Source organism: Luteibacter rhizovicinus (genome assembly GCF_004342265.1).
In the GTDB taxonomy this organism is placed as follows: Bacteria; Pseudomonadota; Gammaproteobacteria; order Xanthomonadales; family Rhodanobacteraceae; genus Luteibacter; species Luteibacter rhizovicinus_B.
On record NZ_SMCS01000013.1, the window covers coordinates 1 to 43,448 of the forward strand.

A 43,448-nucleotide genomic window follows, 5' to 3' on the forward strand; every position below is an offset into this window, starting at 1 on the left:
GCCACCACCGGCTTCGGCTTGGCCAGCCCCTGCGGGCGGACGAACTGGCCGCTGCCGGTGACGATCTCCGGCGCCACCGCCACCCCGCCGTTACGCGGCGGATTGACCGGGCCCACCGCCAGCGACGGCGGCACCGGCTGCTCCGTCCCGGCGATCGCTTCGCGCTGTAAGGAACCATCGTCACGTGGTTGCGGCAAGGTCGCGCATCCGGCGAGGACGACCGCAAGCGCCGAGGCGCCGATCAGAGAACTTCTGAGCATGGAACAACGTACTCCCTCGTTGGTCGCGGCGCGCGCACCTCCCAGGCGGCGCGCCGATTCCCAACTCTACTGTAGGAGTATGACTTTGTGGGAACACGCATCCATCGCGTGCGAATGTAGGGTTAGTCCTGCGCCCATTCCGCGTGGAAGCTGCCCTTGTCGTCGATGCGCTCGAAGGTATGCGCACCGAAGAAGTCGCGCTGGGCCTGAATCAGGTTGGCCGGCAGCTGTTCGGCGCGATAGCTGTCGTAGTAGGCAACGGCCGCCGAAAACCCCGGAACCGGCACGCCGGCGCCGATCGCGGCCGTGACCACCTCGCGCAGCGCGGCCTGATATTCGTGAGCTATGTCACGAAAATAAGGATCGAGCAGCAGGTTCTTCAGCTTGCCGTCGTGCGCGTAAGCATCGGTGATCTTCTGCAGGAAGCGCGCGCGGATGATGCAGCCCGCACGGAAGATCTTCGCGATCGCGCCATAGTCGAGAGACCAGTCGTTCTCGTCGGAGGCGGCACGCAGCTGCGCAAATCCTTGCGCATAGGAAATGATCTTGCTCATGTACAACGCGCGGCGGACGGATTCGACGAAGGCCTTGCGGTCGCCGGCGAACTTTGTCGCTGCCGGCCCCTGCAACGTCTTGCTCGCGGCGACGCGCTCGTCTTTCATCGACGAAAGCACGCGTGCGAAGACCGATTCGGTGATGAGGGTCAACGGCACGCCCAGGTCGAGCGCGCTCTGGCTGGTCCACTTGCCCGTGCCCTTCTGCGCGGCGCGATCGACGATCATGTCGACGAGCATCTTGCCGGTCCGGTCATCCTTCTTGCGGAAAATCCTCGACGTAATCTCGATCAGATAACTATCGAGTTCGCCCTGATTCCACTCCGTGTAGACATCGGCCAGTTCGTCGTTCGACAGACCCAGCACGTTCTTGAGTACCGCGTAGCTTTCGGCGATCAGCTGCATGTCGCCGTATTCGATGCCGTTGTGCACCATTTTTACGTAATGGCCCGCGCCGCCCGGTCCGATGTAGACCACGCAAGGCTCGCCATCCGGCGCCTTCGCCGCGATTTCGGTAAGGATCGGCGCGACAAGATCGTACGCATCGCGCGGGCCGCCTGGCATGATCGACGGACCTTTCAGCGCGCCCTCTTCACCGCCGGACACGCCCGTGCCGATGAAGTGCAGGCCGCTCTTCGCCAGCTCCTCGCCGCGACGGACGGTGTCTTTGTAATAGGTGTTGCCGCCGTCGATGAGGATGTCGCCCTTGTCCAGCAGGGGCTTGAGCAATTCGATGGTGGCATCGGTGGCCTCGCCGGCCTTCACCATCAGCAGGATGCGCCGGGGCTTTTCCAGCGAATCGACGAACTCCTGCAACGTATAGGTCGGCACGAGCTTTTTGCCCGGGCTTTCGGCCATCACTTCCTCGGTCTTCTCGCGGCTGCGGTTGAAGATCGATACCGCATGTCCCCGGCTTTCGATGTTCCAGGCCAGGTTGCGGCCCATGACGGCCATGCCGATAACGCCGATCTGCTGCTTGCTCACAATGGGTTTCTCCAACGACTGATCTGAGGGGTGATCCGATAGATACCCGAGCGACATGGGGTCCGCGGACGGGAGCGCAACCGCCAGTATGCCCACGACGATGTCGAGGCGACTTGAACGAATCCGCCGCCGGGCAGCGATCCCTTGGACTAAAGGGTAGCGCCGTCGCACCGGGCGGCTCGGCTATCATGGGCGGCGAACAGACGCTGGACCTCAAGGACCAACAGATGGCATCGAACGACGTCAAGAAACAACCCCGCGACAAGCGCTACCCGTCCGCGCACGAAGCACTGGCCGGGCTGGTCGCCGATGGGCAGACCATCGCCGTCGGCGGCTTCGGTTTGTGCGGCATCCCCGAACTGCTGATCGAAGCGCTGCGCGATTCGGGCGTGCGCAACCTGACCGCGGTGTCCAACAACGCGGGCATCGACGGCGCGGGCCTTGGCCTGTTGCTGGAAACGCGCCAGATCCGAAAGATGGTGTCTTCTTACGTCGGCGAAAACCGCGAGTTCGAACGGCAGTACCTGGCCGGCGAGCTGGAAGTGGAATTCACCCCGCAGGGCACGCTCGCCGAAAAGCTGCGCGCCGGCGGCGCGGGCATCCCGGCTTTCTTCACCCGCACGGGCTACGGCACGCAGGTGGCCGAGGGCAAGGAAACGCGCGAATTCGACGGCCATATGTACGTGATGGAACATTCCATCCGCGCCGACGTGGCGCTGGTCAAAGCATGGAAGGCCGATCCGTCGGGCAACCTCGTGTTCCGCAAGACCGCCCGCAATTTCAATCCGATGGCGGCGACGGCCGGCAAGGTCTGCATCGCCGAAGTGGAAATCATGGTGGGCATCGGCGACCTCGATCCCGACCAGGTGCACACGCCGGGTATCTACGTGGACCGCATCGTCCACAACCCGAACCCGAGCAAGCGCATCGAACAGCGCACCGTGCGCGCCTGACCGCTAAGGAATCAAAGAGATGGCCTGGACCCGTGAACAGATGGCGCAGCGCGCCGCCCTTGAACTCTCCGACGGCGATTACGTCAACCTTGGCATCGGTTTGCCGACACTGGTCGCCAACCACCTGCCGGACGGCGTCGATGTCTGGCTGCAATCCGAAAACGGACTGCTCGGCATCGGCCCCTTCCCCACCGAGGACGAAGTGGATGCCGACCTCATCAATGCCGGCAAGCAGACCGTCACTGCCCGCCCCGGCGCATCGTTCTTCAGCAGCGCCGATTCGTTCGCGATGATTCGCGGCGGCCACATCGACATTTCGATCCTCGGCGCCATGCAGGTCACCTGCGAAGGCGACATCGCGAACTGGATGGTGCCCGGCAAGATGGTCAAAGGCATGGGCGGCGCGATGGATCTGGTCGCCGGCGTAAAGCGCGTGGTGGTCGTGATGGAACACAACGCGAAAGACGGCTCGCCGAAAATTCTGACCGAGTGCAACCTGCCGCTGACCGGCAAGGCCGTGGTCAACCGGATCATCACCGATCTGTGCGTGTTCGATGTGGACAGCGGCGGGTTGACGCTGATCGAGCTCGCGCCCGAGGTCGACGAGGCTAAGGTTCGCGACGCGACGGGGTGTTCGTTCCGGACGGCGTTGGCGGCCTGACTCCCGGCTTCCCCGCTCCGTAGGCTATCGCGCGCAGGCGCGCTCCCACAGAAAAGCGGGGTGCGCGCGCTCTTGATCTCTGTGGGAGCGCGCCTGCGCGCGATAGCCTACGGAGCAAGGAAGCGAGGGAGAGCGACGAAGACGCGAGATTCTCGAGCGCCAAAAAGAAAGTCGCCCCGCAGAGGACGCGTCAACATCGGCTTCGGGGGGGAGGATAGCCGGATGTTGCGGATTAGCGTCGATGCGGGGCGAGGGACCTACCGACCCAGGGGGAGGGGTTGGTGGTAGGCCGAGAAGAATATTATCCTCGATCCAAGTCCCGATCCAATATATATTTCGACCGATACTTATACGGTTTCCGACTATGTTCGATCTGCGGCAACTGCGTTATTTCGTCGAAGTGGCCGATACCCTGAGCTTTACTCAGGCGGCCCAGCGGCTACACATCTCGCAGCCGCCGCTTTCGCAGCAGATCCAGTCGCTGGAAAGCGACCTTGGGGTGCGCCTGTTCGACCGCACGAAGCGTCGGGTGGCACTGACCGAACCGGGCCGGCTTTTCCTGATCGAGGCCAGGGCGATCCTTTCACGGGCAGACGCCGCACGCGCCCTGGTAACCGAGGCTGCCGCCGGATTTACCGGCCATCTACGACTGGCCTATTCGGTTTCCGTATCATTCCATCCCGCGCTGCCGGAAACCTTGCTCCGTTTCACACAAGCCGCCCCCGGCGTCAGTGTCCAGTTGGGCGAGATGTATACCGGGGCCCAGTACGACGCCCTGCTGAGCGGCCAGATCGACGTGGGACTGCTGCGGGCCGAGCCCTCTGGCGTCGGCAATGCGCGGCAGCTGAACGTCGAAGTCATCGACCGCGAGCCGCTGGTCATCGCCATGCCCGCGGGGCACCGTCTCGCCAATCGTCCCTCGCTACGCATGTCGGAACTGGCAGGCGAACGTTTCATCGCGCAACCACGCATCCTGGCAGCCACCCTCTACGACCGCCTGATGCTGCTGGCCAGCAAGGCCCGTTTCCGGCCGAACATCCGCCAAGAGGCCCAGCTGGTCACCGCCTTGCTGCCCCTGGTGGCAGCGGGTCTCGGCCTCGCCCTGGTGCCCGGTTCGCTGCGGGTCGTCCATCTGGCGGGCGTCGCCTTCGTTCCCGTGGACGATCCCGACGCCAACCTCTTGCTTGCAGTAGCCAGTCGCGCGGACAATACATCCCCCGTGCTGGAAAGCTTTCTACGCACGGTCCGGGAATCGCGCGTGTCGTTAGGCTTGTGCTAAGTCGATGGCTAAGCTAGAATTCCGGTTTTCCCTCGTTCGTAGTTTTAGGAGCTGGCCGTGAAGGTGCTTTCCTCTTTGAAGTCCGCGAAGTCGCGTCACCGTGACTGCAAAGTCGTGCGCCGTCGCGGCAAAGTGTTCGTAATCTGCAAGAGCAATCCCCGTTTCAAGGCTCGTCAGCGCTAATTGCAGCTGCGACGGGTTTTAAAAGAAAAGGCCGCTTACGCGGCCTTTTTTATGGTCACAGCGACTCCCTGCTATCTCTGGTTTCTGGAACCAGAGAACAGAGCAATGCCACGGCTAGAACAACGCCGCCGCCTTGCTCAGTGCGATCCACACGCCGATCAGGAACGGGATGCCTACGGCCAGCCATGCCAGTACGCCGATGCCGCCGAATGATCCGCGCGCCGCATCCGCCACGCTGCTCTCGGTCGCCAGCGCTTCATGTTGCAGCGAACGCTCGTGGCGCAGCTCCTCGTCCGTCATGTGGTTCTTCGGATCGACCGGGCGAACCAGCAGATTGCAGATGAAGCCGACCAGCAGCAGTCCGGCCAGGATATAAAGCGTCCGGTCGTAAACGAGATTCTTCGCCACGCCCGCACCCAGTTGCGCCTCGCGCACGCCCGCGATCAAGACCGGCCCCACGACACCCGCCACCGACCACGCCGTCAACAGACGACCATGGATGGCGCCGACCATCTGCGTACCGAAGATATCCGCCAGATACGCCGGGACCGTCGCGAAGCCGCCGCCATACATCGACAGAATGATGCAGACGGTGGCAACGAACAGCGCCGCCATACCCAGATGCCCAAGAGTCGGCAGCAGGCAATAGAGCACGATGCCCAGCGCGAAGAAAATGAAGTACGTCGTCTTTCGGCCCAGATAATCCGACGCGGATGCCCAGGCCAGACGGCCAGCACTGTTGAAAAGACTAATGAGGCCGACCAGACCCGCCGCAGCCGCCGCGATCGCGGCTTTCTGCGCCACGGTGAGTGCGGATGCGTCGGTGACGCCCACGAGCCGCCCGCCAAATACGTCCTGCAACATCGGACTGGCCATGGAGATCACGCCGATACCGGCCGTGACGTTCATGCACAACACGCCCCACAGCAGCCAGAACTGCGGCGTTTTCCACGCCCGATTCAGATGCACGTGATGGGCGGAGATGAGACTGGACTTCGCGGCCGCCGGTGCGGGCGTCCATCCAGCGGGCTTCCAGCCGACAGGCGGAACGCGGAATCCGAATGCGCCCAGCGACATAGCGACGAAGTAAATCGCACCCATGCACATCAACGTGGTGGCGACACCGGGCACGTCGTTTACCTTGAAAACGTCCATGAGTTTCACGGCGATGGGCGCGCCGATCATCGCACCGCCGCCGTAACCCATGATCGCGAAACCCGTGGCAAGGCCACGCCGGTCGGGAAACCATTTGATCAGCGAGGATACCGGCGTGATATACCCCAACCCCTGCCCTACGCCGCCCAATAAGCCGCAGCCCAGATACACAAGCCACAACTGGTGGATGGCAACACCGATACCACCCAGCACCAGGCCGCCACCCCAGCACAACGCGGCGATGAAACCCGCCTTGCGCGGTCCGGCGTGCTCGAGCCAGCCACCCCAGATCGCGGCCGCCAGCCCGAGCATGGCGATGAAGGTTTCGAAAATATGATTGACCGACGGCACCGTCCAGTTGCAGCTTGTCGTGGTCAGCTGATCGATGAATCCCTGACTGGCGCAGACAGCTGCGTCGGCACCGGGCACCAGCTTCGTCATCGGCAACCAGAATACGGAGAACCCGTAAGCCATGCCGATGGATAGATGGATGGCCAGCGCCGCGGGCGGCACCAGCCAGCGATTAAACTTAGGACCCGCAATGGTGCGCTCGCGCGCGAGCAGACCCGGCGCCGCGTTGGCGCCTTCAGTGACGACCGACATGCTTACCCCCACCCATGAGAATGCCGTTGTTAGCGCATCTTAAGTGGGTTTGCCAGACATGCCACCCGACGATGGTCGAATGAGGGGCACTACAAGCCGCCGCACTCCCTAATTGCGAAGCTTCGGCGTCGACCCGTGGCGCATCCACGAGGCGATACTCATGCGCGGTACCGTGGCCGTCATGACTTCGTGCTCGATGTAGCGCGAAAGAAAAAGGACCAGCGTGCCCGCGACAGGCATGATGTCGCGAGGTGCCTCGCCATCGAAATACAGCCGGAGCGCACCGCCGTCGGCATCCAGCCAGTTCTCGTTGAGATAGAAAACCGTCGAGACGATTCTGGAAAAATCGTCGCCCGGGCAATCGAGATGACGCGAATATCCTGCCCCCGGCTCGTACAACGCGTAATGGGCTTCCACATCCGCCATCCGGACCATAAGCCCTCGCGAAAGAAAACGCCTCAGCGCATTCAGCCTCAGCAGATAGGCATGTTCTCCGGTCGAAAGACCGGTATCCCCCAACCATCGCGTATGGTCGCCCCGGCTCGGTCCATGCCGCGACTCCCTGGCGACGCCGGCGAGCTGGAGCCCGTCGGCATCGGCGAATCCCCTGCAGCTTGCCGCCAGCGATCGCGTTGTCGCCGGGTCGAGGAACCCCTCAATCGTGCACCAGCGACTGGCGATGAGGCTATCGATAACCGCATCGTCGAATGGTGCCGATAGCTGCATTGTGATTGTCCGTGCGCCACTTCGTCGAAGACACTCTTCAACGCCAGCGCGCCGCCCACCATACGCTATCGGGGGTAAGCGACGCGGTATCCGGCACCGCACGTATAAAAAGCACTACGGGGACGATCTCGCGTGCCTAGCCGCTCTCTGGGTAAGGACAGCCGTTGGGCGGCTCGTGTTGGCAGCGGCTTCGTCGGCTCACGCTCGTGCCTCGGGGAAGCCGCGACCGGGTTGGCCCTTGGGGCCTTCGGCGCCGTCCCTGCGGGAGCGGGCCGTAGTTCCGCTTTCGCTCCGTCACTAGGCATCGCGGCCCTCGGCTAAGGCGGCCCCAAGGGCCAACCCGGCCACGGCACCGTCGACTGCGGTTGGTTGTGGGGAGAGCGTGAGCCGAGCATGTGGATGGCGTGGACCGGCATGCGGTCGCCTATCCATGCGTCGACGCGATGCTTTCCCCCACGTGACCGCAGCATCCGGCAGAGCCGTCGGCCACCACCCTCGACGCGACTTGCGCAACCGAGCGCTGCGGGCGGACCAGGCCCGCAGGGGGCGGACCTGGACGGTCCGCCGTTTTTGCTGAGGCAAGGAGGCCGAATCAAAAACCCCCGCCCGCAGCGCGGGCGCGACGGGGCGCAGCCATCAGACACAAGCCGCGCAGCGGCTCTCCCTTCCCGAGCGACGGTGAAGCCGGAGCGTCGAGGGTGGTGGCCGACGGCTCTCCCCGAAGCGTCCGAGCGCGAAAGCGATGGCAAAGCCGAGCCGCCCCTCAAAAAGGCGTGAAGCAAAAAAAGGCCGCTTACGCGGCCTCTCTATATCGCCAAAACCACCGGATCAGGTGTAACGAACACCCGTGATTTCGTAATTCTTTACACCGTTGGGTGCGGTGAATTCGAAGCTGTCGCCTTCGTTCTTGCCGATGAGGGCACGGGCGATGGGCGACGACACTGCGATCAGCCGCTGCTTGATGTCGGCTTCGAGATCGCCAACGATCTGGTAGGTGACCTTGTCGCCCGAGTCTTCGTCTTCGAGATCGACGATCGCACCGAATACGACACGCTTGCCGGCACCGAGACGCTCGGTGTCGATCACTTCGGAATTGGACAGGCCGGCTTCCAGTTCGCTGATGCGTCCTTCGTTGAAACCGTGCATCTCGCGAGCCGCGTGGTACTCGGCGTTTTCCTTCAGGTCACCGTGCGCACGCGCCTCCGCGACAGCGGCGATGATCTCCTGACGCTTCGGGCCTTTCAGGAATTCGAGTTCCGTGCGCAGGCGCTCGGAACCCTTCTTGGTCATGGGAGGACGGCTCACGAGTGAAGCTCCTTGTGCAGTTCCTGCAGGCTGTTGACCTCGCCATTGGCGTGGAAGTCCAGAGAATGCACGAGGGCACGCGCACCGGCAACGGTCGTGGAATACGTCACACGCTGCTGGAGCGCTTCGCGACGGATGGAGAACGAATCGGCAATCGCCTGTTTGCCTTCCGTCGTATTGACGATATAGACGACATCGCCGTTCTTGATCAGATCGACGATGTGCGGACGACCTTCCAACACTTTGTTGATGCGCTCGCAGGCAACGCCGTTCTGCTTCAGGAACGCAGCCGTGCCTTCGGTCGCGACCAGCGCGTAACCGCGCTTGGCGACATCCTGGGCGATCGGCAGCAGGCGATCCTTGTCCGCGTCGCGCACCGACAGGAAGACCTTGCCCTTCGGCGGCGCCTTGATCCCGGCTGCCTCGTGACCGCGAGCGAACGCGGCACCGAACGTGCGGCCGACACCCATCACTTCGCCCGTCGAACGCATTTCGGGACCGAGGATCGGATCGACGTTCTGGAACTTCAGGAACGGGAAGATCGCTTCCTTCACCGAGTAGTACGACGGAATGATTTCCTTCGTCGTGCCCTGGTCGGCAAGCGTGCGGCCGGCCATGGCGCGCGCGGCGATCTTGGCGAGCGAGACGCCCGTCGCCTTGCACACGAACGGCACGGTACGCGAAGCGCGCGGATTCACTTCGAGGATGAACACGTCGTCGCCCTGAATGGCGAACTGGGTGTTCATCAGGCCGATGACCTTGAGCTCGCGGGCCAGCAATGTGACCTGGCGGCGCATCTCGTCCTGCACTTCCTGCGACAGCGAATACGGCGGCAGCGAGCAGGACGAATCGCCCGAGTGCACGCCGGCTTCTTCGATATGCTCCATGATGCCGCCGACAAGCACGTTGCCTTCCGCATCGGCGACGATGTCGACATCGACTTCGACCGCATGGTCGAGGAAGCGGTCGAGCAGCACCGGGGAATCGTTCGACACCTGCACGGCTTCGCGGATGTAACGCGACAGGTCGGCATCGTCGTAGACGATTTCCATGGCCCGGCCACCGAGCACGTAGCTCGGACGCACGACCAGCGGGTAACCGATCTCGCGCGCCAGAGTCAGCGCTTCGTCGGCATTGCGCGCCGTGCGGTTCGGCGGCTGCTTCAGCTTCACGCGTTCGATCAGCTGCTGGAAGCGCTCGCGATCTTCGGCCAGGTCGATCGAGTCGGCACTGGTGCCAATGACCGGCACGCCGGCGGCTTCGAGCGCACGCGCGAGCTTCAGCGGCGTCTGGCCGCCGTACTGCACGATGACGCCCTTCGGCTTCTCGAGGTCGACGATCTCAAGCACGTCTTCCAGCGTCAGCGGCTCGAAGTACAGGCGGTCGGAGGTGTCGTAATCGGTCGACACGGTTTCCGGGTTGCAGTTGACCATGATGGTCTCGAACCCATCCTCGCGCAGGGCGAGTGCCGCGTGTACGCAACAGTAGTCGAACTCGATACCCTGGCCGATGCGGTTCGGACCGCCGCCAAGCACGATGATCTTGTCGCGATTGGTCGGGTTGGCCTCGCACTCTTCCTCGTACGTGGAAAACATGTACGCGGTGGTGGTGGCGAACTCAGCGGCGCACGAGTCGACGCGCTTATAGACAGGGCGCACGCCGAGCGTGTGGCGAAGACGACGGACAGCGGCTTCGTCGGTACTCGCCAGTTCGGCAAGGCGCGCATCGGAGAAGCCCATACGCTTGAGTTCGCGCATGCGCGGCTCGTCGAGCGAGGTCACGCCCTGGCGCTGGACTTCACCTTCGGTCATCACGATGTCTTCGAACGCGGCGAGGAACCAGGGATCGATGCGCGTAAGGTCGTGGACTTCCTGCAGGCTCAGGCCCGCGCGGAAAGCGTCCGCGACATGGAATACACGGTCCGGACGCGGTTCGCGCAGTTCGCGCTTGAGTGTCTGGAATCCTTCTTCGCTACCGATATCGAGACCGGTCGGGTTGAGACCGGTCTTGCCGATTTCCAGACCGCGAAGTGCCTTCTGCAGCGATTCGTGGAAGGTGCGGCCCATGGCCATCACTTCGCCGACCGACTTCATCTGCGTGGTGAGGCGCGCATCGGCGGCCGGGAACTTCTCGAACGCGAAGCGCGGAATCTTGGTAACGACGTAGTCGATGGACGGTTCGAACGACGCCGGTGTGAGACCGCCCGTGATGTCGTTCTTCAGTTCGTCCAGCGTGTAGCCGACGGCGAGCTTCGCGGCGACCTTGGCGATCGGGAAACCGGTGGCCTTCGAAGCCAGCGCCGACGAACGCGACACGCGCGGATTCATCTCGATGACCACGACGCGCCCGTCTTCGGCATTGATGCCGAACTGGACGTTGGAACCGCCGGTGTCGACGCCGATCTTGCGCAGCACCGCGATGGATGCGTTACGCAGGCGCTGGTATTCCTTGTCCGTAAGCGTCTGTGCCGGCGCGACCGTGATCGAGTCGCCCGTGTGCACGCCCATCGGATCGAAGTTTTCGATCGAGCACACGATGATGCAGTTGTCCGCGCTGTCGCGGACCACTTCCATCTCGAATTCCTTCCAGCCCAGCACCGATTCCTCGACGAGGACTTCGTGCACGGGCGAGAGCTCGAGACCGCGACCGATGATCTCGACGAATTCTTCCTTGTTGTAAGCGATGCCGCCGCCCGAGCCGCCGAGCGTGAAGCTCGGACGGATGATCGTCGGATAGCCGACCGTCGTCTGGATTTCGAGCGCCTGCTCCATCGAGCGCGCCACGCCGGCCTTCGGACATTCCAGGCCGATCTCGGCCATGGCCTTGCGGAACAGGTCGCGGTCCTCGGCCATGCGGATGGCGTCGCGCGATGCGCCGATCAGTTCGACGTTGTACTTGTCGAGCACGCCGTTGTCGGCAAGGTCGAGCGCGCAGTTGAGACCGGTCTGGCCGCCCATCGTCGGGAGCACCGCATCCGGGCGCTCCTTCGCGATGATGCGCTCGACGGTCTGCCAGTTGATCGGCTCGATGTACACCGCGTCGGCGGTGTCCGGGTCGGTCATGATCGTCGCCGGGTTCGAATTGACCAGGACGACGCGATAACCCTCTTCGCGCAGCGCCTTGCAAGCCTGGGCGCCGGAGTAATCGAACTCGCAGGCCTGACCGATGACGATCGGACCGGCGCCGATGACGAGGATGGTTTTTAGATCTGAGCGCTTTGGCATGGGTTTCTCGCTTTCGCAGGCGTTGGGATCAGCGGGTGGCCGCGAGGCCACCCGGGCGGCAAGGCGGCGTCAGGACGCCTTCGTCTTGCCGTGCTGCTCCATCGAGGCAATGAACTGGTCGAACAGGTAATCGAGGTCCTGCGGACCCGGACTCGCTTCCGGATGGCCCTGGAAACAGAAGGCCGGCCGGTCGGTAAGTGCGAAGCCCTGCAGGGAACCGTCGAACAACGAGGTATGCGTGACGCGCACGTTCGCCGGCAGGGTCGACGCGTCGACCGCGAAGCCATGGTTCTGCGAGCTGATCAGCACGCGGCCACTGTCGTGATCCTTCACCGGATGATTCGCGCCGTGATGGCCGAATTTCATCTTCAGCGTCGTCGCGCCAAGCGCCAGCGCCATGATCTGGTGACCCAGGCAGATGCCGAAGAGCGGCAACCTGGTTTCCAGAATCTCGCGCGTGGCGTCGATGGCGTAGTCGCACGCGGCCGGATCGCCCGGGCCGTTGGCGAGAAACACGCCATCCGGATTCATGGCGAGGACGTCTTTCGCGGGCGTCTGGGCGGGCACGACCGTAATGTCGCAGCCGCGGCTGGCGAGCAGACGCAGGATGTTCTGCTTCACGCCGAAGTCGTAGGCCACCACGCGAAAGCGCTTGGGCGCGTTGTAGAAGGCCGTCTTGTCGAGGTCGTACACACCTTCGGACCACTGGAAGGTCTTCGTGGTGCTGACGACTTTCGCGAGGTCCATGCCATTCAGGCCCGGGAAGGCGCGAGCCTTCGCCAGCGCGGCCTCGGCATCGATGCTCTCGCCGGCGACGATGCAGCCGGCCAGCGCGCCCTTCTCGCGAAGGATGCGGGTAAGGCGACGGGTGTCGATGCCGGCAATGGCGACGATGTCCTGACGCTGGAGATACGCGGGTAGCGGCTCGACGCTGCGCCAGTTACTGGCCAGGCGCGGCACGTCGCGCACGATCAGGCCCGCCGCATGGACGCGGTCGGACTCGACGTCGACCGGATTCGTCCCGGTGTTGCCGATATGTGGATAGGTAAGGGTAACGATCTGGCGCGAGTAGGAGGGGTCCGTGAGGATCTCCTGGTAACCGGTCATGGAAGTGTTGAAAACCACTTCGCCGACGGTTTCACCGTGGGCACCGACCGCGTGGCCGTGGAACACGCTGCCATCTTCGAGGGCAAGCAGAGCGGGAGTACGCATGAGAAAGGCCGCCTTCAGGTGCAGCAAGGTCCGCAAGCCAGCGTTAAGCGGCTCGTGGACCTTGGGGATAAGGATCGTGGGCGGGACAGAATGATAGGCGTAGCGGGCCTTTCTGTCCACCGTTACCGTTGCGTTGCAGCAACAATTATTACAGTGAGCGGTGCCACGGACGATACGCTGTAACACGGATACAATGAACGCAACGACACATTCCGAAGATACCGACCCCATGCTGCTCGATCCCGCCCGCCTGGACCGCTCCGACACCGACGTCCGCAGCGAGCCCTTTCCGTTCATGATCGCGCACGGCCAGTTACCCGACGATGCGCGCAGTGACCTGGAGCGCGATTTCCCGCAGTACACCAGTGCCGGCTTCTTTCCCTACGACGCCAGCGACTGCGGCCCCTCGGTGAACGAGCTGGTCGAGCAGATGAGCTCCCCGGCCTTCGCCGCGGCCATCGGCCGGCACCTGGGTATCGAGAACCTGGGCCAGTACCCGACCCTGATCACCCTTTGCAAACTGCTGAACCGGCGCCACGGCACCATCCACACCGACAGCAAGTCGAAGGTGGCCACGGCGCTGATCTATCTGAACCAGCAGTGGCCCGATACCAGCGACGGCTGCCTGCGCTTCCTGCGCGGCATCGACAACATCGACGACATCGTCGCCCCCGAGCTGAAACCCCTGTTCGGCGAGTTCGCCGTCTTCCGCCGCACCGAAAATTCCTTCCACGGGCACCTCCCTTACGAAGGCGAGCGACGCGTCATCCAGGTCGCGTGGCTCACCAGCGAAGAGGAAAAGCTGCGCAAGACCAAACGCGGCAAGTTCTCGCGGGTTTTCAAGAAGATCTTCGGCAAGTGGGATCGCAGGCTGGGAGCGGGCCGGGACCGGAGCGCTTCGCATAAGGATTAACGCAGCACGCCATCCCTTGCAGGAGCCCGCTTACCGGCTCCTGCAAGGCGCGTCTCGCTTTGCTATGTCGTGAAATGCCAGGCCACGTAGGCAGCGAACACGCCGTACAGCAAACCGATGGGCATCAGCCAGCGCGCGCTCACATCGCCGCGGCGGAACATGATCCAGAGGAAGACAACCGCGACGCCGGTAATCGCGCCCGCAACGATCAGCGGCGCATCGAATAGCCAGGGCGTGGCGAACAGGGCGAGCGAACTCGGGATCGTCGCCTGGATCATCATCGCGCCGGAAATATTGGCAAGCGCCAACCGCTCCTTGCCCTGACGCACCCAGATCAACGCGTTGACGGTTTCCGGAAGCTCCGTGGCAACCGGGCTGAGCACCAGCGCCACCAGATGCGGCGACAGTGCGAACGCCTCGCCGATGGCCTCCAGTTGCCCCACGAACGTGCGCGAGGCGATGGCGATCACGACCAGTGAGAGAAGGGTCTGCGTCGCCACCCACGCCATGCTGGGATCCAGCACACCGGGGCGGAACTTCAGGGGCTCCAGGTCTTCCTCGCCTTCCGGCGCACTGTCGTCGTCGCGCATCTCCCGCCACACGTACAGACCGTACGAGGCGATGAACAACACGCCGAGCCAGGGTTTCCACGCGAACGCCACCAGACCCAGGCCCACCTTCACGACGAAGATGCCGAGAAACCAGGACTGATCGCGCGCGAGACGCTTGTGGTCGACACGGATGCGATCGTCGGCGCGCTTCAGCCGCCGCTGGTTGAGGAACAGTGCGAAGCCGACCACCGCATAGGCGATGGTTGCCAGGACCAGCGGGCCGCCCAATGCCGCACCGACGCCGATGTCTTTCGCTTCCGGCGTTTTGCCGAACATCACGGCAACGAAAGTCACCGCGCTTTCAGGCAATGCCGTACCGAAGGCGGCCAGAACGGTACCTGTCGCGGTGGCGCCAAGGCTGAGCTTGCGCCCGAACCATTCGACGCCGTTCACGAAGTACTCGCAGGCGAAATAAATCGCGCCCGCGGAAACGAGAAAGAGGAAACATGTCAGAAGCATGCGTTTGTCTGAGCCGGGCGAGCGTTTACCGATGGCGCAACGACACCGCTCGCCCGGCTCGGGTGAGCATGTCGATGGCCAAAGGTCTCGCCGGGCAGACCGTCACCGAAGTGACGATTACCGTTCGCACCATGGGGCACAAGGCCGCCAAGTCTGTTGACGCGAACTCCTCAGGGGGAACGAGGATGGCTACTCCCCAATGACATCGGGGCGGAGTCTAGCACGGAGTCCGGCTACCCGCCTTCTGTAGGAGCGACCTCGTGCCTTATATCTTCGAGGCGATCACATCGTCGATCGACCATGCGCCCGGTGCGCGGCCGGCGATCCAGGCTGCGGATTCCAGCGCGCCGCGGGCGAAGATCGAACGATCCGTCGCGCGATGCGACAGCTCCACGCGCTCGCCCTGCCCCATGAGCATCGCGGTGTGTTCGCCGACGATGTCGCCGCCACGGACGACGGCGAAGCCGATCGTGCCGACCTCACGCGCGCCGGGACGACCTTCGCGTGCGTAGACGGCCAGTTCGTCCAGCGTCGCGCCGCGTGCCGCTGCCGCGGCTTCGCCGAGCGCCAGCGCGGTGCCCGAGGGAGCATCTTCCTTACGCCCATGATGAGCTTCGACGATATCGAGATCCCAGCTCCTGAGTGCCGACGCGGCTTCTTTCAGCAGACGGGTAAGAACGGCAACGCCAAGACTGAAATTGGCGGCACGCAATACGGCGATGCGCTCGGCGGCCTTGGTCAGCCGCTGATCCAGTTCGCCGTCGAGGCCGGTGGTGCCGGTGACCAGCGCGATACCGTGGGCCTCGCAATGATCGAGCGCGGCAGCGAGACCCGCCGGACCGCTGAAATCGATGACGACATCGATAGCCGGTGCCGAGGCCCAGCCGGAAACGAAACGCAGCTGATGAACCGCGTCGAGGAAAACGGGCTTGCCGGCATGAACGGAATCCGGCGTGACCGTGGCATGCACCAGTTCGAACCGCGCATCGTCGCGCACGAGGGACAGCAATGCCGTCCCCATGCGTCCGGAGGCGCCGCTGATGGCGAGACGTAGGGCACGGGTCATGCGGGGAACTCCGGGATCAAACGCGCATGCTAACAAGAGTGCCGCGCCATCGCTCTTTTGTGCAGGAGAGCGACGGCGTTGGCGATCAACCCGTAACGCGCGACCAGAACTGCTTGACGCCATCGATGAAGGTCGTCGAGCGTGGCGTGTGCTTGCCCGCCTCGGCACCGTCGAACGTGGCTTCCAGCTGTTGCAGCAGCTCGCGCTGTTCCTTCGTCAGCCGTACTGGCGTCTCGACCACGACCGTGCAGATGAGATCGCCCGTACGGCCGCCCCGCACCGACTTCACGCCGCGCCCGCGCAGACGGAACTGATGTCCGGTCTGGGTTTCGGGCGGCACGTTGATCGCGATGTCGCCTTCCAGCGTCGGCACGTTCAGGTCGGTACCCAATGCGGCCTGCGCGAAACGGATCGGTACTTCGCAGTAAAGATCGCTGCCATCGCGCTGGAAGATGGCGTGCTCGCGCACGCGCACTTCCACGTAGAGATCGCCCGCCGGCGAACCCGCCGGACCGGCTTCGCCCTGCCCCGTCAGACGGATGCGGTCACCGTTGTCGACGCCCGCGGGAATACGCACCGACAGCGTGCGCGACTCTTCGAGCCGGCCTTCGCCATGGCACTTCTTGCAGGGCTTCTCGATGGCCTGGCCACTGCCGTGGCACGTGGGACATGCCTGCTGGATGGAAAAGATGCCGTTCTGCATGCGCACGCGGCCGTGACCGTGGCACGTGCTGCACGTACGCACTTTTCCGTCTTCCGATCCGGTGCCGTTGCAGTGCTGGCAGTTGACCTGGGTGGGCACGTCGATCTTCTTCTCGACGCCGAACACGGCTTCTTCGAGATCGAGATCCATGATGTAGCGAAGATCGGAACCGCGACGCGCGCGCTGCCGGCCGCCGCCACCGCCGAAGATGTCGCCAAACATATCGCCGAAGATATCGCCGACGTCGCCGAACCCGGCGCCACCGCCACGACCGAAGCCACCGCCTTCGAACGCGGCGTGGCCGTACTGGTCGTATGCCGCGCGCTTCTGCGCATCGGCAAGGATTTCGTAGGCCTCTTTGGCTTCCTTGAATTTTTCCTGCGCGCCCGGATCGTCCGGGCAGCGGTCAGGATGACACTTCATCGCAATGCGACGAAACGACTTCTTGAGCTCGACCTCGGTGACCGAACGTTCGACCCCAAGGATTTCGTAGTAATCGCGCTTGCTCATTTGCTTTTCAACCGGTCGCAACGCGACATTCCCTGCCTCCAAAAAACGCGCGGACCCACGAGGCCCGCGCGGATTCTACTTATTGCTCAGCATTCATGCTTCACGGACTTATTTCTTGTCGTCCTTGACTTCCGTGAACTCGGCATCGACCACGTCGTCCGGCTGAGCCGAACCGCCGCCCGGTGCCGACTGGTGCCCGGTGTCGGGTTCCGCACCGCCGGACTGCGCCGCGGCGTAAAGCGCCTGGGCAACTTGCTCGAGGTTGGCGATCTTCGCCTCGATGGCCGACTTGTCGTCGGTGTCCTTCACCTTCTCGAGTTCCGAGACGGCGCTGTCGATGCTGGCGAGCTGCTCGGCCGGGATCTTGCCGCCGTGCTCCTTGAGCTGGCTGCGCGTACCGTGGACGAGCTGGTCGGCCTTGTTGCGCACCGAGACCAGTTCCTGGAACTTCTTGTCTTCTTCGCGATTCGCTTCCGCGTCCTCGACCATCCGCTTGATCTCGTCCTCGGTAAGGCCCGAACCGGACTTGATCTCGACTTTCTGCTCCTTGCCGGTCTTCTTGTCCTTGGCCGACACGTGGATGATGCCGTTGGCGTCGATGTCGAAGGTGACTTCGACCTGCGGCATGCCACGCGGCGCGGCGTCGATGCCGGTGAGATCGAACTTGGCCAGCGACTTGTTGAACCGGGCCTGGTCGCGCTCACCCTGCAGCACGTGCACGGTCACCGCGGTCTGGTTGTCGTCGGCCGTGGAGAAGGTCTGCGATGCCTTGGTCGGAACCGTCGTGTTCTTCTCGATCAGCTTGGTGAACACGCCACCCATCGTTTCGATACCCAGCGACAGCGGAGTCACGTCGAGCAGCAGCACGTCCTTGACCGTACCGCCCAGCACGCCGCCCTGGATCGCGGCGCCGACAGCGACGGCTTCATCCGGATTGACGTCCTTGCGCGGCTCTTTGCCGAAGAAGTCCTTCACCGCTTCCTGCACCTTGGGCATGCGGGTCTGACCGCCGACCAGCAGCACTTCGTCGATGTCCGACACGCGCAGGCCGGCGTCGTTCAGCGCGGTGCGGCACGGCTCGACAGTGCGCTTGACGAGGTCTTCCACCAGCGATTCCAGCTTGGCGCGGGTCAGCTTGATGTTCAGATGCTTCGGGCCCGACGCGTCCGCCGTGACGTACGGCAGGTTGACGTCGGTCTGGTGCGACGAGGACAGTTCGATCTTCGCGCGCTCGGCGGCGTCCTTCAGACGCTGTAGTGCCAGCGGGTCCTGGCGCAGGTCGATGCCCTGCTCCTTCTTGAATTCCTCGACGAGATAGTCGATGACCTTGACGTCGAAATCTTCGCCGCCCAGGAAGGTGTCGCCATTGGTGGCAAGCACTTCGAACTGCTTCTCGCCATCGACTTCCGCGATCTCGATGATCGACACGTCGAACGTGCCGCCGCCCAGATCGTAAACCGCGATCTTGCGGTCTTTGTTGTCTTTCTTGTCGATGCCATAGGCCAGCGCGGCCGCGGTCGGCTCGTTGATGATGCGCTTGACGTCGAGGCCCGCGATCCGGCCCGCGTCCTTGGTCGCCTGGCGCTGGCTGTCGTTGAAGTAGGCCGGCACCGTGATGACCGCCTCGGTGACGGGCTCGCCAAGATAGTCCTCGGCGGTCTTCTTCATCTTCATCAGGACCTTCGCGGAGATTTCCGAAGGCGGCATCTTTTTACCGTCGGACGTTTCCACCCACGCGTCGCCGTTGTCGTGCGCAACGATCTTGTAGGGAACGATCTTGATATCTTTCTGCACTTCGGCGTCGGTGAACTTGCGACCGATGAGGCGCTTCACCGCGTAGAAGGTGTTCTTGGGATTGGTCACGCCCTGGCGCTTGGCCGGCGCGCCGACCAGAACTTCACCATCCTTCGTAAAGGCGATGATGGACGGCGTGGTGCGATCGCCTTCCGAGTTTTCGATGACGCGTGCGGTCGAACCTTCCATCACTGCGACGCAGGAGTTGGTCGTACCGAGGTCGATGCCGATGATCTTGGCCATGTCACGTTGCTCCAAAAATTTTATGCGGCCCCCGCGGCCGCGACTGGTTTCTAGGTGGGGCTAGGCCCCAATGTTTCAATACTTTTCAGACACTGCGGCGCTGCATGAGGAACGCGCGCCGGGTATCCGTTCAGTCGGCGTCTTTCGCTACGACGACCAGTGCCGGACGCAGCAAACGGTCATTCAGGACGAAACCCTTCTGCAGAACGCTGACCACGGTTCCGGGAGCGTGCTCGTTCGAATCGATCGCCTGGATCGCCTGGTGATGCTCCGGGTTGAACGCCTGGTGCAACGGGCTGACGATCTTCAGACCATGGCCATCGGCCACCTTGTTCAACGCCTGCAGCGTCAGTTCGATGCCATGGCGCATTTTATCCAGATCGCTGTTTTCCACCGCCAGCCCGCTATACAGGGCGTCGTACACCGGCAATAGTTCGCTCAACAGCTTTTCGTTGGCGAATCGACGCGCCTGGTCCAGGTCCCGCTGCAAACGGCGGCGCTGGTTCTCCAGTTCGGCGCGTTCGCGCAGCACCGTCTCGCGCATCTGGCCGAGTTCGGCTTCCGCCGCGGCGAGCTTTCCGGTAAGGGCATCGAACTCAGCGGCTAGTTCGTCGCCTGGCAAGGTACCTTCCTGCACCGGTTCGGGCGCGTGGGATTCGTTGTTCTGCATGTGGACTCCAAACGTCAGCTACTTAGACCCGATCCTTCAGGATGGGCCGATGTTTGCGGAAAAATCCGCCTCCCGGGGCGGTTTATGAGGTCGCAGCCGCGCGATTCAAGGCGTCGCTGAGCAGTCCGGCTGTCGCCTGGACCACCGGAATGACGCGCTCATATGCCATACGCGTCGGTCCAATAACTCCGATCGCGCCAAGCATGCGGCCGCCTGCGCCGTAAGTGGCTGTAACCACACTGCACCCGTCGAGGGCGGAGAAACCCGATTCTTCACCGATGAAAAGTCGGACACCCGGTGCCTTGACGCACATTTCCATCAGCTGAAGCATGTCGCGCTTTTGCTGGAAAGCGTCGAATAGATCGCGAAGCCGCTCGATATCGGCAAGTTCGGAATAACCCATCAGATTCGTCTGACCGCTGACGAGGACGTCGTCGCCCTCGCCATCGGACGCGAACGAGGCCGAGGCCAGCTCGACCGTGCTGGCCAGCAGGCTGTTGAGCTGGCTGCCCGCCTCGCGCAGTTCGATAAGCAGGTGGGCGCGGATGTCCGCCAGGCGGAATCCGGCGAACTGGCTGTTGAGGTAGTTGGCGGTCTGCTCGAGCTCGCCCGCCTCGATCGGCTTGGTCAGCTGGACCACCCGGTTCTGCACCTGATTGTCCGAAAAGACGAGGATCACGAGCACCCGCGCGTCGGGCAGACCGACGAAGTCGATGTGCCGCAGCGGAAAGTCCGCCTGGCGCGGCACGGAAACCACGCCCGCGAAGCGCGTCATCGCCGACAGCAGGTTGGACGCATTGCCCACGAGATCGCGCGTACTGGTCTGGTGGGGCGGCAGTTCGCGCTGGAGGAAAGCCATGTCCTCGCGCGCCAGCGGCTTCAGCTCCAGAAGGCTGTCGACGAACAGACGTAGCCCGCGCGGCGTGGGGATTCGGCCTGCCGACGTGTGCGGCGAGGCCACCAGCCCCGCCTCTTCCAGGTCGGCCATGATGTTGCGAATGGTGGCAGGACTGACCTCCAGCCCCGACGACCGGGCCAGCGTCCGCGACCCGACCGGCTCGCCATCGGACAGATACTGGGCGATCAGCGACCGCAGCAGCTGTCGCGCGCGAGCATCGATGTCGTGACCTTGGAACGGATTCATGCGCGAGGCGGCCGGTGAGATGTCCAGTTATGCCGCTATGAATAAGGTCTGGCAACGCAGGTTGCAAGTCCGACGCACGCTGTCGCGATTCCTGCGACTCGCAGCCGCTACAATCGCCGGCGTCCCGTCGCGCTCCCGGTGCCCATGCTCACCTCGCTGTACGTCCGTCAGTTCGCCGTCGTCGAAGAAGCCGAAATCGCATTTGGCCCCGGTCTCACCGTGGTCAGCGGCGAAACCGGTGCCGGCAAGTCGTTGCTGGTCGATGCCCTCATGCTCCTGGCCGGCGCCCGCGCCGATTCGGGCATGGTGCGCTCGGGCAGCGACCGGGCCGAACTCGCGGCGGAATTCGATCTCACCGGGCTGCCCCTCGCCGCCGACTGGCTGCGCCAGGAAGAGCTCGACGACGGCGAGACCTGCCAACTGCGTCGCGTCATTCGCGCCGAGGGCAGTTCGCGCGGGTGGATCAACGGACGCCCCGCCAGCCTCGCGCAAATGTCGGCGCTGGCCTCGCTGATCCTGGAAATCCACGGACAGCACGAGCACCAGGCCCTGCTTTCGCGCCAGCACCAGATGGCGTTGCTCGACGCCTATGCGGAAAACGAAGAACGCGTGGCCCGGGTCCGCGATACGGCGCGCGCCTGGCGCGATGTCGGCGCACGCATTCGTACGCTGTCTGGCGGCGACGACCGCGAGCGCCAGATCGAACTGCTGGCTCACGAACTGGAAGAACTGGACCGCTGGGCGCTGGCTCCCGCCGCCCTGGACGATCTGGAGGCCCAGCACCGGCGCCTCGCCAATGCCGGACGGCTGGCCGAAGGTGCCAACGGCGTCGTCGAATTGCTGGACGGCGAAAGTGAATTCGCCATCGGCCGCGCCCTGCTCCGAGCGCACGCCGAGCTGTCCAGACTGGCCGAACTGGATGCCACGCTCGCACCGATACTGGAATTGCTCGACAGCGCGCAAATCCAGGTGGGCGAAGCCGTCGACGGTCTCGGCCGCTACGCACAGGACGTCGAACTCGACCCCGAACGCCTGGCCGAGGTCGACATCCACCTCACTCATCTGCATGACCTTTCCCGCCGCTACCGGCTACCGATCCGCGAACTGACGACCAAGGCCGACGAAGTACGCGAGCGCCTGACCGAACTCGAAGGCGCGGGCGACGCACTGGACCGGCTGGGTCGCGAACGCGACAAGCTGCTGAGCGACTACGCTGCCGCCGCGGGCGAGCTCAGCACGTCGCGCCTCGATGCGGCGACCCGGCTCGGTACGGCCGTCGCGGGCCTGATGGGTGAGCTGGGCATGACGGGAGGCCGTCTGGTGGTTCATCTGGAGGCGGTCGAAGGCGACGATCCCGATCCGCAGGGCCGCGAACGTTGCGAGCTGTTGGTCAGCGCCAACCCCGGCCAGCCACCGCGTCCGCTGCGCAAAGTCGCCTCCGGCGGCGAACTTGCCCGTATCAGTCTCGCCATCGAAGTGGCGACGCTGGGCAACGATCAGATCGGCTGCATGATCTTCGACGAAGTGGATACGGGCATCGGTGGCGCCGTCGCCGAAGTGGTCGGGCAGAAACTCCGGGCGCTGGGCGAAAGCGTCCAGGTGCTTTGCGTGACGCATCTTCCGCAGGTTGCCGCGCAGGGTCATGCGCATCTTCTTGTCTCGAAGCAAAGCGACGGCGACTCGACCCATACGCAAATCGAAGTACTGAATGCCGGCGGTCGTCGCGACGAACTGTCGCGCATGCTGGGTGGCGTCGAAATCACCCGCGAAACGCGGGCCCACGCGAAGAAGATGCTCGACAGCGCACAGGGCTGACGACGAGGCTCGTTGACGGCGGGCTCTTTGTAGGAGCGTGCTTGAGCGCGCTCCTACACTGCAAAACTCGCGTCCGCTCAGGAGCGGATAAGTCCCCGCTCCGAGGCCATCCGGTAAAGATCCAGTTCCGATCCCGCGCCAAGCTTGTTCATCACGGCCGCGCGGTGAATGTAGATCGTCTTCTGACCGATACCGAGTTCGGCCGCCACCTGTTTCGGGGCGCGGCCAGCCGCGAGCAGCAGGAATACTTCACGCTCGCGGGCGGTAAGCCGGTTGACCGGGTCCAGCTCGATGCTTGGCCGCTCCGAACGACGCTGGCGAAGATCCGAACTCAGATATTGCTGACCCGTCATGACCGAGCGCAGCGCTTCCACCAGCTCTTCCGGTGCCACGCCTTTGGTCACGTACCCGCTCGCACCACGGCGCAGCGCTTCGGATACGTAGGGCTCGCCGTCGTGCATGCTGAGAACGACGATGCGCATGTCCGGAGAAATGCTGGCCAGATGCTCGATCAACGGCAGACCGCTGCCATCGGGCAGCGACAGATCGACGGCCACCAGATCGGGCCTGTGTTGGGTAACGGCTTCCACGGCTTCGTCGGCGTTGCGGCATTCGGCCACGACGTCGAGATCGGGCTCCAGTTCGATGAGCCTTTTGAAACCTTCACGCACGATGGCGTGGTCGTCCACAAGTACGATTCTCAGCATGAACGGACTGTAACAGGCGAACCGTACGCTTGGGGATGGGCAGACACCGAATCGAAACGAACGGACGCCATGTAACATTCCGCCATGCGCCCATCCGTTCTCCATCGCTACGCCGGACCCCTGCTCGGCTTAGGTTACTTCGCCCTCTGGATATTGCTCTGGCCTACGGAGCAGCCTTACTGGGTCCTGCCCTTTGGCCTGCGCTTCGGCGCACTGCTTCTGATGCGGACACGCGACTGGGGCTGGATCATTGGCGCGGAAATCGCCGGCAGCGCCGTCTGCGAATGGCGCAGCGGGATGCCGATCGGCGGCATGGGCTTCCTGCTTGGCGATGTCCCCGAGCCGGTCATGGCGGCCATGTGTCTCTGGCTGCTCCGTCGCGCCCACCTGCACGCCAGCCTGAATACCCCCGAGGACGTGGCACGCCTCCTGCTCTCCGCGATGGTCACCGCCACGGTAGCTACCGCGGGCAACGCCGCCATGATGGCCTCCCTCCACCCCGCCGCGCCGGTGGAGATGCTGGGCAGCACCTTCGGTAGCGACCTGCTTGGCAATTATCTAGGCGTTCTGCTGGTGGTGCCGGTGCTGGTGCTGATCGCACGTGAACGCCCGACACAGGCGGCGCTTGCCGAGCTTCTTCTGGACGGTTTGCTGGTCATGCTTCCGTCGCTGGCGATCCTGGTTACGCTTTCCGAATATTCGCCCCAGCCCCAGTTTGCCCGCGTACTGTCGCTGGCCCCCGTGCTGTTCTTCGCGTTCCGGCACGGCTGGCGCGGCGCGGGCCTGGCGATGCTGATCACAAGCGTGGGACTGAACGTCACCGACGATATGGTGGGCCGGGGCGCGCCGACCGCCGCGGCACATCTCTTCCTGGCCGTGGCGGGCACGGGCACGCTGATGCTTGGCGCGGCCACCGACGCCCTGCGCCGCAGCAGCGAACGGGTAGCCCAGCAGAACGTGCATCTGGCCGCTGCGAACCAGCGACTGGATCAACTGGCGCGTCAGCTGCGCGACGCCGCCCGCGGCAATCTCCAGGCCGAAGAAAGCCAGCGCCGGCACATGGCTGCCGAGTTGCACGACGAACTGGGGCAAAACCTCACCGCCATCCAGACCCATATCAAGCTGGCGCAAGGCCGGCTGGGTCAGGCCGGTCTGGAGGATATCGGCACCTCGATCAACGGCATCCTGGCCCATATGCGACGGGCACTGCACCGGATGCTGGACAGCCTTCGCCCTTCCGTCCTCGACGAGTTTGGCCTGCTCCGCGCGCTGGACGAGGGCCCGCTTCGCGACATGCTGGCTGCCGCAGGCATTCACTACCGTACGGACCTGAGTGGCGACCCGAGGCTTCTGGATGACGACACCCTGACCGCTATCTATCGCGTCGTCCAGGAAAGCGCGACCAATGCCGTGCGGCACTCCGGCGCCAGCGAGTTCCGCCTGCGGCTGCGTATCGGCGTACGCGGGGCCGTCACCCTTGCGCTGCTGGACATCCGCGACAACGGTGCGGGACTGCCCCCGGCCCCAGCGCCCGTCCGCCTGGACAGCGGCGGACGCGGCCTTCAGGGCATGAGCGACCGCATCACCGCACTGGGCGGCATCTTCCGCATCCGCCCCGAAATCCGGGGCCTTCATCTACGCGTTCTGCTGCGAAGCGGTCCCGTCTCGGAACAGCTACTGCCGGGCGTCTCCGGGTAGCTATAGGAAATTTTCCGATACCGGGTCGATGAACGCTTCGTTACGATCCCATTATCGATGTGGGGGAGCCGCCGTCGAGAGACGGCGAGCCCAGGTCGGTCGTGGGGACGACTGGCCTGATGAGGCGACAGGATGTCAGCCTCGCCGGTGTACTTGGGTGTACCGGAGATGCCGCGAGCAATTCGCGATCTCCGAACCTTGGGAAAGCCGGATCAGCCGCCGGTGGACAGGAGTCCACCGGCGGCGTTTTTATTTGCGCGCTTGCAGGATCGCCCTCGAGCGCGATCCCCTGAATGCCGGACGCGAACGATCGCGACGGCGCCCTTTCCGGACACCACCTCGTCATTCGTACTTATCTGTGCCCGTCTTCGCAGGGACCGCGGTCGGGAGCGCTTCTGCAGCGCCCCCTGAAATGTCTCCGCGATGCGCTTATTTGCGCTTTTTCGGGCGCACGTAGAGCACCAGACTGTGATCCTCGATCACATATCCATGGCGTTCGGCGATCTGATGCTGGAGACGTTCGATCTCCTCGCTTATGAACTCGATGACCTTTCCGCTGTCCACATCGATCATGTGGTCATGGTGCTTGCCACGGTCCAGTTCGTAAACGGCCTGCCCGCCTTCGAAGTTGTGCTTCATCACGATGCCGGCGGCTTCGAACTGGGTCAGGACGCGGTAGACCGTGGCCAGCCCGATGTCCTCCTGGTTCGCAAGCAGACGCTTGTAGATATCTTCGGCGGTGAGGTGACGTTCGTCGGCCTCTTCGAAGATCTGCAATATCCGCATGCGCGGGTGGGTGACTTTCAGACCCGCCTTGCGGAGCTCTTTCGTTTCCTGATCCATAAGACCCCCTCGCGGTGCCGTAAGGCGCTTAGTGTATCATCGACAGCTTCACGATCCGGACGTAACTACGCATGCAAAAGTTCATCCGCACGCTGGGTTTGGCCATGATGGCAGTTGCCATCGCGGGCTGTGGCCTCGTCTATACCCCCGACGTGCAGCAGGGCAACCTGCTCGACAAGAAAAACGTCGATCAGCTCCAGCCTGGCCTGACCAAACGCCAGGTGCTCGTCCTGCTCGGATCTCCCTCGGTCAGCTCGCCGTTCAACCAGAATCGCTGGGACTACGTCTCGACCTTCTCGCACCGCGGCGGTGCACCGACCAAGCGCACGCTTACCCTGACCTTCAATAACGACACCCTGGTCCGTACCGAAGGCGATTTCTTCGCCGGCGACGCGACGCAGCAGTTGAAGGACGCCAAGAAGTACAACGCCAACTACCCCGTGGATGAAACCCAGGGTGACAAGTCCAAGACCAAGGATGACAACAAGGAGAGCGGCGGCTTCGGCGTGGGCGTCAAGGGCAGTACGGACGACGACACCAAGAAGTGACGATCAGGCGCCGCGCGATGCGCGGCGCCTTCTCGCATCCATGGGATCTATCGTCAGCGGACGATAGATCTCGACACGGTCCCCCTGTTCCAGCAAGCGCGTGACGTCGACCCGTCGGGAGAAAATCCCCAGACGATCCGGGTCCACCGACAGCGCCAGAGGAAGTCCCGACGCCCGGGCCAGTTCGACGGCCTGGCCCACGGTCGTACCGGCAGGTACGCTCAGGGGAACGATCACCTGCCCTTCCGGCCCCGCGTAAGCCACTTCGATGGCGAGACGATCAGCCATAGGTTCGGCGAGCCTCGTCGCAGAAGTCGTCGACCATCCGGTTCGCCAGTCCCTGGAATCCGAGTTTCAGCACCGAGCCGCCCAGGCCCGAGTATTCGAAATCCAGCTCCAGCGAAACCTTGCAACCGGATGCTCCCAACGGATGGAAGCCGAACACGCCGTCCAGCGATTTGAACGGGCCTTCCACGAATTTCATGGTCATTCGCTCCGGACGCTCGGCGACGTTGCGCGTCGTAAAGCTCTGACGCAAACCCGCGAATTTCAGGTCGAGGCGGGCGACGAGTACGTTGCCGTCGCGCTCGATTACATGGGCGGCGTCACACCAGGCAAAGCGCTTTGGGTATGCTTCCACATCGTTGACCAGGTCGAACATCTGCGCCGGCGTGTACGGCACCAGTGCGCTACGGCGAATCTGAATCACGAATACCTCGTCTTGGCGCGCTTCAAAGCTTCATCATCCGGCCGATGGACTGACCGGCCTTGTATCAACGACTCGATTCCCCGATTTTAACGGACATGGCAAAAGCAAAAGCAAAGGACACCGAAAAGGACGGCGGCGGCACCATCGCGCTGAATAAACGCGCACGCCACGAATACCACATCGACCAGCGCTACGAGGCCGGCATCGCCCTCCAGGGCTGGGAACTGAAGGCCTTGCGGGCAGGTCGAATCAACTTCGGCGATGGCTGCTATGCCATTGTGCAACATGGTGAAATCTTCCTCATCGGCGCATCCATCCCGCCGCTGATCAGCGCGTCGACCCACGTCATCGCGGAAGACCGGCGCACCCGCAAGCTGCTACTGCATCGCGAGGAAATCGACCGCCTGATCGGCGCCGTCGAACGCAAGGGCTACACCCTCGTTCCCACAGCGATGTACTGGAAGAACAACAAGGTAAAGGTCGAAATCGGCCTCGCCCGCGGTAAACAGGACCACGACAAGCGCGATTCCGAAAAGGAACGCGAGTGGAGCCGGGACAAGCAGCGCGTCATGCGCGCACACAACAAGCTTGGCTAGTGAGGTCGGTTTCGCGCATTCCATTGGCTATCGCGCAACCGACCCCATATACTGTCGCAGGCTTTCATTAGCTTTCTCCTCGGGGGTGTTCTGGCTTCGACGGGGGTAGTGCGATTGCTTGGTGCATGCCGAGGGGGCAGCTTTCCTCGTTAATCCAGCAGCAAACTTATAGTTGCCAACGACGACAACTACGCTCTCGCCGCTTAAGGCGTAAGCCCCGAACCCACTTGTGCTCGTGCTTGTCGGTGTAGGGTCACTATCACGGGATCGCCGAAGACTTCTGACTGTGGGTCTTAGGCAAGAATTAGCAGTCTGGTTTGCCGGCGCGCTTAGCACGCCGTGCTGTCGGCAAACGAGATCCAACGGTGAGCTAAGCATGTAGATCCGGGGATTAAACGCCTTCGGACGCGGGTTCGACTCCCGCCACCTCCACCAATAAGAAAAGCCCCGACTGGAAACAGCCGGGGCTTTTTCTTTGGACAACGTAGAGGCCCATGAGTGACACCGAGCAACGCAGTGTTGCGGCTACGCGTACAGCGGCCTTCCAACCGCCTCGTTCCCGTTCTGTTTGATCCAGTTGGACCGTGTGCGACCAGGCTTGTGCATATCACTGCTTCGGATTAAAGGGGTCGTAGTGGTTAAGTTTCGGCGAAAAGCACTCTGCCCGTTTCTTGCCGACACCATCAAAAAATGAGGGCCGAATCACTGATAGAGGTTCCGGCCTTTTTTCTGCCTACTACATGAGCTTCATCGCACCCCGCGGCAACTGAAGCAATGACCTATCGTCACCCGATCTCAGCGACCGTGCTTACCGTAGTGATTGCTGGTGTGCGTATTCCGGTAGCTGCCACCGCGATGCGAGGAACCGGAACCGCTGGAATAGCGTCCGCCGTGACTTTCGCTGTGGTGCGCGCCCGAATAGTGAACGCGGGAAGAGCCGCCACTATGCCCCTTGGCCAACGCCAAAGCAGGAACACTGGCGAGCGCGGTTATAGCGATCAGCGCCGCCAACACCTTTATCTGCTTCATACGATCCCCCTGATTACCGGAATACCCCGGCACGAGCGTGTCCCCCTGACACACTGCGCGCAATTATGTACGTTTCTTCGCGCCTGTGTATTTTCAATCGATGGAGAGTCACCCCGGGTAAGCTTCTGCCCATGCAAGGCACCCATGGGCAAGTCACATGAACATAACCGACCTCGCCGACGCTTATCGCGCCTATATCGCTTGCCTCAACACACAGGAATGGTCGCGGCTGGGCTACTTCGTTCGTGAGGATGTCCAATACAACGGCGAGCCCATCGGGCTATCCGGGTATCGCGAGATGCTGGAACGCGATTTCCTTAAGATCCCCGATCTCCGCTTCGACATTCAATTGCTGGTTTCCGAACCGCCTTTTGTTGCTGCTCGTCTTGATTTCAACTGCACTCCGAAGGGCCAGTTCCTCGGTCTCGACGTCAACGGCCAGCAAGTTTCGTTCGCCGAGAATGTGTTCTACGAGTTCCGCCAGGAGAAGATCCGCAAGGTGTGGTCGGTCATAGACAAAGCGGCCATCGAAGGTCAACTCGCGCTGAGAAAAACCAAGCGCTGACTGCGTCCAGGCACGTGCACGAGGCACCCCAAATTAGCTCCAGAAAAAAGATCAGCATGATTTATCGCTAAGCGATAAATCATGCTGATCTTTTTTGCATGTCCATGCGCAATAACGGCAAGTGATGTTATGGACAACAGGCCTCCCCGTTTCATCGGGCAGGAGGGAGCCCAGCCCGCTCTCTCTGCTGGCACGCCTCGGTTGCAAGCCCGTTCGACAAAGTGTATAGACAGCAACGATATCCACGTTTGGTAAATGTGGATTTCCACTGGTAGTGCTTATCAAATCGTGCTCACCAAAAGGGAGAATGTCGATATGAAGATCATATTCGCTGGTTTCGTTTTGATTGCGGCAGCCGTATCTGCGAACGCCAGCGGGATAGGCGACCACCGGGATCCGAACCAGGGCGGCTATAGCAACGCGCCGGTGTGTCCAGATGGGCAAGTGGCTCAATTCGTCGGCGTAATCAACGGCAAGGCCACCTGGCGCTGCGTACCCGCTTGAGCAACGCGTCCTGTTGAGATGGCTGATCAGCGCCTTCAATGCCGGATGGCTACACGTACTCTCGGCTTAATCGCCAAGTGACCTAAAGGGCAGGCCTTCCCGTTTCATCGGGTAGGCCTGCCCTTTTTCATGCTTCGACCCGGGTCAGCACGATGGCATTCGTGCCGGATCGATCCGTCATACGTGGCTTCCTGCCATCGTGTCTCACGTCATGTCTCGTCGTCCGCGCGGACGATTCATGCCGGCTGGTAGACAGCTGCCACGACGCCCGAAGCGAAGGGGGTCGTGCTGATCAGGCGCAGATCAACAGGGCTGCGCAGTTCGGAGAACAACGGCTGGCCTTGGCCCAGCACAACCGGATGAATGCCCAGTCGATATTCGTCAATGAGGCCAGAGGCAACGAGGCTTTGGGCGAACCGGGCGCCTCCATGCGCAAGAATGAAATTGCCCGGCTGTTCCTTCAGTCGGAGAACTTCCTCCACGAGATCGCCGCTTGCCACCGTGGGTTCGGCCCAGGACTGCAGGACCGCCGCTGTCGGCGTGACGCCATGCCGCTCCGCATTGCGAGCTTTTGCTTCGGCGAGCGCCTGCGTCGTCCGTTCCACCTGTGGGCCGTCCTTGATCCCTTTCCTCGAAAAAATGACCTTGGGGATGTCGTTCATCGGAGGCGCGATCGGCATGTCCGAAAAGGGCCAGAACGCTGCCATGTCGTAATAGCTACGGCTTCCCATGATGTGCACGCTGGCTTCGCTAAGCGTATTGAGAACCCATTCGGTGGAATCGGCTCCTCCCGATGTCCGGAATATCCAGTCAATCTCGCCGTTCGGTCCACAGACAAAGCCATCCAGCGAGACGGACATCTTCAATACCAGCTTTCTCTTTGTCGCCGTTGAGGTAGCCATAATTCCTCCTTAACCCTTGCGATGGTGGGTAGAACCAGGATGCCAATGTCCATTTTTGCCTCTTTACAGAACTACGACGAACGGCGGGAGCACATTTCGACACGATCCGAGGCGCGAGATCAGAGGACCCGCGGTGGATCCGACCTGGGATTGATATCCGACTATCCGAAGGCCAGGTTGATCCTTGGTCATATGGGAGAGCTGCCGCCCTGTCACATGACTCGCTTCGACCAGGGCTGGGCCTTCAACGCCACTCACCGGGCGAAGCATTCGCCCACTTACTGCATGCGCAACAACGTCTGGATCGCGACGAGTGGCAACGTATCGGCGGCCTCCTTGACGGGTGCACTCATGTCGCTTGGTGCGGAGCGCATCTTGTTTGCGACTTGCACCAAGAAAAACCACGCGAAAACTGCATTCAGGCGCGTGCACGAGGCATCGGAAAGACCGTGCTGCGACGGTGCAAAAACGATCAGGCCTCGTGTGAATGCATATGCGCGAGCACCCGCTCGCGACCGTCGATCGACATCGCCTCGTTCAGTCCTTCAAGCGCTCCGCGAGCGGCACCTTCCGCACGCGTCCACATCGTTTCTTCGAATTGCTCGACAGCACGGGGCCAGTCGTCGCCCGATGCCAGAGCCAGTCCGAGTTCGGCGGCGTCGAGCATCGCCAGATTCGCGCCTTCGCCGCCGAAAGGCGTCATAAGATGCGCGGCATCGCCGATGACAGTGATGCCCTTCTGGTGCGGCCAACGATGCCCGGGCGGCAAGGACCATAGCGGACGGAACGCCAGATGCGTCGCGGCCGGGCCGATGAGGGACAACAGCGACGCATCCCATGACTCGAATTCGGCCAGCAGTTGATCGCGCAAGCTTTTGGATTCGTCTGCCGCCGACTGCGACTCGCGCCCCCAGTCTTCGGGCACCTTCAATGCCGCATAGACGCGAACATGGCCGTTGGCATTGCGCTGTGCGATAAGGCCTTTCTCGTCGCCAAGCGCGAATATTTTGCCGCGCCCCACAAGGTTCGCGATGTCGGGATGTTGGCGATCGACATCGTCGATGCCGAGTTCAACGAAGAGCACGCCGGTGTAAAACGGCAAGATCGGTGAAAGCTGTGCACGCGTGCGCGACCACGCGCCGTCCGTACCGACGACCACATCGAATCGCGCGGTTTGTCCCTCGACGAACGTCAACTCGAACCCATCGTCGACGCACTGTACCGACGACACACGCATACCCCATTGCACCGTATCGGGCGCGAGCGATGCCAGAAGCAGGTCGCGCAATATGCCCCGATCGACTTCCGGCCGATCGCCGTCTTCCTGTTCGTCGAACAGCAGCGCGCCGGAACGGTCGTACACGCGGGAGCCCTGATCCTCGTATCGTGCGATGTCGCCAAACGCCCCATACAGGCCGGCGATTTGCAGTGCACGTTGGCCGGACTCCGCGTGCATGTCGAGCGATCCGCCCTGCGTGCGATGCGAGGTCGAAAGCTCGGCCTCGAATACCGATGCACGGATGCCGCGCTCCTGAAGCACGCGCGCCAATGTAAGGCCCGCGGGTCCCGCGCCGACGATCCCGATACGTAACGATTGCGCCACGAAGCCCACTCCCACAGTATGATATGCATAGCATCCTATCTTTTTACATAGGATGCAATGTATCGGAGACGGATCGTGTCGGAACCACCGCTTTCATCCCTCGCGGGACACTTCATCAATCGCGCTTCCCGGCTCCTTCTCCGCCGAGGCGAACCGCGCCTGCGCGCTCTTGGCATCAGTGCGGCCCAACTACCCGTGCTGGGCACACTGAAGGATGGACTACCCAGGACACAGGCCTCGCTCGCGGCACTCATCCAGGTAGAGCAACCGACCATGGCGCAGCTTCTCTCCCGTATGGAACGAGATGGGCTCGTCGAACGGACGCCCGATCCCGCCGATCGACGGAGTAGCTTCGTAAGCCTCACCCCGGCCGCGAAGGCTCTGCTACCCAAGGCGCACAAAGAGCTCGTACGCGGCAACGCGGAGGCCCTAAAGGGATTCACGGACGAAGAACGCGATACCCTGGTGTCGCTACTCGAAAAGGTGATAGCGAACCTCGATAGCCCAAGCTGACCGATTAGCTGGTTCAGCACGCACTGGAACACGAACTCGCCGAATGCGCGTGATCCGCTGAAGCAGCGCCCGATCTTTTGCAACGAAACTCAGGTCGACATGGCACGCGGCGCAGAGGCCTGGTCTGCGTATCGGTAGCGCGATACTTCCAGCGATGCCGTGCCATCGATCACTTCCAGCGCCGCGCGTCCGCCGAAGGGCAACGTGACTTTGTCCATGCCATGTCCGATCGAAATGCCGCGAAGCAACGGGGTTAACGTGCCTTGCACCGCGCGGCGCAGCGCATGATCGGTGTCGTAGCCGTTGTCGTACTCACTGATACGTTGCCCACCGAGACTGCCGACGATGATCGCGCGCTGCGCATCGAGAACGCCGGCGAGTTTCAGTTCGAAAAGCATACGCTCGATGCGAAAAGCATGCTCGCCCGATTCTTCGATGAACAGGATGCCATCGTCGATACATGGAAAGTACGACGTACCCAGAAGGCTGCATATCGCCGACAGGTTGCCGCCCCAAAGCGTGCCTTCCACCTGGACGTCGTCGACATCGTCGGGCACCTGCCACGCAACATGGGTCGTTGGCGATTGCACGGTATGCCAGAAATGCCGCCACGTGGAATCGCGAAGAAAACCCGCACCGAAATCGCTCGCCAGCATCGGACCATGCATGCTCGTCAGACCGCAGCGGGCATACAGCGCCGCCTGCAGGACGGTGAAATCGCCGTGCCCCACGAGAACGGTCGACGTTTCGAGCAGGCGTTCGCGAATGCCCCGATAGTCCAGCCGGTCGAGGATTGCGATGGCGCCATAGCCACCGTGGGCGGCCAGAAATATGTCGGGGACGGGGCGATCCGGATCGGCGATCGCGTTGATATCCGAGGCGCGCTGCTCGTCGTTTCCCGCGAAACGCAGGTCGATACGATCCACGATATCCCCGCCGGATACCTTGTGTCCTGCAGCTTCCAGGCGTTCGATGGCACGCTGACAAGCCGCGCGGTCCTCCGCATAACCGGATGGCGCAATGATCCGAATGTCGAATCGTTTTGGCATAGGGACCCTGTGGCTGGATGGGCTAACCAATACGCTTCCTCCATCCACAAGGCAACCGAAATTCGCGAAATTCGGTATTTTTGCGATAACCATGATGCGACCCCCAGCGAACGGCGCGCCGAAAGGCCCGGCTCCGATGGAATACGGCGGGCCCAGGGTCGATTAGAAGACAATAGCGGGTGGCGCGATCACCGCAAACGGCAACGCACGAAGCGTTTCCGGCAAAGCAACGGCCGTTTTCGGCAGCGCGTGAATACGACGGCTACCAGCCGTCGTATTCGTCCACCAGCGAGAGATCGTCCGAAGGCTGTGTCGCGCGCGTAAGCGTTTCGCGTGGCTGCTCGCCGAACATGTGCCGATACTTTTCGGCGAACCGCGAGAGATCCCACATGCCGCAACTCAACGCGACCGACTTGACCGAACGACGCCCGGCCTCCGCCGTCACGAGACTGCGGTGTGCGACACAAAGTCGAAGCATGGCCAGATAGCGGTTGGGCGGTACGCCGAGCAGATCGTCGAAGGCATAGCGCAGACCGCGTTCGCTGGCGCCGGCGGCCTGGCAAAGCTCCTGCGCATAGATATCCCGACGCAGGTTGGCACGCATGAAGCGCTCCGCACGACGCAACACCAGATAGTGCGCACGCCGGCCTCGCGACGACATCGGGCGATCTTCCGATGTCGAGGCCATCGCGGCGGCGATATGCCGGTTTACCAGATCGTCGACCGGTCCGAGTACCGCTCCTCCATCCCACGGCAGTTCGTCCCGGATTTGCTCGTATGCCTTGGCCAGTTCGGGCGAACGCGAACAGAACAGGCGCAGGCGCTGCGAGCTGGCCTCGGGATCGCCTTCTCCCCGTGCCGCGAAGCATGCGCGAAACCGCGATGCCGGGACCAGCACCAGCGTCACCCGCGCGCCACGCTCGAACATGAAGTCGGTGGACACGCCGGGCAGAAGCGTCACCGCCATGTCCGGGTCCACGCTGACTCCCTGGCACCAGCTACGTTCGGACGCGTGATGGACGTAGGCGAGCAGGCACCAGTCTTCCGGCACCGTGAAGCTGCCGCGCACATCGAAACCCAGGTCCAGAGTCATGTAATACGCCGCATCGCACATAGCCGATGCGATCGTCGCGCGTGGTCGTGCCGGATTGAGCATCAGCAGATCCACATCGCAGAACCTGAGGGCTGACCCCAGGGTGACCAGATCGAATTCTTCCCACCTGTCCAACCCCTGCTTGTCGGACTTTATCGACATTGCCGTCTCTCCTTGGGCGATCCCTAGTGACGTTAGTCTGAAGTCAGTTGCTATGGAATCGCACCGCGACGGGAGGCTCGGACGACCTTCGTCTGACAAAACGGACTGGAACGACACGCACTCGCGTTCGCAGCCCGGCGGCCGTCCTGGTAAAGGTGATCGAAGAAAATAGGAACTCGCTTATCACTGGATACCCCCTTCCCGTGAGAAGACCGTTCGAGCGCGGTCGCGCGATACGGTATTTACCCTGCATATGCGCAACCCCATAGGCGAATTTCACGCCATGTCGAGCCGTTTGGTCATGTATATGACGCAAATAGAGCAATGCAGTGTGAATTTGCCGGTTTTGCGTAACGAAAGTATGGCGGGTTTAAGTAGAACTACTGCCCGCCATTACCCTAGCGCGGCGCGCGCCAGACCGGAAACCACGCCCAGGGAGGGGTCGCCATGGACCACGGAGATACCTGGAAAACTCGTCCGCACGCGTGCCTGGACCTGAGGAGAACGGGACGTACCGCCGGTAAGGAAGATGCTGCCCGGAGCCTCGGGCAGATCGTTGCGGGTTTCCTCGAGCAGGCGCTGCATGCGATCGAGGAAATCGTCCGATGCCGCCTGGAAATCCGCGTCGTTCGCTTCGATGGTGAGATCCGCTTCGATGAAGTCGAGCGTGGCCGACGCCGTCGGGGCGGAGCTGAGATCGATCTTCATGCGTTCGGCCGACTGATTCAGGCGCGTGGTCGCACCTGTCGACTGGAGCGCGCGCAGACGCGCACCAAAGGGTTCGTCGACCAGACGGTAATCCTGCTTGCGGAATTCACGCTGTTTCGGAAGGTTGTGCACGCTGGCCGCTTCGACGAAGTGATGCACCGGTACACCCGACAAGTCCTTGCCGAAGTGCGGCATGAAACTGTGCAGGCTTACGCCAATGTCCAGGTCCGTACCGCCGCGCGGCAGGCCCCAACTGCGGTGGACGATGGGCGCGATACCGCCGCCCAGCTCCGCGTAAGCGACGTCCGTCGTGCCGCCGCCGATGTCGACGATCACGGCGCGCTGCCGGTCGGTCAGTTCCATGTGGTAAGCCATCGCTGCCGCGGCCGGCTCTTCCAGGAACGTTACGGCGTCGAAGCCCGCGATGTCGGCCGCTTCGCGAAGGATGCCAAGCGCCTGTTCGCCACCGGCCGGCCCCATCGAGCTACGGAATTCGACCGGACGGCCAATCACGGCCTCGCGTACGGGCACGCCGAACTGCTGGGTGGCGGTAAGGCGGATATGTTCCAGGATGTGCGCGGCGATGCTGACGATCGTTTTGCGAACGCGCGGATCGAGCTTGTAGCCGAACATCGATTTCGGCGATTCGATCAGATTTCCCGTGCCTTCTTCCAGATACGCATCGACGGCGTCCTCGCCGAACATCGCGTCCTGGAAGCTCGCCACCGACGCCGATACCGCGCGGGTCTGCTCCTCCATCCACTGACGACGCACAATACGCACAGCTTCCCGGTGCAGCTGCATTTCCGGGCGCGCAGGCAAACCGGCCTGCCGCTCGTCGGCGCGCGATGCGCGCACGATCGCATCCACCTGCGCTTCCAGCACAGGCGTCAGCACGAAGTCCTCGACGTTGGGCACGACCTCCGGGAAAAACACGGCCGTCCGGAACTGCCGCGCGTCGCCGAAGCGCACCAGCCTCAGGTCGCCATCGATGATGGCGGCCGCGGCGGAATAGCTGGTTCCGAAGTCGATACCGATGCGCATGGGGAAAGGGGCTCTGGGGAACCGGATATTGTGGCTTAACCGGTAGCGCGAGGCCAGTGCGGGGAATGGCGGACTTGACTACACTCGACGAAACCCTAAGCAGCGAGCTCCCGAATGCGCCGACTAGTCCTCGCCTCGACCATCGCCCTACTTGTCCTCGGCGGCTGCCAGTCGCACGACGAAGAAACAACCGCCAGCGCACCGGCAAAATCCTCGACCTCCCCGCCCCCGCCCATGCCGGCGGTGAGCAACGAGCCGCATACGTTCTCGCCCGAGATCACGGCCGACGACTTCGCTGCCCATCTGCGCACGATTTCATCGGACGAATACGAGGGGCGTAAACCCGGCACGCTCGGAGAGCGCCTGACCACGCATTACCTCGTGGAAGAGTTCAAACGACTGGGCCTGATGCCGGGAAACAAGGGCGACTGGTTCCAGGCTGTGCCGGTGGTATCGACCGCGCTGCAGGGACAGGACACCCTGAAACTCAACGTCGCCGAAGGCGGCACGAACGAGGCGTTTGTCTTCGGCTCCGAGATGGTCGTGGGTACCTTGCAGGCCAAACCCGAGGTAGAACTGAAGGATTCGGACGTGGTCTTCGTCGGCTACGGCGTCGACGCGCCGGAAGCCAACTGGAACGACTTCGACGGCATCGACGTCAAGGGCAAAACCGTCGTCATCCTGGTGAACGACCCCGGCTGGAATGGCAGCGATGCCAGTCTGTTCAAGGGCCGGGAGATGACCTACTACGGCCGCTGGACATACAAATTCGAAGAGGCAGCCCGCCAGGGCGCCGCGGCGGCATTCATCGTCCACCAGACCGAACCGGCAGCTTATGGCTGGAACGTGGTCCAGTCGAGCTGGAGCACGCCACGCCTGGACCTGCCCGAACGCGAGGACCCCGCACCGCGCCTGGCTGTCGCCGGCTGGCTTACCCATGAAGCGGCACAACGTCTGTTCGCCAAAGCCGGTAAGGATTTCGATGCACTGGCCAAACAGGCCGACGTGCGCGGTTTCAAGGCTGTTCCTCTGGACGCAAAGGCGTCCATCAAACTCGACAGCGCGATCGCCCACGCAACCAGCAACAACGTCGTCGCCATGATCAAGGGCAGCAAGCGGCCGGACGAGGCCGTCATCTATACCGCGCACTGGGACCACCTGGGCAAAGATCCTTCGCTGAAAGGTCACCAGATCTACAACGGTGCCGTGGACAACGGCACGGGTATCGCCGCTCTGCTGGAAATCGCGGGCAAGTTTGCCGGCGAGCAACCGGAACGCAGCGTCATCTTCGCGGCGGTAACGATGGAGGAATCCGGCCTGCTGGGCTCGAAATACTACGTCGCCCACCCGCCCTTCCCGCTCGACAAGACCGTGGCCGACATCAACATGGATGCGCTCCCCATCACCGGACCCACCCACGATATGGAAGTGGTCGGACTCGGCCAGAGCGATCTCGAAGACACGTTCAAGGAGGTGCTGGCCAAGGACAATCGCACGATCAGCGGCGACGCCTCACCGGAGAAAGGCCACTACTTCCGTTCCGATCATTTCAATTTCGCCAAGGCCGGCGTACCCGCGCTGGCCGCGAACGGCGGTGTCGACATGATCCAGGGCGGCAAGGCGGCGGGCGAAGCCGCTGCCGAGGATTACGTGAAGAATCATTACCACCAGCCGACCGACGTTTACGATTCGCGCTGGGATTTCACGGGAGTGACGCAGAACGTGAAGGCGTTCTATGAGCTGGGCGAAACGCTCGCCAATAGCGACGTGTTTCCGAAATGGCGCGAAACCAGCGAGTTCCGCACGGCCCGCGAAAAAAGCATGAAGCACTGACCCTTATCTGTAGGAGCGCGCCTGCGCGCGAAAACACATGTGCGATATCGCCTGGCAATTGCGAATCGGCACACTGGCTTTCGCGCGCAGGCGCGCTCCTACAGAGGCCTCGCTAGCTCCACATCAATAATTCAACTGCAACTGCAACCGAATCAGATTGCCATCCACTCGCGCATACGGCGCCGTGGTGACATCCGTGCGGCGCATATTCGCGTACGCCACCGCGATCTCCACTTCCTTCACCGGCTGCCACTCCACGCCGACATCGAGTTCGTCCACCAGCATCCGCGGTGCATTGGTATCGAATTTCGAACCGCCGCGATACGTCTGCCACTTCACGTACGGCATCAGCGAACCGAACTCGCCGTCGAACTTGTACATGACCTGCGCATAGCCACCGCGTAGCGACTTCGTGCGGATCGTCTTGCGCGCGACATCCAGCTCGGGACCGCGCCCCACCGTCCACTCCGCCTGAAAGCCGAACGGCTGCGGGTAGTAGATAACGTGGGCGGCGACACGGCGGTCGACCGACCCCTCGGCAGGCGCATTGACGGACGGCGTAAACGTCGATCCGCCGATGGAAACCGATGTCGGCGACGCGACCTTGTAACGGCCGGCATACGCGTCGGCACCCACTTCAAGGTATTGCCCGTTCGCGAATTTGAACGGATAGGTCAGATGCAGCACCGTGTGCAGCTGGTCGTTGCGGTCGGGGCGATTGGCGCCCTGTCCGTTGTAGAAACCGAGACCGACGACGCCGTAATCGCCCGAACCTTTAAGGCCCGACTTCTGCAGGTACGAGAAACGTTCCGCCGCCACGCCCGGGGAGTAATAGAAGAACAGACCCAGATCGCGTTCGTCGCGCACCGCCGAGTTGAGCGCATCGGCACGATCCATCGCCAGACGGTTCTGGCTCGACTGCAGATCCTCCCAACCGTAAGGCACCTTCGACTGTCCGGCACGCACGCGGAAGGTCTTCGCCTTATCGAAATAGATGTCCGCATACGCATCGCGCAGCTGCGCGAAATTCGTCGTGCTTGAACCGGTAGGCGTGCTGGCCAGATCGGGCTGCAGGTAGATCGACATGCGATCGGAGACATCGCCACTCAGTACCACGCGTGCGCGACGGATGCCGAAGCCCTGGTCCTTGCCGATGAACTTGTCGCCCGGCGCTCGCAAATCCTTGGCGTCGCCGCCAGCTTCCTGGTTGTAACGCATCTGTACGTATCCGCGAAGGCCGATGCGGTCATACCACTTGCTGCTTTTCACGGAAGACGCGACGGGCGCCGCAACGACGGCGACCGGGGTCGCGGAAACGGCCGTCGCGGACTGCGTCGCGGTCACGCCTGCCGTGGCGCCCTCTTCCGCGCGAACAAAACGCCCCAGTTTCTGCCTGCCCGGACCCGGCTCGGCGTAAATCTGCTGCGTTTTAGTATCGACGTACAGCTCCAGAGCCGCCTGGGGCGCAGTCTCGGCAGTAGCCGAGGCACACATTCCCCACATGGCGGTAGCCAGCGCTCGCTTCTTCATCCCTAACCTCATCATTTTGAGAAAATACTCAAACGTCGGCGATAAAGGCATCAATAGATGTCAACGCGCACTTATCGCCCGAGAGCGGCGCGACGTTAACCGGCCAATATTTCGACGGGATGACAGACCCGGGCCGGGCAGTAACCTTTTCGTTGCCGCAGCGCAACACTTTCGTAACGTAGCGATGCCGGGGGATAATCCGTTCCGCCAGCGCGCAGCCAGGGGAACGGCGTTCAAGGGGTGGCCGGTCAATAACCGCGCCTATCGCGCTCCACGACCTCCAAGCCAATCGGGAACTTACGACTATGACCTTCGGGAACACGCGGACGCCGCGACGTCTTGCCATTGCCCTGCACATCGCCGCCGTTCTCGCTGCCGGCTCCGCCGTCGCGCAGAATGCTCCCGCCGAAAACACCGGCACCCCGCCGCCGAAAACGGCAACGCTGCAGACGATCAACGTCACCGCCGAAAAGCGTGTCGAAGACATGCAGAAAGTGCCGATCTCCATGACGGTGCTCCCTGCCGAAAAGCTCGAAGCTTTCGGCCAGGCCGGTGACGGCGTGCTTCAGCTCGCATCGCGAGCGCCCAGCGTCTACGCCGAAACGTCTTACGGTCGCGAGTTCCCGCGCTTCTATATCCGCGGCCTGGGCAACAGCGATTTCGACCTCAACGCCTCGCAACCGGTATCGATGGTCTTTGACGACATCGTCCAGGAAAATCCGATCCTGAAGGGCTTCCCGCTGTTCGATCTGGAACAGGTCGAAGTGTTGCGCGGTCCGCAGGGCACGCTGTTCGGCCGTAACTCGCCCGCCGGCGTCATCAAGTTCGAATCGCGCAAACCGACGCAGGAAACCACGGGCTATGCGCGCGTTTCGTACGGCTCGCTGGGCACCGCCAACGCCGAAGCCGCCCTTGGCGGCGCGCTCAGCCCGAACTGGTCCGCGCGCGTGTCCGCACTGGCCCAGCATCGCGATGGCTGGATCGACAACGCCTATACCGGCGAGAAGAATGCGCTGGGCGGTTACAACGACCGCGCCATTCGCCTGCAGGCGCTGTACAAGGCCAGCGAAACGTTCGATGCGCTGATCAATGTCCATGCCCGCTGGCTCGACGGCAGCGCCATGGTCAACCGCGCCAACGCCATCGAACTCGGCGGCCCCAGCTTCGTGCCCGGTTTTGACCGCGAGACCGTCGCGCAGGACGGCAACAACCGCCAGCACCTGTTCACGTGGGGCAGCAACCTGCACATGAACTGGCACTTCGGCGACCTGACGTTCACGTCGATCACGGGCCTGGAGCGCGCCACCACGTACAGCCTCGGCGACGTCGATGGCGGTTACGACGCCTCCGAAACACCCGCGACGCCGGGTCTGGGCAATCGCTACACCACGCCGTTCTATTCGGAAACCGCGGACGCGCTACCGAAGGATCGCCAGATCACGCAGGAATTCCGCCTTGCGAACGATCCGTCGAACCAGCTGAAGTGGCAGGTCGGCACGTACTACTTCGACGAAGACATCGCGATCCGCAACTTCTCCTACGACACGCTCAACAACCACGTGCTGAATGGCGACGTCAGCCAGGCGCAGCGCACGAAGGCGTGGGCGATCTTCGGCTCGGCCGATTACAGCTTCACGGATACGTTCGATGTCCGTGCCGGCGCGCGTTATTCGCACGACAAGCGCAACTTCACCGCCACGCGCACGCTGGGCTTCACCGGTCCGGTGGGTCCGTTGACCTCCGATCCGGTCGACGCACGCTGGAGTGGCGACCTCACCGGCACCTGGGCGGTGGCGGCGAACACCAACGTCTACGCACGCATCGCCAACGGCTTCCGTGCGCCCAGCGTGCAGGGCCGCATCAACTTCAGCAACTCGATCTCGACGGCGAAGCCGGAAACGATCACCTCGTACGAGCTGGGCGTGAAAACCACCAGCGACGACAACAAGGTCCGCTTCAACGCCGACGTGTACAAGTACAACATGCACAACCAGCAGCTCACCGCGGTTGGCGGCGCCACCAACGTCACGCAGCTGATCAATGCGAAGAAGACCGAAGGCTACGGCGCCGAGTTCGACCTCGAGGCCTACCTGTCGCCGAACCTCATCGTCACGGCCGGCGGCAGCTACAACCATACTGAGCTGAAAGATCCCAACCTGGCAGTCGCACCCTGCGGCGGCGGTTGCACCGTCCTCGATCCGCTCAACAGCACCGGCAACGCCATCATCGACGGCAACCCGCTGCCGAATGCGCCGAAGTGGATTGGCACGTTCACGGCGCGCTACGGCATTCCGTATGGCGATAGCGGCGAGTTCTTCGTCTACACCGACTGGAACTATCGCTCGGAAGTGAACTTCTTCCTGTACGACTCGGCCGAGTTCCGCAGCAAGGCGTTCCTCGAAGGCGGTCTGCGCGTGGGTTACAACTGGAACTTCGGCAAGCGCGAAGTCGCACTGTACGGCCGCAACATCACGGGCAAGCAGGTGATCACCGGCGGCATCGACTTCAACAACCGTACGGCGTTCGTGAACGATCCGCGCGTTGTGGGTATCGAGTTCCGCGCGGAGCTGTAATCGCATAGGGCAAAACAAAAAGGCCGGTCGCGTGCGACCGGCCTTTTTTTGTGTCCGGGGTTCGACAAACCCCACTCCTACTCGCCGTTATTCTTCCCTCATCGTCATTCCGGCGCCCGTGTATGGACCGGAGACATCGTGGACAGGTGTGCCAGGACATGGTGGACACTTTATCGCGGTAGTCGCAGGTCGACGACATCGAGCCAGTGGTG

The 43,448-nt window shown here is 62.7% G+C and carries 37 protein-coding genes, 1 other RNA gene, 1 pseudogene and 1 riboswitch; of the genes and pseudogenes, 15 read left to right on the plus strand and 24 right to left on the minus strand.

The window, feature by feature from the left end:
- A pseudogene (locus tag EC912_RS18930) lies at window positions 1-260 on the minus strand (type II secretion system secretin GspD); the annotation flags it as partial.
- 122 nt (window positions 261-382) lie between these two features.
- Window positions 383-1,798: an NADP-dependent phosphogluconate dehydrogenase gene (gene gndA / locus EC912_RS18935; protein ID WP_132147562.1), complete on the minus strand. Its 1,416-nt coding sequence runs from the start codon at window positions 1,796-1,798 to the stop codon at window positions 383-385.
- A gap of 227 nt (window positions 1,799-2,025) precedes the next feature.
- Between gndA and EC912_RS18940 the strand changes: the two genes are divergently transcribed.
- The 4 genes from EC912_RS18940 (at window position 2,026) to ykgO (ending at window position 4,874) form a co-directional block, all read left to right on the plus strand.
- Window positions 2,026-2,751 (plus strand): CoA transferase subunit A, encoded by a 726-nt coding sequence (locus tag EC912_RS18940; RefSeq protein ID WP_132147661.1) that lies wholly within the window; start codon window positions 2,026-2,028, stop codon window positions 2,749-2,751.
- Between the two features lie 19 nt (window positions 2,752-2,770).
- A complete protein-coding gene (locus tag EC912_RS18945; protein WP_132147565.1) occupies window positions 2,771-3,412 on the plus strand; it encodes a 3-oxoacid CoA-transferase subunit B in 642 nt (213 codons plus the stop codon).
- Between the two features lie 364 nt (window positions 3,413-3,776).
- A complete protein-coding gene (locus EC912_RS18950) occupies window positions 3,777-4,691 on the plus strand; it encodes a LysR family transcriptional regulator (protein ID WP_132147568.1) in 915 nt (304 codons plus the stop codon).
- Between the two features lie 57 nt (window positions 4,692-4,748).
- Window positions 4,749-4,874, plus strand: coding sequence for a type B 50S ribosomal protein L36 (ykgO, locus tag EC912_RS18955; protein WP_029213509.1), 126 nt, complete (start codon window positions 4,749-4,751; stop codon window positions 4,872-4,874).
- A gap of 114 nt (window positions 4,875-4,988) precedes the next feature.
- On the opposite strand, the gene EC912_RS18960 is transcribed toward ykgO, so the two are convergent.
- From EC912_RS18960 to carA, 5 genes are all read right to left on the minus strand, one after another.
- Window positions 4,989-6,632 carry an OFA family MFS transporter gene (locus EC912_RS18960; RefSeq protein ID WP_132147571.1) on the minus strand — a complete coding sequence of 548 codons (1,644 nt, stop codon included), beginning with the start codon at window positions 6,630-6,632 and terminating at the stop codon, window positions 4,989-4,991.
- Between the two features lie 108 nt (window positions 6,633-6,740).
- Window positions 6,741-7,358: a 2OG-Fe(II) oxygenase gene (locus EC912_RS18965; protein ID WP_132147574.1), complete on the minus strand. Its 618-nt coding sequence runs from the start codon at window positions 7,356-7,358 to the stop codon at window positions 6,741-6,743.
- Between the two features lie 828 nt (window positions 7,359-8,186).
- A complete protein-coding gene (greA, locus tag EC912_RS18970; protein WP_132147577.1) occupies window positions 8,187-8,663 on the minus strand; it encodes a transcription elongation factor GreA in 477 nt (158 codons plus the stop codon).
- Window positions 8,660-11,887, minus strand: coding sequence for a carbamoyl-phosphate synthase large subunit (carB, locus tag EC912_RS18975; protein WP_132147580.1), 3,228 nt, complete (start codon window positions 11,885-11,887; stop codon window positions 8,660-8,662). The genes greA and carB overlap by 4 nt, the downstream gene beginning before the upstream one ends.
- Before the next feature lie 69 nt (window positions 11,888-11,956).
- Window positions 11,957-13,099, minus strand: coding sequence for a glutamine-hydrolyzing carbamoyl-phosphate synthase small subunit (gene carA, locus EC912_RS18980; protein ID WP_132147583.1), 1,143 nt, complete (start codon window positions 13,097-13,099; stop codon window positions 11,957-11,959).
- Window positions 13,100-13,292: 193 nt separating this feature from the next.
- Between carA and EC912_RS18985 the strand changes: the two genes are divergently transcribed.
- On the plus strand, window positions 13,293-14,012 hold the full coding sequence (locus tag EC912_RS18985) for a 2OG-Fe(II) oxygenase family protein (RefSeq protein WP_243649356.1): 720 nt from the start codon (window positions 13,293-13,295) through the stop codon (window positions 14,010-14,012).
- A gap of 62 nt (window positions 14,013-14,074) precedes the next feature.
- Here EC912_RS18985 and EC912_RS18990 read toward each other — a convergent pair whose 3' ends face one another.
- From EC912_RS18990 to hrcA, 6 genes are all read right to left on the minus strand, one after another.
- Window positions 14,075-15,082: a sodium:calcium antiporter gene (locus tag EC912_RS18990; protein ID WP_132147586.1), complete on the minus strand. Its 1,008-nt coding sequence runs from the start codon at window positions 15,080-15,082 to the stop codon at window positions 14,075-14,077.
- Between the two features lie 108 nt (window positions 15,083-15,190).
- A riboswitch (yybP-ykoY riboswitch) is annotated at window positions 15,191-15,292 on the minus strand.
- Between the two features lie 55 nt (window positions 15,293-15,347).
- A complete protein-coding gene (gene dapB / locus EC912_RS18995; protein WP_132147589.1) occupies window positions 15,348-16,148 on the minus strand; it encodes a 4-hydroxy-tetrahydrodipicolinate reductase in 801 nt (266 codons plus the stop codon).
- Window positions 16,149-16,233: 85 nt separating this feature from the next.
- Window positions 16,234-17,361: a molecular chaperone DnaJ gene (gene dnaJ / locus EC912_RS19000; protein ID WP_132147592.1), complete on the minus strand. Its 1,128-nt coding sequence runs from the start codon at window positions 17,359-17,361 to the stop codon at window positions 16,234-16,236.
- A 108-nt stretch (window positions 17,362-17,469) separates the two neighbouring features.
- The gene (gene dnaK / locus EC912_RS19005; protein ID WP_132147595.1) at window positions 17,470-19,398 is read right to left on the minus strand and encodes a molecular chaperone DnaK; all 1,929 of its coding nucleotides are present in this window, start codon (window positions 19,396-19,398) and stop codon (window positions 17,470-17,472) included.
- Window positions 19,399-19,528: 130 nt separating this feature from the next.
- Window positions 19,529-20,068 carry a nucleotide exchange factor GrpE gene (gene grpE, locus EC912_RS19010; protein WP_132147598.1) on the minus strand — a complete coding sequence of 180 codons (540 nt, stop codon included), beginning with the start codon at window positions 20,066-20,068 and terminating at the stop codon, window positions 19,529-19,531.
- An 82-nt stretch (window positions 20,069-20,150) separates the two neighbouring features.
- On the minus strand, window positions 20,151-21,212 hold the full coding sequence (hrcA, locus tag EC912_RS19015) for a heat-inducible transcriptional repressor HrcA (RefSeq protein WP_132147601.1): 1,062 nt from the start codon (window positions 21,210-21,212) through the stop codon (window positions 20,151-20,153).
- 144 nt (window positions 21,213-21,356) lie between these two features.
- On the opposite strand from hrcA, the gene recN reads away from it, so the two are divergent.
- On the plus strand, window positions 21,357-23,027 hold the full coding sequence (gene recN, locus EC912_RS19020; RefSeq protein WP_132147604.1) for a DNA repair protein RecN: 1,671 nt from the start codon (window positions 21,357-21,359) through the stop codon (window positions 23,025-23,027).
- Window positions 23,028-23,104: 77 nt separating this feature from the next.
- Here the strand turns inward: recN and EC912_RS19025 are convergent, their stop codons facing one another.
- On the minus strand, window positions 23,105-23,734 hold the full coding sequence (locus EC912_RS19025) for a response regulator transcription factor (RefSeq protein ID WP_132147607.1): 630 nt from the start codon (window positions 23,732-23,734) through the stop codon (window positions 23,105-23,107).
- 84 nt (window positions 23,735-23,818) lie between these two features.
- Here EC912_RS19025 and EC912_RS19030 point away from each other — a divergent pair, with 84 nt between their 5' ends.
- Window positions 23,819-25,432, plus strand: a complete 1,614-nt coding sequence (locus EC912_RS19030) for an MASE1 domain-containing sensor histidine kinase (RefSeq protein ID WP_132147610.1) — start codon at window positions 23,819-23,821, stop codon at window positions 25,430-25,432.
- A gap of 429 nt (window positions 25,433-25,861) precedes the next feature.
- Here the strand turns inward: EC912_RS19030 and fur are convergent, their stop codons facing one another.
- Entirely contained in the window at window positions 25,862-26,275 is a 414-nt protein-coding gene (gene fur, locus EC912_RS19035; protein ID WP_132147613.1) for a ferric iron uptake transcriptional regulator, read from the minus strand.
- A 71-nt stretch (window positions 26,276-26,346) separates the two neighbouring features.
- On the opposite strand from fur, the gene EC912_RS19040 reads away from it, so the two are divergent.
- Window positions 26,347-26,823, plus strand: a complete 477-nt coding sequence (locus EC912_RS19040; RefSeq protein ID WP_132147616.1) for an outer membrane protein assembly factor BamE — start codon at window positions 26,347-26,349, stop codon at window positions 26,821-26,823.
- Between the two features lie 3 nt (window positions 26,824-26,826).
- Here the strand turns inward: EC912_RS19040 and EC912_RS19045 are convergent, their stop codons facing one another.
- Both EC912_RS19045 and EC912_RS19050 read right to left on the minus strand, forming a co-directional pair.
- Entirely contained in the window at window positions 26,827-27,111 is a 285-nt protein-coding gene (locus EC912_RS19045; protein ID WP_132147619.1) for an RnfH family protein, read from the minus strand.
- Complete coding sequence (locus EC912_RS19050) at window positions 27,104-27,532, minus strand: type II toxin-antitoxin system RatA family toxin (RefSeq protein WP_132147622.1); 429 nt, start codon at window positions 27,530-27,532, stop codon at window positions 27,104-27,106. Before EC912_RS19050 ends, EC912_RS19045 begins: the two co-directional genes overlap by 8 nt.
- 95 nt (window positions 27,533-27,627) lie before the next feature.
- Here EC912_RS19050 and smpB point away from each other — a divergent pair, with 95 nt between their 5' ends.
- Window positions 27,628-28,128: an SsrA-binding protein SmpB gene (gene smpB, locus EC912_RS19055; protein ID WP_132147625.1), complete on the plus strand. Its 501-nt coding sequence runs from the start codon at window positions 27,628-27,630 to the stop codon at window positions 28,126-28,128.
- An 81-nt stretch (window positions 28,129-28,209) separates the two neighbouring features.
- Window positions 28,210-28,563, plus strand: a transfer-messenger RNA (tmRNA) gene (ssrA, locus tag EC912_RS19060).
- A gap of 360 nt (window positions 28,564-28,923) precedes the next feature.
- Here the strand turns inward: ssrA and EC912_RS19065 are convergent.
- The gene (locus EC912_RS19065) at window positions 28,924-29,157 is read right to left on the minus strand and encodes a hypothetical protein (RefSeq protein ID WP_132147628.1); all 234 of its coding nucleotides are present in this window, start codon (window positions 29,155-29,157) and stop codon (window positions 28,924-28,926) included.
- A 157-nt stretch (window positions 29,158-29,314) separates the two neighbouring features.
- On the opposite strand from EC912_RS19065, the gene EC912_RS19070 reads away from it, so the two are divergent.
- Window positions 29,315-29,722 (plus strand): ester cyclase, encoded by a 408-nt coding sequence (locus EC912_RS19070; protein ID WP_132147631.1) that lies wholly within the window; start codon window positions 29,315-29,317, stop codon window positions 29,720-29,722.
- A gap of 255 nt (window positions 29,723-29,977) precedes the next feature.
- Window positions 29,978-30,226, plus strand: coding sequence for a hypothetical protein (locus EC912_RS19075; protein ID WP_132147634.1), 249 nt, complete (start codon window positions 29,978-29,980; stop codon window positions 30,224-30,226).
- 236 nt (window positions 30,227-30,462) lie between these two features.
- On the opposite strand, the gene EC912_RS19080 is transcribed toward EC912_RS19075, so the two are convergent.
- Together EC912_RS19080 and EC912_RS19085 are read right to left on the minus strand one after the other, a co-directional pair.
- The gene (locus EC912_RS19080) at window positions 30,463-31,128 is read right to left on the minus strand and encodes a dihydrofolate reductase family protein (protein WP_132147637.1); all 666 of its coding nucleotides are present in this window, start codon (window positions 31,126-31,128) and stop codon (window positions 30,463-30,465) included.
- A gap of 472 nt (window positions 31,129-31,600) precedes the next feature.
- A complete protein-coding gene (locus tag EC912_RS19085) occupies window positions 31,601-32,731 on the minus strand; it encodes an FAD-dependent oxidoreductase (RefSeq protein WP_132147640.1) in 1,131 nt (376 codons plus the stop codon).
- Window positions 32,732-32,806: 75 nt separating this feature from the next.
- On the opposite strand from EC912_RS19085, the gene EC912_RS19090 reads away from it, so the two are divergent.
- Entirely contained in the window at window positions 32,807-33,244 is a 438-nt protein-coding gene (locus tag EC912_RS19090) for a MarR family winged helix-turn-helix transcriptional regulator (protein WP_207906899.1), read from the plus strand.
- 89 nt (window positions 33,245-33,333) lie between these two features.
- Here the strand turns inward: EC912_RS19090 and EC912_RS19095 are convergent, their stop codons facing one another.
- The 3 genes from EC912_RS19095 to EC912_RS19105 form a co-directional block, all read right to left on the minus strand.
- The gene (locus tag EC912_RS19095; protein WP_132147646.1) at window positions 33,334-34,293 is read right to left on the minus strand and encodes an LD-carboxypeptidase; all 960 of its coding nucleotides are present in this window, start codon (window positions 34,291-34,293) and stop codon (window positions 33,334-33,336) included.
- Between the two features lie 262 nt (window positions 34,294-34,555).
- Window positions 34,556-35,548, minus strand: coding sequence for a helix-turn-helix domain-containing protein (locus EC912_RS19100; protein ID WP_132147649.1), 993 nt, complete (start codon window positions 35,546-35,548; stop codon window positions 34,556-34,558).
- A gap of 393 nt (window positions 35,549-35,941) precedes the next feature.
- The gene (locus tag EC912_RS19105) at window positions 35,942-37,300 is read right to left on the minus strand and encodes an Hsp70 family protein (protein ID WP_132147652.1); all 1,359 of its coding nucleotides are present in this window, start codon (window positions 37,298-37,300) and stop codon (window positions 35,942-35,944) included.
- 114 nt (window positions 37,301-37,414) lie between these two features.
- Here EC912_RS19105 and EC912_RS19110 point away from each other — a divergent pair, with 114 nt between their 5' ends.
- A complete protein-coding gene (locus EC912_RS19110; RefSeq protein WP_243649357.1) occupies window positions 37,415-39,133 on the plus strand; it encodes a M28 family metallopeptidase in 1,719 nt (572 codons plus the stop codon).
- Window positions 39,134-39,256: 123 nt separating this feature from the next.
- Here EC912_RS19110 and EC912_RS19115 read toward each other — a convergent pair whose 3' ends face one another.
- Complete coding sequence (locus EC912_RS19115) at window positions 39,257-40,663, minus strand: porin (RefSeq protein WP_132147655.1); 1,407 nt, start codon at window positions 40,661-40,663, stop codon at window positions 39,257-39,259.
- 305 nt (window positions 40,664-40,968) lie between these two features.
- Here EC912_RS19115 and EC912_RS19120 point away from each other — a divergent pair, with 305 nt between their 5' ends.
- Entirely contained in the window at window positions 40,969-43,236 is a 2,268-nt protein-coding gene (locus EC912_RS19120; RefSeq protein ID WP_132147658.1) for a TonB-dependent receptor, read from the plus strand.
- Window positions 43,237-43,448: the final 212 nt, after the last annotated feature.

Coding starts and splice junctions, on each gene's coding strand:
- EC912_RS18940 (WP_132147661.1), top strand. CDS start 2,026: ATGGCATCGAACGACGTCAAGAAACAACCCCGCGACAAGCGCTACCCG.
- EC912_RS18945 (WP_132147565.1), top strand. CDS start 2,771: ATGGCCTGGACCCGTGAACAGATGGCGCAGCGCGCCGCCCTTGAACTC.
- EC912_RS18950 (WP_132147568.1), top strand. CDS start 3,777: ATGTTCGATCTGCGGCAACTGCGTTATTTCGTCGAAGTGGCCGATACC.
- EC912_RS18960 (WP_132147571.1), bottom strand. CDS start 6,632: ATGTCGGTCGTCACTGAAGGCGCCAACGCGGCGCCGGGTCTGCTCGCG.
- EC912_RS18965 (WP_132147574.1), bottom strand. CDS start 7,358: ATGCAGCTATCGGCACCATTCGACGATGCGGTTATCGATAGCCTCATC.
- carB (WP_132147580.1), bottom strand. CDS start 11,887: ATGCCAAAGCGCTCAGATCTAAAAACCATCCTCGTCATCGGCGCCGGT.
- carA (WP_132147583.1), bottom strand. CDS start 13,099: ATGCGTACTCCCGCTCTGCTTGCCCTCGAAGATGGCAGCGTGTTCCAC.
- EC912_RS18985 (WP_243649356.1), top strand. CDS start 13,293: ATGAACGCAACGACACATTCCGAAGATACCGACCCCATGCTGCTCGAT.
- EC912_RS18990 (WP_132147586.1), bottom strand. CDS start 15,082: ATGCTTCTGACATGTTTCCTCTTTCTCGTTTCCGCGGGCGCGATTTAT.
- dapB (WP_132147589.1), bottom strand. CDS start 16,148: ATGACCCGTGCCCTACGTCTCGCCATCAGCGGCGCCTCCGGACGCATG.
- dnaJ (WP_132147592.1), bottom strand. CDS start 17,361: ATGAGCAAGCGCGATTACTACGAAATCCTTGGGGTCGAACGTTCGGTC.
- dnaK (WP_132147595.1), bottom strand. CDS start 19,398: ATGGCCAAGATCATCGGCATCGACCTCGGTACGACCAACTCCTGCGTC.
- grpE (WP_132147598.1), bottom strand. CDS start 20,068: ATGCAGAACAACGAATCCCACGCGCCCGAACCGGTGCAGGAAGGTACC.
- hrcA (WP_132147601.1), bottom strand. CDS start 21,212: ATGAATCCGTTCCAAGGTCACGACATCGATGCTCGCGCGCGACAGCTG.
- recN (WP_132147604.1), top strand. CDS start 21,357: ATGCTCACCTCGCTGTACGTCCGTCAGTTCGCCGTCGTCGAAGAAGCC.
- EC912_RS19025 (WP_132147607.1), bottom strand. CDS start 23,734: ATGCTGAGAATCGTACTTGTGGACGACCACGCCATCGTGCGTGAAGGT.
- EC912_RS19030 (WP_132147610.1), top strand. CDS start 23,819: ATGCGCCCATCCGTTCTCCATCGCTACGCCGGACCCCTGCTCGGCTTA.
- fur (WP_132147613.1), bottom strand. CDS start 26,275: ATGGATCAGGAAACGAAAGAGCTCCGCAAGGCGGGTCTGAAAGTCACC.
- EC912_RS19040 (WP_132147616.1), top strand. CDS start 26,347: ATGCAAAAGTTCATCCGCACGCTGGGTTTGGCCATGATGGCAGTTGCC.
- EC912_RS19045 (WP_132147619.1), bottom strand. CDS start 27,111: ATGGCTGATCGTCTCGCCATCGAAGTGGCTTACGCGGGGCCGGAAGGG.
- smpB (WP_132147625.1), top strand. CDS start 27,628: ATGGCAAAAGCAAAAGCAAAGGACACCGAAAAGGACGGCGGCGGCACC.
- EC912_RS19065 (WP_132147628.1), bottom strand. CDS start 29,157: ATGAAGCAGATAAAGGTGTTGGCGGCGCTGATCGCTATAACCGCGCTC.
- EC912_RS19070 (WP_132147631.1), top strand. CDS start 29,315: ATGAACATAACCGACCTCGCCGACGCTTATCGCGCCTATATCGCTTGC.
- EC912_RS19075 (WP_132147634.1), top strand. CDS start 29,978: ATGTGGATTTCCACTGGTAGTGCTTATCAAATCGTGCTCACCAAAAGG.
- EC912_RS19080 (WP_132147637.1), bottom strand. CDS start 31,128: ATGGCTACCTCAACGGCGACAAAGAGAAAGCTGGTATTGAAGATGTCC.
- EC912_RS19095 (WP_132147646.1), bottom strand. CDS start 34,293: ATGCCAAAACGATTCGACATTCGGATCATTGCGCCATCCGGTTATGCG.
- EC912_RS19100 (WP_132147649.1), bottom strand. CDS start 35,548: ATGTCGATAAAGTCCGACAAGCAGGGGTTGGACAGGTGGGAAGAATTC.
- EC912_RS19105 (WP_132147652.1), bottom strand. CDS start 37,300: ATGCGCATCGGTATCGACTTCGGAACCAGCTATTCCGCCGCGGCCGCC.
- EC912_RS19110 (WP_243649357.1), top strand. CDS start 37,415: ATGCGCCGACTAGTCCTCGCCTCGACCATCGCCCTACTTGTCCTCGGC.
- EC912_RS19115 (WP_132147655.1), bottom strand. CDS start 40,663: ATGAAGAAGCGAGCGCTGGCTACCGCCATGTGGGGAATGTGTGCCTCG.
- EC912_RS19120 (WP_132147658.1), top strand. CDS start 40,969: ATGACCTTCGGGAACACGCGGACGCCGCGACGTCTTGCCATTGCCCTG.